At 69.6% G+C, this 46677-nt stretch carries 57 protein-coding genes and 4 pseudogenes (1 of these 61 cut by a window edge); 39 read left to right on the forward strand and 22 right to left on the reverse strand.

The window, feature by feature from the left end; translation table 11 throughout:
- The 3 genes from IF28_RS0132335 to IF28_RS0132345 form a co-directional block, all read left to right on the forward strand.
- On the forward strand, window positions 1-238 hold the 3' portion of the coding sequence (locus IF28_RS0132335; protein ID WP_030227947.1) for a muconolactone Delta-isomerase family protein. It extends 65 nt beyond the left edge of the window; the window shows 238 of its 303 coding nt (coding positions 66-303); the start codon falls outside the window, past its left edge; its stop codon occupies window positions 236-238.
- 116 nt (window positions 239-354) lie between these two features.
- Window positions 355-726: an SgcJ/EcaC family oxidoreductase gene (locus IF28_RS0132340; protein WP_030227949.1), complete on the forward strand. Its 372-nt coding sequence runs from the start codon at window positions 355-357 to the stop codon at window positions 724-726.
- 59 nt (window positions 727-785) lie between these two features.
- The gene (locus IF28_RS0132345; protein WP_030227951.1) at window positions 786-1409 is read left to right on the forward strand and encodes a TetR/AcrR family transcriptional regulator; all 624 of its coding nucleotides are present in this window, start codon (window positions 786-788) and stop codon (window positions 1407-1409) included.
- Window positions 1410-1487: 78 nt separating this feature from the next.
- Here IF28_RS0132345 and IF28_RS0132350 read toward each other — a convergent pair whose 3' ends face one another.
- Window positions 1488-2429, reverse strand: coding sequence for a LysR family transcriptional regulator (locus IF28_RS0132350; RefSeq protein ID WP_030227953.1), 942 nt, complete (start codon window positions 2427-2429; stop codon window positions 1488-1490).
- 209 nt (window positions 2430-2638) lie between these two features.
- Here IF28_RS0132350 and IF28_RS0132355 point away from each other — a divergent pair, with 209 nt between their 5' ends.
- Together IF28_RS0132355 and IF28_RS0132360 are read left to right on the forward strand one after the other, a co-directional pair.
- Window positions 2639-3241: a GPP34 family phosphoprotein gene (locus tag IF28_RS0132355; RefSeq protein WP_030227955.1), complete on the forward strand. Its 603-nt coding sequence runs from the start codon at window positions 2639-2641 to the stop codon at window positions 3239-3241.
- 132 nt (window positions 3242-3373) lie between these two features.
- Window positions 3374-3742 carry a hypothetical protein gene (locus tag IF28_RS0132360; RefSeq protein ID WP_158713733.1) on the forward strand — a complete coding sequence of 123 codons (369 nt, stop codon included), beginning with the start codon at window positions 3374-3376 and terminating at the stop codon, window positions 3740-3742.
- A 116-nt stretch (window positions 3743-3858) separates the two neighbouring features.
- Here the strand turns inward: IF28_RS0132360 and IF28_RS0132365 are convergent, their stop codons facing one another.
- Window positions 3859-4536: a response regulator transcription factor gene (locus IF28_RS0132365; protein WP_199809069.1), complete on the reverse strand. Its 678-nt coding sequence runs from the start codon at window positions 4534-4536 to the stop codon at window positions 3859-3861.
- Window positions 4533-5786 carry a sensor histidine kinase gene (locus IF28_RS0132370; RefSeq protein ID WP_234325391.1) on the reverse strand — a complete coding sequence of 418 codons (1254 nt, stop codon included), beginning with the start codon at window positions 5784-5786 and terminating at the stop codon, window positions 4533-4535. Before IF28_RS0132370 ends, IF28_RS0132365 begins: the two co-directional genes overlap by 4 nt.
- A gap of 125 nt (window positions 5787-5911) precedes the next feature.
- On the opposite strand from IF28_RS0132370, the gene IF28_RS0132375 reads away from it, so the two are divergent.
- The 6 genes from IF28_RS0132375 (at window position 5912) to IF28_RS0132400 (ending at window position 11117) form a co-directional block, all read left to right on the forward strand.
- A complete protein-coding gene (locus tag IF28_RS0132375) occupies window positions 5912-6859 on the forward strand; it encodes an ABC transporter ATP-binding protein (protein WP_030227965.1) in 948 nt (315 codons plus the stop codon).
- Entirely contained in the window at window positions 6856-8418 is a 1563-nt protein-coding gene (locus tag IF28_RS0132380) for an ABC transporter permease subunit (RefSeq protein ID WP_030227968.1), read from the forward strand. The genes IF28_RS0132375 and IF28_RS0132380 overlap by 4 nt, the downstream gene beginning before the upstream one ends.
- Window positions 8419-8525: 107 nt before the next feature.
- Window positions 8526-9251 (forward strand): ABC transporter permease subunit, encoded by a 726-nt coding sequence (locus IF28_RS0132385; protein ID WP_051713962.1) that lies wholly within the window; start codon window positions 8526-8528, stop codon window positions 9249-9251.
- Between the two features lie 277 nt (window positions 9252-9528).
- The gene (locus IF28_RS0132390) at window positions 9529-10155 is read left to right on the forward strand and encodes a DUF6000 family protein (protein ID WP_030227976.1); all 627 of its coding nucleotides are present in this window, start codon (window positions 9529-9531) and stop codon (window positions 10153-10155) included.
- A 2-nt stretch (window positions 10156-10157) separates the two neighbouring features.
- Window positions 10158-10448 carry a DUF5958 family protein gene (locus IF28_RS0132395; RefSeq protein ID WP_234325392.1) on the forward strand — a complete coding sequence of 97 codons (291 nt, stop codon included), beginning with the start codon at window positions 10158-10160 and terminating at the stop codon, window positions 10446-10448.
- A 33-nt stretch (window positions 10449-10481) separates the two neighbouring features.
- Window positions 10482-11117: a chloramphenicol phosphotransferase CPT family protein gene (locus IF28_RS0132400; protein WP_030227983.1), complete on the forward strand. Its 636-nt coding sequence runs from the start codon at window positions 10482-10484 to the stop codon at window positions 11115-11117.
- Between the two features lie 135 nt (window positions 11118-11252).
- Here IF28_RS0132400 and IF28_RS0132405 read toward each other — a convergent pair whose 3' ends face one another.
- Window positions 11253-12242: a helix-turn-helix transcriptional regulator gene (locus IF28_RS0132405; RefSeq protein WP_030227985.1), complete on the reverse strand. Its 990-nt coding sequence runs from the start codon at window positions 12240-12242 to the stop codon at window positions 11253-11255.
- Window positions 12243-12335: 93 nt separating this feature from the next.
- Here IF28_RS0132405 and IF28_RS0132410 point away from each other — a divergent pair, with 93 nt between their 5' ends.
- On the forward strand, window positions 12336-12734 hold the full coding sequence (locus IF28_RS0132410) for a VOC family protein (RefSeq protein WP_030227989.1): 399 nt from the start codon (window positions 12336-12338) through the stop codon (window positions 12732-12734).
- A gap of 158 nt (window positions 12735-12892) precedes the next feature.
- Here IF28_RS0132410 and IF28_RS0132415 read toward each other — a convergent pair whose 3' ends face one another.
- Together IF28_RS0132415 and IF28_RS0132420 are read right to left on the reverse strand one after the other, a co-directional pair.
- Complete coding sequence (locus IF28_RS0132415; RefSeq protein ID WP_030227992.1) at window positions 12893-14017, reverse strand: Gfo/Idh/MocA family protein; 1125 nt, start codon at window positions 14015-14017, stop codon at window positions 12893-12895.
- Window positions 14017-14826, reverse strand: a complete 810-nt coding sequence (locus IF28_RS0132420) for a sugar phosphate isomerase/epimerase family protein (protein WP_030227996.1) — start codon at window positions 14824-14826, stop codon at window positions 14017-14019. Before IF28_RS0132420 ends, IF28_RS0132415 begins: the two co-directional genes overlap by 1 nt.
- Window positions 14827-15155: 329 nt before the next feature.
- On the opposite strand from IF28_RS0132420, the gene IF28_RS0132425 reads away from it, so the two are divergent.
- Together IF28_RS0132425 and IF28_RS0132430 are read left to right on the forward strand one after the other, a co-directional pair.
- The gene (locus tag IF28_RS0132425; RefSeq protein WP_030227998.1) at window positions 15156-15941 is read left to right on the forward strand and encodes a sulfite exporter TauE/SafE family protein; all 786 of its coding nucleotides are present in this window, start codon (window positions 15156-15158) and stop codon (window positions 15939-15941) included.
- A gap of 105 nt (window positions 15942-16046) precedes the next feature.
- Window positions 16047-16685, forward strand: coding sequence for a TetR/AcrR family transcriptional regulator (locus tag IF28_RS0132430; protein WP_030228001.1), 639 nt, complete (start codon window positions 16047-16049; stop codon window positions 16683-16685).
- Window positions 16686-17773: 1088 nt separating this feature from the next.
- Here the strand turns inward: IF28_RS0132430 and IF28_RS39310 are convergent.
- Window positions 17774-18043 carry a hypothetical protein gene (locus tag IF28_RS39310; protein ID WP_158713734.1) on the reverse strand — a complete coding sequence of 90 codons (270 nt, stop codon included), beginning with the start codon at window positions 18041-18043 and terminating at the stop codon, window positions 17774-17776.
- 469 nt (window positions 18044-18512) lie between these two features.
- Here IF28_RS39310 and IF28_RS0132450 point away from each other — a divergent pair, with 469 nt between their 5' ends.
- Complete coding sequence (locus tag IF28_RS0132450; RefSeq protein WP_030228012.1) at window positions 18513-19529, forward strand: XRE family transcriptional regulator; 1017 nt, start codon at window positions 18513-18515, stop codon at window positions 19527-19529.
- A 252-nt stretch (window positions 19530-19781) separates the two neighbouring features.
- Window positions 19782-20137: pseudogene (locus tag IF28_RS40050) on the forward strand (Tn3 family transposase); the annotation flags it as partial.
- 44 nt (window positions 20138-20181) lie between these two features.
- Here the strand turns inward: IF28_RS40050 and IF28_RS0132460 are convergent.
- Window positions 20182-21771, reverse strand: a complete 1590-nt coding sequence (locus IF28_RS0132460) for an MFS transporter (protein ID WP_030228014.1) — start codon at window positions 21769-21771, stop codon at window positions 20182-20184.
- Between the two features lie 126 nt (window positions 21772-21897).
- Entirely contained in the window at window positions 21898-22050 is a 153-nt protein-coding gene (locus IF28_RS38945) for a hypothetical protein (RefSeq protein WP_267883077.1), read from the reverse strand.
- Window positions 22051-22145: 95 nt separating this feature from the next.
- Here IF28_RS38945 and IF28_RS0132470 point away from each other — a divergent pair, with 95 nt between their 5' ends.
- From IF28_RS0132470 to IF28_RS39315, 4 genes are all read left to right on the forward strand, one after another.
- On the forward strand, window positions 22146-22736 hold the full coding sequence (locus IF28_RS0132470; protein ID WP_234325393.1) for a helix-turn-helix domain-containing protein: 591 nt from the start codon (window positions 22146-22148) through the stop codon (window positions 22734-22736).
- 124 nt (window positions 22737-22860) lie between these two features.
- A complete protein-coding gene (locus IF28_RS0132475) occupies window positions 22861-23724 on the forward strand; it encodes a class I SAM-dependent methyltransferase (RefSeq protein WP_030228018.1) in 864 nt (287 codons plus the stop codon).
- Between the two features lie 91 nt (window positions 23725-23815).
- Complete coding sequence (locus tag IF28_RS39570) at window positions 23816-23989, forward strand: transposase (protein WP_051713957.1); 174 nt, start codon at window positions 23816-23818, stop codon at window positions 23987-23989.
- Window positions 23990-24126: 137 nt separating this feature from the next.
- Window positions 24127-24420 carry a hypothetical protein gene (locus IF28_RS39315; protein WP_158713735.1) on the forward strand — a complete coding sequence of 98 codons (294 nt, stop codon included), beginning with the start codon at window positions 24127-24129 and terminating at the stop codon, window positions 24418-24420.
- Window positions 24421-24779: 359 nt separating this feature from the next.
- Here IF28_RS39315 and IF28_RS40415 read toward each other — a convergent pair.
- Window positions 24780-24944, reverse strand: a pseudogene (locus IF28_RS40415) (Tn3 family transposase); the annotation flags it as partial.
- Window positions 24945-25077: 133 nt separating this feature from the next.
- Between IF28_RS40415 and IF28_RS0132490 the strand changes: the two are divergent.
- The 3 genes from IF28_RS0132490 (at window position 25078) to IF28_RS39575 (ending at window position 26810) form a co-directional block, all read left to right on the forward strand.
- Window positions 25078-25551: a hypothetical protein gene (locus IF28_RS0132490; RefSeq protein WP_030228026.1), complete on the forward strand. Its 474-nt coding sequence runs from the start codon at window positions 25078-25080 to the stop codon at window positions 25549-25551.
- A 289-nt stretch (window positions 25552-25840) separates the two neighbouring features.
- On the forward strand, window positions 25841-26620 hold the full coding sequence (locus IF28_RS36660; RefSeq protein WP_037894474.1) for a Tn3 family transposase: 780 nt from the start codon (window positions 25841-25843) through the stop codon (window positions 26618-26620).
- Window positions 26511-26810, forward strand: coding sequence for a transposase (locus IF28_RS39575; protein WP_234325399.1), 300 nt, complete (start codon window positions 26511-26513; stop codon window positions 26808-26810). The genes IF28_RS36660 and IF28_RS39575 overlap by 110 nt, the downstream gene beginning before the upstream one ends.
- A 186-nt stretch (window positions 26811-26996) precedes the next feature.
- Here the strand turns inward: IF28_RS39575 and IF28_RS0132500 are convergent, their stop codons facing one another.
- Window positions 26997-27824 carry a helix-turn-helix transcriptional regulator gene (locus IF28_RS0132500; RefSeq protein ID WP_030228029.1) on the reverse strand — a complete coding sequence of 276 codons (828 nt, stop codon included), beginning with the start codon at window positions 27822-27824 and terminating at the stop codon, window positions 26997-26999.
- 162 nt (window positions 27825-27986) lie between these two features.
- On the opposite strand from IF28_RS0132500, the gene IF28_RS0132505 reads away from it, so the two are divergent.
- Together IF28_RS0132505 and IF28_RS0132510 are read left to right on the forward strand one after the other, a co-directional pair.
- The gene (locus tag IF28_RS0132505) at window positions 27987-28394 is read left to right on the forward strand and encodes a nuclear transport factor 2 family protein (RefSeq protein WP_234325394.1); all 408 of its coding nucleotides are present in this window, start codon (window positions 27987-27989) and stop codon (window positions 28392-28394) included.
- A complete protein-coding gene (locus IF28_RS0132510; protein ID WP_030228034.1) occupies window positions 28394-29236 on the forward strand; it encodes an NAD(P)H-binding protein in 843 nt (280 codons plus the stop codon). Before IF28_RS0132505 ends, IF28_RS0132510 begins: the two co-directional genes overlap by 1 nt.
- Before the next feature lie 248 nt (window positions 29237-29484).
- On the opposite strand, the gene IF28_RS0132515 is transcribed toward IF28_RS0132510, so the two are convergent.
- Window positions 29485-29778: a hypothetical protein gene (locus IF28_RS0132515; RefSeq protein ID WP_030228037.1), complete on the reverse strand. Its 294-nt coding sequence runs from the start codon at window positions 29776-29778 to the stop codon at window positions 29485-29487.
- A gap of 130 nt (window positions 29779-29908) precedes the next feature.
- Between IF28_RS0132515 and IF28_RS40420 the strand changes: the two genes are divergently transcribed.
- The 4 genes and pseudogenes from IF28_RS40420 to IF28_RS38335 all read left to right on the forward strand — a co-directional run.
- On the forward strand, window positions 29909-30238 hold the full coding sequence (locus IF28_RS40420) for a transposase (protein ID WP_106982190.1): 330 nt from the start codon (window positions 29909-29911) through the stop codon (window positions 30236-30238).
- A 195-nt stretch (window positions 30239-30433) separates the two neighbouring features.
- On the forward strand, window positions 30434-30967 hold the full coding sequence (locus IF28_RS38330) for a GNAT family N-acetyltransferase (protein ID WP_078621585.1): 534 nt from the start codon (window positions 30434-30436) through the stop codon (window positions 30965-30967).
- Window positions 30968-31138: 171 nt separating this feature from the next.
- Window positions 31139-31237: pseudogene (locus IF28_RS40060) on the forward strand (GNAT family N-acetyltransferase); the annotation flags it as partial.
- A 61-nt stretch (window positions 31238-31298) separates the two neighbouring features.
- Window positions 31299-31759, forward strand: a pseudogene (locus IF28_RS38335) (IS5 family transposase); the annotation flags it as partial.
- Here the strand turns inward: IF28_RS38335 and IF28_RS0132525 are convergent.
- A complete protein-coding gene (locus tag IF28_RS0132525) occupies window positions 31738-32322 on the reverse strand; it encodes a hypothetical protein (protein ID WP_234325395.1) in 585 nt (194 codons plus the stop codon). The pseudogene IF28_RS38335 and the gene IF28_RS0132525 overlap by 22 nt on opposite strands.
- A 398-nt stretch (window positions 32323-32720) precedes the next feature.
- Entirely contained in the window at window positions 32721-32909 is a 189-nt protein-coding gene (locus tag IF28_RS0132530; protein WP_030228042.1) for a hypothetical protein, read from the reverse strand.
- A gap of 427 nt (window positions 32910-33336) precedes the next feature.
- Between IF28_RS0132530 and IF28_RS0132535 the strand changes: the two genes are divergently transcribed.
- A complete protein-coding gene (locus IF28_RS0132535; RefSeq protein ID WP_030228045.1) occupies window positions 33337-33555 on the forward strand; it encodes a hypothetical protein in 219 nt (72 codons plus the stop codon).
- Between the two features lie 94 nt (window positions 33556-33649).
- Here IF28_RS0132535 and IF28_RS38965 read toward each other — a convergent pair whose 3' ends face one another.
- Together IF28_RS38965 and IF28_RS0132540 are read right to left on the reverse strand one after the other, a co-directional pair.
- Window positions 33650-33850, reverse strand: a complete 201-nt coding sequence (locus IF28_RS38965) for a ferredoxin (protein WP_234325396.1) — start codon at window positions 33848-33850, stop codon at window positions 33650-33652.
- A gap of 183 nt (window positions 33851-34033) precedes the next feature.
- On the reverse strand, window positions 34034-34780 hold the full coding sequence (locus IF28_RS0132540; RefSeq protein WP_030228049.1) for a dienelactone hydrolase family protein: 747 nt from the start codon (window positions 34778-34780) through the stop codon (window positions 34034-34036).
- A 14-nt stretch (window positions 34781-34794) separates the two neighbouring features.
- Between IF28_RS0132540 and IF28_RS0132545 the strand changes: the two genes are divergently transcribed.
- Entirely contained in the window at window positions 34795-35148 is a 354-nt protein-coding gene (locus tag IF28_RS0132545) for a hypothetical protein (RefSeq protein WP_030228051.1), read from the forward strand.
- A gap of 181 nt (window positions 35149-35329) precedes the next feature.
- Here the strand turns inward: IF28_RS0132545 and IF28_RS0132550 are convergent, their stop codons facing one another.
- From IF28_RS0132550 to IF28_RS0132560, 3 genes are all read right to left on the reverse strand, one after another.
- On the reverse strand, window positions 35330-36403 hold the full coding sequence (locus tag IF28_RS0132550) for an alkene reductase (RefSeq protein WP_030228052.1): 1074 nt from the start codon (window positions 36401-36403) through the stop codon (window positions 35330-35332).
- A 314-nt stretch (window positions 36404-36717) separates the two neighbouring features.
- Window positions 36718-37197, reverse strand: coding sequence for a MarR family winged helix-turn-helix transcriptional regulator (locus IF28_RS0132555; protein WP_030228055.1), 480 nt, complete (start codon window positions 37195-37197; stop codon window positions 36718-36720).
- 34 nt (window positions 37198-37231) lie between these two features.
- Window positions 37232-38146 (reverse strand): NADP-dependent oxidoreductase, encoded by a 915-nt coding sequence (locus IF28_RS0132560; protein WP_030228058.1) that lies wholly within the window; start codon window positions 38144-38146, stop codon window positions 37232-37234.
- A 708-nt stretch (window positions 38147-38854) separates the two neighbouring features.
- Here IF28_RS0132560 and IF28_RS0132565 point away from each other — a divergent pair.
- The 5 genes from IF28_RS0132565 to IF28_RS0132585 all read left to right on the forward strand — a co-directional run bounded on the left by IF28_RS0132565 (window position 38855) and on the right by IF28_RS0132585 (window position 42064).
- Entirely contained in the window at window positions 38855-39121 is a 267-nt protein-coding gene (locus IF28_RS0132565; RefSeq protein WP_030228060.1) for a hypothetical protein, read from the forward strand.
- Window positions 39121-39999, forward strand: coding sequence for a sigma-70 family RNA polymerase sigma factor (locus tag IF28_RS0132570; RefSeq protein WP_030228063.1), 879 nt, complete (start codon window positions 39121-39123; stop codon window positions 39997-39999). Before IF28_RS0132565 ends, IF28_RS0132570 begins: the two co-directional genes overlap by 1 nt.
- 11 nt (window positions 40000-40010) lie before the next feature.
- Complete coding sequence (locus IF28_RS0132575; protein WP_051713958.1) at window positions 40011-40841, forward strand: hypothetical protein; 831 nt, start codon at window positions 40011-40013, stop codon at window positions 40839-40841.
- A 190-nt stretch (window positions 40842-41031) separates the two neighbouring features.
- On the forward strand, window positions 41032-41397 hold the full coding sequence (locus IF28_RS0132580; RefSeq protein WP_030228069.1) for a hypothetical protein: 366 nt from the start codon (window positions 41032-41034) through the stop codon (window positions 41395-41397).
- On the forward strand, window positions 41375-42064 hold the full coding sequence (locus IF28_RS0132585; RefSeq protein ID WP_051713959.1) for a nucleotidyl transferase AbiEii/AbiGii toxin family protein: 690 nt from the start codon (window positions 41375-41377) through the stop codon (window positions 42062-42064). The genes IF28_RS0132580 and IF28_RS0132585 overlap by 23 nt, the downstream gene beginning before the upstream one ends.
- Here the strand turns inward: IF28_RS0132585 and IF28_RS0132590 are convergent.
- Window positions 42033-42695 carry a TetR/AcrR family transcriptional regulator gene (locus tag IF28_RS0132590; protein ID WP_030228075.1) on the reverse strand — a complete coding sequence of 221 codons (663 nt, stop codon included), beginning with the start codon at window positions 42693-42695 and terminating at the stop codon, window positions 42033-42035. The two genes, IF28_RS0132585 and IF28_RS0132590, sit on opposite strands and share 32 nt — an antisense overlap.
- Window positions 42696-42815: 120 nt before the next feature.
- On the opposite strand from IF28_RS0132590, the gene abc-f reads away from it, so the two are divergent.
- Complete coding sequence (gene abc-f, locus IF28_RS0132595; RefSeq protein WP_030228078.1) at window positions 42816-44405, forward strand: ribosomal protection-like ABC-F family protein; 1590 nt, start codon at window positions 42816-42818, stop codon at window positions 44403-44405.
- Between the two features lie 66 nt (window positions 44406-44471).
- Entirely contained in the window at window positions 44472-45371 is a 900-nt protein-coding gene (locus tag IF28_RS0132600; protein WP_030228081.1) for a virginiamycin B lyase, read from the forward strand.
- On the opposite strand, the gene IF28_RS40425 is transcribed toward IF28_RS0132600, so the two are convergent.
- Window positions 45352-45723, reverse strand: coding sequence for an integrase core domain-containing protein (locus tag IF28_RS40425; protein ID WP_078621589.1), 372 nt, complete (start codon window positions 45721-45723; stop codon window positions 45352-45354). The two genes, IF28_RS0132600 and IF28_RS40425, sit on opposite strands and share 20 nt — an antisense overlap.
- Here IF28_RS40425 and IF28_RS40240 point away from each other — a divergent pair.
- A complete protein-coding gene (locus tag IF28_RS40240) occupies window positions 45662-45790 on the forward strand; it encodes a hypothetical protein (protein ID WP_267883078.1) in 129 nt (42 codons plus the stop codon). The genes IF28_RS40425 and IF28_RS40240 overlap by 62 nt on opposite strands.
- A gap of 185 nt (window positions 45791-45975) precedes the next feature.
- On the opposite strand, the gene IF28_RS0132615 is transcribed toward IF28_RS40240, so the two are convergent.
- The coding region (locus IF28_RS0132615) for a DUF475 domain-containing protein (RefSeq protein WP_037894481.1) at window positions 45976-46677 on the reverse strand (702 nt) is incomplete at its 5' end.

The following is a 46677-nucleotide window of genomic DNA, read 5'->3' on the forward strand; positions in this document are numbered from 1 at the left end:
CCGGCGTCGCGCGGCCGAGTCGGTCCGGGCGAAGGAACTGGCCGGCAGCGGTCACCTCGTTCGGTTGTGGCGGCCGGTGGGCGAGCGTCACAGCATCGGTCTGTGGCGCGCGGAGGACGAGGCGGACCTGCGCGAGAACGTCATCGGCAGCCTGCCCCTGTGGCCTTGGATGACCGCCGACGTGACCGCCGTACAGCCGCACCCCAACGACCCGGGGCCTGCCGCCCCCACCGCGTGATCTCCACCCCGGCCGTGACCGGCAAGCGGGCCGAACCCATGGACCCGCCCATCCTTCACCACGAACGCCGATCGCCAGGCGCGACCGGTGTCGCACGTCAGCGAGAGGACTCGGCGATGAACGGAACAGCGGAGCAGGAAGCCGTCGTACGCGGCGTCATGGACCAGTGGAAGTCCGCGGTCGACGCGCACGAACCGGAGAAGGCCGCGGCGCTCTTCACCGAGGACGCCATCTTCCAGGGACTCCATCCCTACAGCGTCGGCCGCGAAGGCGTCGCCCGGTACTACGACTCCCAGCCCCGCGGGCTGGCGGCCGAGTACTCGTTGCTCGAAACCCGGAGCCTCGCGGACGGCGTTCTCCTCGGGTATCTCGCGGTCGACTTCACCTTCACCGACAAGCCGGGCATTCATGTCACCCTCAGCGTCGTCCTCAAGCGCGACGGTGCCCGGTGGTACCTCACCCACTACCAGGTGACCAGGCTCGACTGACGCTCCGCCCGGGCTGTTCCGCCTCCGAGGTGATAGACGAATGGTCGTATACTCGACGCATGGGGCGCACGAGTGATGCCGGAAGCAGGATCCTCGGCGCCGCGCGGTCGCTCATCGAACTGCGGGGCTACTCCGCGCTGGGTGTGGCGGAGATCTGCAAGACGGCCGGGGTTCCCAAGGGCAGTTTCTACTACTTCTTCGACTCCAAAGAGACCCTCGCGCTGGCCGTGATCGACGAACACTGGGCCGCTCAGCAGCGGGACTGGGAACGCGTCCTCGGAAGCGATGACGTGCCGTTGCAGCGGCTCCGGCGGTTGTTCGAGGAGACCGAGGCCGCGCAGCGCGCCGGCCAGGCCGCCCGCGGCACGGTCTCCGGCTGTATGTTCGGCAACCTCACCCTGGAGCTGAGCAATCAGACCGACGCGATCCGGAGCCGCCTCCAGCAGATCTTCGACGCCCAGGTCGACATGGTCGAGGGTGTGATCAGCGAGGCGCTGCGGCAAGGAGCCGTCTCGGTCGCCGGCACCCGTGCCGCGGCCCGCTCGGTGGTGGCCCAACTGGAGGGCCAGGTGCTGTTCGCGAAGCTCTACAACAACCCGGCCCGGCTCGATGCGCTGTGGGACGACTGCCTGGCGCTGCTCGGTGCCCACCCCTCCCGGCCGGCTGGCGGACACGCCACCTGACCGGAGCGAGAGGCCGCCGAACTCCGCGTCCGCGCCCGGACGGGGTACGGAGCGTCATACGCGGAGTCCACGCCGACATCATGGCGCCTCGGACGGCCGGCGCCGGTACGGGTCGCCGTCGGGGAGCCAGGCGTCGGGTCCGTCGAGGCCCAGGTCTCCCACGTCGTCGCACAAGGCGTCGACCACGCCGGTGACTTCGGGGCGTGAGTCGCTGCGACGCCACACGAGCGACCAGGTCCAGTGGATCTCGGGCGCCACGACGGGACGCCGGACCAGATCAGGAGGGACCGAAGCGGTCTGTCCCTTCGGGGAGTTGACGACCGGGCGGCCGGTGCGGCGGACGTGGTCGAAGAACGCCGGCCCGGTGATGCCGTTGTCGGAGATGCGTATTGCGCGTGCCCCCGTGTCCCGGGCCAACCGCTCGGCGTACGCGTTCCACGACGACCAGGAGGTGGTGTCGTCGTCCAGCAGGACGACGGTGTCCCGGGCCGCCACATCACCGGTGTCGCCCGCCGGCGCGAGGGCGTGGAGCCGGTCGGCGCCGACGAGCCTGGAGCGCAGGCCGAGCCTCTCCAGATCCCCCGTCCGCACCCAGCACACGGCCAGGTCCAGGCTCCCGTCGGCGACCCGCCCGGCCTGGGTGTGCGAGGGCGCCACCCACGCGTCGACGTGCACCTGCGCCACGGACGACGTGCGGGCGAGGAGGTCCGCCGGGACCCAGTTGACGTAACCGAGTCGGATCGGCTCCGAACCGGACAACCGGCGTGCCTGGTGCCGGAAGCCGTCGGCCTGTTCCAACAGGGCACGCGCACGCGGAAGCAGCGCCGCACCGGCGGTGGTGAGCGCCACCGAGCAGCGGTCGCGGTCGAACAGCCGCACGCCGAGATCCCGTTCCAGAGCCTTGATCTGCTGGGACAGGGACGGACCGGCGATCAGGAGCCGTTCGGCGGCCCGGCCGAAGTTGAGCTCTTCGGCGACCGCCACGAAGTACCGCACCTGACGCAGCTCCATGCCGGACATGCTATGCCGCGTGGAGCCGGGCCCTCCCGCAGAGAGGACACCGGTCGGGGCCCGGCGGTCCCGCAACGAGCCCCGCCCTCCACGCGTGCTTATCGTGTCGGGGGAGTGGTTGAATGCCCTGGTCCCCTCCGCCGCTCGGTCACCGGCCGACGCACCGAGCCGGAACGGCTCGGCCGGCCATGATCGCCCTGCCACATCTGGAGCCGCACATGACCACCGCCCGGGACCTCGCGATCGTTGCCGCCGGACCGGAGAGCAACCCCGGCGTGGAACAGGGGGACCTCTCGCTCGCTCTGGCGGGAGCCGAACTGATCGACCTCATCGACTCCCACACCGTCACCCTCGAGAGCGACCGGCTCGTGCCCGGCGCGCCGCCGGAGATCGACGACCGCTCGTTGCGGGAGGCCGCCTCGGCGCTCCTGCGGCAGGAACCGTACGAGACCGTGGGGGACTGGCTGCGGCGCCGCGGCCGGGACCTCGCCGCGCACTACCGTGCCACGCTCGAAGCGGACGGGCTGGTGGCACCCGCCCGCCCCCGGCGCAACCCGTTCCGCCGGGCCAGTCCGACGTCGCCGGACGCCCCGGAGCTGCGCCTGGCAGCCGAGCGCTGGAGCACCGGCGAGCCCGCCCTCCTCGGACTGGCGGCCGCGGCGGGCGTCACCGACCAGCCGGACACCCCGTCCACCGGACTGACCGACGACCAGGGCGTCGTCGTGGGCACCGTCTACGACGCCGTCACACAACTGGCCGCCGTGCGGCAACGTGAAACCATCGAGCAGGCGGCCTTCGACAACATCTGGCGGGGCAACTGAGCCGGGGGAGCGGTGGCAGGACGGACGACTCGGCCGTCTTGGTCTTCGGTGAAGCGGTCGGTGCTCTCCCTCGCACGGTGCCCTCCTGGCATCCGCCATCCGTATTCCGGATGAAGCCCCTTGGGTCCGGGCGTGTCCGCTGTGCTCGGTGGTGTCATAGCCGGGGGACTCGTCCTCGCGGGAGGGTCACCGGCTGCCGCAGCCTCCTGCAGCATCACGGCCGGCAATGTGCTGAAGACCGGCGCCTCCACCGGGGACTCCTGGGTCACCGGCTACGGTGCCTGGACCGGCAGCGGCTGCGGTGACATGAAGATCAAGATTCAGCGCAAGGTCCTGGGGATCTGGTACACCGCGAACAGCGACGGCTGGGACGCCAGCGGCGACAGCTCCGGCAACGTTTCCCTTCCGACCAAGTGCAGCGGTACGCAGACCTGGCGGGTGTGGCTGGACGGGGAGAACACCGACAGCAGGACCGGCCCCACCAAGTCGATCACCTGCTAGCGCTCTGACCAGCCCCCGGCCCAGCACCTCGAAATCGGCGGCCGCCATCCCGTAGCCGGCGGCCATGACGCCAGCATCGCCCTCGCCGCCGAGCGGCCGCGAGTCCGGCGCCATGCTCAGTCGGACGGGGCGCCTGTGTCGATGATCCGATATCCCACGCCGGGGGTGGTGGTGATGACCGGGGGGTCTCCGAGTTTGCGTCGCAGGCGGCTGATGGTCACCGTGACGGTGTTGGTGAACGGGTCGGCGTGTTCGTCCCACACCTGTTCGAGGAGGTCCTCCGCGCTGAGGAAGGCGGGGCTCTCGTTCAGGAGGGCTTCGAGTACCGCGAATTCCTTGACGGAGAGGTCGAGTTGGTGACCGTCGCGGCTGACGGTGCGGCGTATCGGGTCGAGTTCGATGCCCGCCGTGCGCAGGATGCGGGACCGGGCGGCGGGGCGGCGGCGTGCCAGGGCGCGGATGCGCAGGATGAGTTCGGGAAAGTGGAAGGGTTTGGCGAGGTAGTCGTCGGCGCCCAGGGTCAGGCCGCGCACGCGGTCCCCGGGTGAAGCGGCGGCGGTCAGCATGAGGACCATCTCGCGGCCGTCCCGCTCGGTGATCATCTGACAGAGGGTGTCGCCGTGGATGCCTGGCAGATCGCGGTCGAGCAGGACGACGTCGTACGTGTTGACGTCCAGCTTGGCCGCGGCGTCGAGCCCGTCGTGGGCCACGTCCACGGCCATGCCCTGGTCGCGCAGTCCCTCGGCGATGACTTCGGCGAGGGGGCGGGCGTCCTCGACCACCAGGACTCTCAACGCGCCGCGCTCGTCTCTGTGCCGGGGGCTTCCGCCGTCGGCCTGCCGTCCGTGCGAGGGAGGGCGACGGTGACGCACAGGCCGCCGTCGGGGCGGGCGCGCAGGTCGAGGGTGCCGTGGTGGGCCTGGGTGATGGCCGCGACGATGGAGAGGCCGAGGCCGCTGCCCTGGCCGGTGCCGGTCCGGTCGGCGCCAAGGCGGCGGAAGGGCCGCGCGAGGTCCGCCACCCGCCGCTGGTCGAGGGCCGGTCCGCTGGACTCGACGACGAGGGACACTGCGCCCGCGTCGTCTCCTTCGGCCCGGACCGCGACACTGATCCAGCCCCCGGGGTCGTTGTGCGCGATCGCGTTGTCGACCACGTTGTCGGCCATGCGGCGCAGCAGCGTCCCGCTGCCCCGCACCCACGCGGAGTCGTCGATCCGGCTCTCACGCACCGTCAGGCCCTTGGCCGCGATGTCCTTCGCCCGTCCGGTCAGGGCGGTCAGCGCGAGTTGGCCGAGGGCGAGGCGCGCCGAGTCGGTGAACTCGCCGTGCTGAGTGCGAGCCAGGACGAGGAAGCTCTCCAGCAGCCGGTCCACCTGGTCGAGTTCGGCGCGCATCCGGGCGGCCAGCGTGCCCGTGGTCGCGGGTACTGGGCCCGGCTTGGCGAGGGCCACGTCCAGGGAGGCCCGCATCGTGGTGAGAGGGGTGCGCAGCTCGTGGGAGGCGTTGGCGACGAAGAGGCGCTGGGCGTCGAAGGAGTGCTCCAGGCGGCCGAGGAGGTCGTCGATGGTGTCGGCGAGGTCCTTCACCTCGTCACCGCGGCCGCCCATGGCCAGGCGTTCGTGCAGGCTGTCGGCGGTGATCCGGCGGGTTGCCGCCGTCATCACGCGTAGCGGGCGCAGCACCCGGCCGGCGACGAGCCAGCCGAGGCCGACCGAGACCACCGCCATGACGCCGAGGGCGATGGCGGAGCCGATCAGGATCTGCCGGGACTGGGTGTCGTGCGCCTGGGCCAACCGCTGCTCCAACTCGTCGATGCGGCCCTGGGCCTGTGCCGTCGTGGCGGGCTGACCGGTGCCGCCATCGGGGGCGGTCCGGCTGGAGCGCGATCCGCCGGACGCCACCACGGCCGCGATGGCCAGCAGCGCCGTTCCCGACAGCAGGAACGCAGTCACGTACAAGGCGGTGAAGCGGGTGCGGGCAGTGCCACGGCGCAGGCCGAGCCGGGCGGTCAGGCCCGCGAGCCGTCGGGGCGGGCCCCATTTCATCCGCATGCTCCCCTCTCGCCACCCCGCCAGGACACGTACCAGGCCAGGCTAAGCCGAGGCGCCTAACAGCGGGATGACAGCGGCCGTTCGGCTCCTGTGACTCGCGCCGTCACAGGGTGGGGCCCATGAGCGATGAGAGTACGAAGGCGACGATCGAGGTCATCGGTCTGCGTAAACGCTTCGGGCCACAGCTGGCTCTGGACGGGATGACGTTCACCGTGCGGCCCGGACGGGTGACCGGCTTCGTCGGCCCGAACGGCGCGGGCAAGTCCACCACCATGCGCGTGATCCTGGGCCTCGACGCGGCTGAGGAGGGAAAAGCCCTGGTTGACGGTGTGCCGTACCGCACCCTGCGTCGCCCGCTTCGGCATCTGGGGGCACTGCTCGACGCCTCCGCGCTGCAGCCGAGCCGCACCGCCCGCAACCACCTGCTGTGGCTGGCCCACTCGCAGGGCGTGCCGGCCCGGCGGGTGGACGAGATCCTCGAACAGGCCGGCCTGGGCACGGCGGCCCGGCGCAAGGCCGGCGGCTTCTCGCTGGGCATGCGCCAGCGCCTGGGGATCGCGGCGGCGCTGATCGGTGACCCGCCGGTCGTCATGCTGGACGAGCCGTTCAACGGCCTCGACCCCGACGGCATCGTGTGGATGCGCGGCTTCCTGTCGTCGCTGGCCCGGCAAGGCCGCGCCGTCCTGGTCTCCAGTCACCTGATGAGTGAACTCGAAGACACCGCGGACCATCTCGTGGTGATCGGCCGCGGCCGGGTCGTCGCGGACACCAGCGTGTCCGAACTGCTCGCCGAGGCGTCCGGCGGCCGGGTCACCCTGCGCACCTCCGCGCCTGCGTACGCCGCCCAGGTCCTGCACGGCGCGGGCGCCACCGTTCTCGCCTCCGGCGCCGACACCCTCGTCGTTACGGGCCTGCCCGACGAGGAGATCGTGGCCCTGCTCGCCCGGAACGGGGTGCCGTTCTCCCAGGTGTCCGCGCATCGGGCGACGCTCGAAGAGGCGTACATGAAGCTCACCCGGGACGCGGTGGAGTACCGGGGCATCCCGGCGAGGGAGGCCACGCGATGACCGCCACCCTCACCTCGCGCCCCCCGGCCACGGGGCGCGCCGGGCAGGGCGGGTTCCTCAGGACGCTGCACGCCGAGTGGACGAAGTTCCGTACGGTACGCGGCTGGGTCCTCGCCACGGCGGGGGCGCTCCTGGCGACGATCGTGGTCGGCCTGCTCGGCACGGCCGCCCCCGCCCCCGGCGGTCGCGGGGCCCACTCCGCCTCGTACCCGGAGGGCCCCGGCGGCGAGGCCGTCAACGACAGCTTCTACTTCGTCCGCAAGACGCTCACCGGAGACGGCGCCCTCACCGTTCACCTGCGGTCGCTGACCGGCGTGGCCGACACCGGGACCGGCAGGACGGCCCGGGGTGCGCAGCCCTGGGCGAAGGCCGGGATCATCGTGAAGGAGAACCTCACCCAGGGATCCCCGTACGCGGCGGTCATGGCCACCGGCGGCCACGGCGTGCGCATGCAGTACAACTACACGCACGACACGGCGGGCCCACCCGGCGAGGTCTCCCAGGCTTCCCCGCGCTGGCTGCGCCTGGTCCGCTCCGGTGACCGTCTCACCGGTTCCACCTCTACCGACGGCTCCCACTGGACCAAGGTCGGCCATGCCAAGGTGCCGGGGCTTGCGCGCACCGTACAGGCCGGGCTCTTCGCGACGTCACCGCAGGCGAAACAGGACACCGCGGCGGGCACGGGCTTCAGCCCAGCCGTGGCCACCGGCACCTTCGGCCGCCCCGCTCTCACCGGCGACTGGTCCCAGGGGGCGTGGAGCGGCACACAGGTGGGCGGCGACGCGGGCACCTCCGGCAGCTACACGAACACCAGCGAGGGCGGCTTCACCCAGACCGACGGCGGCGGGTTCACCGTAACCGGGGCCGGTGACATCGCACCGGTCGTCGGCGGGCCCGTCATGGGCGTCGGCTTCTCCGCCGAGAACTTCCTCGTCGGCACCTTCGCCGGACTGATCGTGGTGATCGCCGTGGCCACGGTGTTCATCACTGGCGAGTACCGGCGCGGTTTGCTGCGCACGACCATGGCGGCAACTCCCCTGCGGGGCCGGGTGCTTGGTGCCAAGGCGTTGGTGGCCGGGGGTGTCGCGTTCGCCATGGGTCTGGTGGCCGCCGCGATCACTGTTCCCCTCGGGGAACGCAGCGCGCGTGGCAGGGGCTTTCATGTCTTCCCCGTCACGTCGGCGACCGAAGTGCGCGTCATGGTCGGCACCGGGCTGCTCTGCGCGGCCGCCGCGGTGCTCGCTCTCGGCGCCGGCGCCCTGCTGCGGCGCAGCGGCGCGGCTGTCGCCCTGGTCATCGCGTCGATCGTGCTGCCCTTCCTGCTCGCCACCTCCGGCGTACTGCCCCCGGGCGTCTCGGAGTGGCTGCTGCGGGTGACCCCGGCTGCGGGCTTCTCCATCCAGCAGACCCTGCCCCAGTACACGCAGGTGCTCAGCGTGTACGAGCCGTCGACCGGCTACTACCCGCTGGCGCCATGGGTCGGCCTCGCCGTGCTGTGCGGATACGCCACGCTCGCCCTCGGTCTGGCCGTGGTGCGGCTGCGCGGGAGGGACGTATGAGTCTCCTGAGCGGTGCACGACTCACGAGCACGGCGGACGGCGGGTGGAGGGGGGACTTCGGCCTCGCCCTGCATGCGGAGTGGACCAAGCTGCGCACCGTAGGAGACATGGGCAGATTGCTCCTTCTCGCGGTCGCACTGACCGTGGCCGTCGGCTGCGGCACCGCCAAGGCCGTGAAGTGCCCGGACGCGGGGTGCGGCCAGGACGCCGTCAAGGTTGCGCTGACCGGCGTCACCGTCGGGCAGGCGGTCGTCGCCGTCTTCGCGGTGCTGGCCGTCAGCGGCGAGTACGGCACCGGCATGATCCGCACCACGTTCACGGCGGTGCCGAACCGGCTCACCGTCCTGACCGCCAAGGCGACGGTTCTCACCACGGTCGTCCTGGCCTCCGGGACGGTTGCCGTCCTGGCCTCCCTCCTCGTCGGCCGCTCCATCCTGCCAGGCAACGGATTCACCGAGGCGCACGGCTATGCCCCGCTGCACCCGACCGACGGCCCGACCCTGCGCGCGGCCGTGGGCTCGGTCCTCTACCTCGTCCTGATCGCCCTGATCGGCCTCGGTGTGGCGACGGCGGTACGGGAGGCGGCGACCGCCATCGGGATCGTGCTCGGACTGCTCTACCTCTTCCCGGTCGTCACCCAGGTGGTCAACGACCCGGAGTGGCAGCGCCACCTCCAGCAGATCTCGCCCATGACCGCCGGACTCGCCGTCCAAGCCACCGTCCATCTGCGCGAGCTGCCCATCGGCCCATGGGCCGGCCTGGGCGTGCTCGCCACGTGGGCCGCGGCCGCGTTGCTGGTCGGCAGCCTGCTGCTGCACAGGCGCGACGCCTAGCCGAATCGAGCCGTCCGCGAGCACGGTGGCTTCGGGCCTCTCCCCGGCCCGGCGCCTCACCCGGTCAACGATGCGGCCGACAGGGAGCGACGCTGGGCGGGCAGGTCTGCAGGATGCCGGCCCGGACCCACGGTCCGCCGCCGCCCGGGCGGCTTCCACCTCGGGCACGGTGCGATCTCGTTCGGCCCGGTCTCCTCTCTGAACCCGTACGTATGGTCCCTCGAGGCCGTCGACAAACCCGTGGCACATGCGTACCGTCCCGGGCCAGGATGCGGCTATGCGTCATGTCCAGAGCGATCCGGAGTTGCAGGATCTGGTTCGGCGGTTCGTCACGCCTGACCGGCGTTACCTACGGCTGGGCGGGGGCCTTCTGCGGCTGGACCCGGTCGAGCGTTCCGCGTTCGTGCGGGATCTGGCGCAGGCTGCCCACGAGATCACTCCCGCAGAGCTGGGCATCCTCTTCGAGGGTGGATGGCGGGAGCGCAAGACCGCCGCCTGGCTGGTTGCCGTGGCCCACAGGACCGAGTTCCGCGACCTCGTGGGCCGACTCCTGTTGGCCAGCGAGGGGCCGTATGCGGGCGCGGCGTACTGCGTCGTCCTTGCGAAGTTCGGCAGTGCGGCGGATGCCGAACTCCTCAGCGCATACCTTGATCACTACTTGTCCCGTCCCGACCTCGACTACGACCAGGCAGTCGTCCTAGGAACGCTCCTGCACCTGGATGAGATCCTGGGCTCCGCGTACACGACACGGTTCCTCGCCCCGGGCGGCCCCTGGGACCGATGGCTCGAGGTCCGGGCCGTGGCGGCTCTCGACCCGCAGTACTGTCGGCTGGCCGTGAAGCAACTCCGTGCTTTCGTGGAGGAGACCGCTGAGGTCTTCGCCTCGCTGGACTGCGGGAGCTGATCATGACCGAGCGAGACATCATCCTCAACGAACTCGCCCAAGGCCTGCGCCCGATGTCACAGGGCATCGAGTGGTTCGACGCCCACGGCCCGGAGGAGCAGGCCGAAGTGCTCCTGTTCCTGCGCCATCACTGTGTGCAGGCGCGCGCCGTCACGGAAGACGCACCGGAGAGTATCCGGCGTGCCGGGCTACGCCCGACCCACACGCGGACCGGCTGCCACGTAGTCGTCGGGCTCGGCATGGACGTCGGCGTAAGGCGGCTTGTTTCCACTGCTGTCGCGGGGCGAGGATGATCAGAATCGACCGGTGATCGTGGAGGAGGCCGAATGTCCGGAGCCGGTGGTGACGGAACTGCCGAGGCTGTTGACCGCGGTACCGCTCCTGCGGCGCCGGCTGCCGGTGGCCGGATCATCTTCTTGAACGGGACGTCCAGTTCGGGTAAATCCAGCATCGCGAAGGCCCTGCTCCAGATCCTGGACGAGCCGTCCTTCCATATGCCCGTGGATGCCTTCCACGCGATGCGCTCGCGCAGGGAGGTTTCCTCGGAGGAACTGCCCGATGTGCTTCGCCGCACGTGGATGGGCTATCACCGTGCGGTCGCGGGGATGGCGGCGGCCGGCAACGACATCGTGGTGGATCATGTGTTGAGCGAGGAGTGGCGGCTGCTGGACTGCCTCGGGCTCTCTCGTCCGGCGGACGTTGTCCTGGTCGGTGTGCGGTGCTCGCTGGAGGAGCTTGAACGGCGTGAGCAGGCGCGCGGCGACCGTCCGGCGGGCCTCGCGGCGCGGCAGTTCCGGCGCGTCCATGCGCATGGCCTGTACGACGTCGAATGCGATACGAGCACAGCCGGCGCCCTGGACTGCGCTCGGCAGATCAGCGCCTTCCTGTCACAACGGCCGTTCCCGACCGCGTTCCAGCAGCTTCGAACCAAGCTGCGCCCGGACCTGCCGGCCGCCGGCTGACGGCCCACGGTTCTCCAACGCGGCGGGTGGAGGCCGAGCGCCTACGTTGGTCGGGGAGGACTTGGTGGGGCGGATTCGATGACGGGGCCCGTTGGAGGATGCTGTCGGTCTCGGTGCGGCCGGGACGTCTCCCGGTCAGGATCGGTGGGCGTACGAGGTGAGGCGCTCGGCGAGCGCGGTGACGAGCGTGCGGAGTTCGTCGGGGCGTTCGATGACGAACGGCCGGTCGAGTGAGGCGAGTACCGCGGGCAACCAGTCGATCCGCTCCGCCCGCAGTTCGACGCGCAGCCAGCGTTCGGTTTCGTGGTTCTCGTCGGACGCGGGCTCGTTGTCTTCCACGCTCGCGACGCTGGCCGGAAGGCGGGCGCGGATCTGCTCGACCGTCCCGTGGATCCGCAACGTCACCTGATGCCGGTAGTCGGCTGTGGCGAACCCCGACACGACGCGCTGCGCCGGATCGAAACCCGCGGGAACTTCGAACGAGCCGGGCAGGGTCCGGGCATCCGCGATGCGATCGAGCCGGAAGGTCCGCTCCTCGTCGATCAGGGCGTCCTTGCCCGTGACGTACCACCGGCTCTCATGGGCGACGATCCCGTACGCGTGCAGCGTGCGTTCGCTGCGCCGTCCGTCGCGGTCGGTGTAGCGCATCGAGACGGGCCGGTGGTGGCGCACCGCATCGGCGAGCGTGAGCAGTACCGCAGCGTCCGGGGTGTCGAACGCGCCGGGCTGATCCGTGAAGGCGAGGGAGTCCAGGAGTGTGTCGAGCCGGCGGGCGATGTGCTTGGGCAGCACCCGCCGGATTTTGGCTGATGCCGTCTCGTTCGCCGTGTGCTGCGTCGTCGTCAACCCTGCCCGGCGGCCGACGGCCAAGCCGAGCAGCACGGCCAGCGCTTCCTCGTCGTTGAGCATCAGCGGAGGCAAGCGGTACCCGGGGGCGAGCCGGTAGCCGCCGTAGCGGCCGCGGACCGATTCCACGGGCACGTCGAGGTCGATCAGCTGCCCTACGTACCGGCGCACGGTGCGCCCTTCGACGCCGAGCCGGCCGGCGAGTTCGGTGACCGTCCGGGTGCCGCCCGACTGCAGGAGCTCCAGGAGGGTCAGTACGCGGCCTGTGGGTCGAGGCATGTTCGCAGCCTACGCGAATACGGGACCGATTCTGTCCCCTATTACTCGTAGCCTGCGACGTGCACGCCTCACGCACCGCCAAGGAGATTCCCCATGGACTTCGTCTCGATCCGCGTCATCACCAGCGACGTCGCGCGCCTCGTCGGCTTCTACGAGCGAATCACGGGGGCGCGGGCGACCTGGGCCACCGAGGATTTCGCCGAACTCAGGACCGAGAGCGCCACGCTCGCGATTGCCGGCACCCGCACGGTCCCGCTCTTCGCCCCGGACTCTGCCGGCCCGGCGGACAACCGCAGCGTGATCATCGAGTTCCTCGTCGACGACGTGGACCGCGTTCACCGGAACCTGACCGGCTTCGTCGCAGGCTTCGTCGCAGGGCCCACCACGATGCCCTGGGGCAACCGATCGCTGCTGCTGCGTGACCCCGACGGCAACCTCGTCAACTTCTTCACGCCCGTCACCCCGGCGGCCATCGAGAAGTTCGCACGTTGACCCCACGCGCCGCCGTTTCACGAGGGAGCCCTGCGAAACCCAGGGCTCCCCCGGGAAGTCGGCCACCGAATCCAAGGAGCGCCACCAGCAGATGGCATCCGAACACACCGATGCGTGTCAGAAGCCGCCGCCGATGGAGCCGGCCCGGACGGTGGCTGTCACAGCGTCGCCTCGAAGGCACTGATGCTTTCGTCGACGTAGGGGATGTCGTCCAGGCCGCTGCTGAGGCGGACGTACTCACCGGTGGTGACCGACTCGTCGATGGACGTGAGGATGTCCAGGGCGTGGTACGCCAGGTCACCGGTGGCGATGTGGGCCCGTCCAGCGCGCAGGGCGCGGGCCATGTCGAGTACGCCCAGGCCGCGGCCCGCCGCGACGTCCGCCGAGGGGACCGTATGCCATACGGGATCCCCGCCGTCGCCGGCGAGCGAGCCCCGGGTGATCTTGACGTCGCCGCTGAAGTGGTTGGGGTCGGGCAGGACCATGGTGCCCTCGGTGCCGGTGATCTCGACGACACCGACGCGTGTGAGGGGCGAGTCGAAACTGAAGACGCTCTGGCTGATGCCTCCGGCGGCGAACTGGATGAGCGCGGAGACATGGGTGGGCACCGTGACGTCGAACCTCGTTCCCGCCCGGTCGCCGGTGCGTATGGTGCGCACCGTGCGGCCGGTGGACCCCAGAGCGGCGACGCGCTCGGCGGGACCGAAGAGGTTGAGGAGCGTGGTGATGTAGTAGGGGCCCATGTCGAACAGCGGGCCGGCGCCCTTGGCGAAGAGGAACTCGGGGCTGGGGTGCCAGGCATCGGGTCCGGCGTACTGCATCACGGTCTGCGCGGACAGTGGCCGCCCGATGTCGCCGCGAGCCAGCGCGCGCCGCGCGGTCTGCACGGCAGGCCCGAGGACCGTGTCGGGGGCTACGCCCACGCGCAGCCCGGCGGCTGCGGCCTGGTCCAGGACCGAGCGGGCGCTGTCCCGGTCGATGGCGAGGGGCTTTTCGGACCACACGTGCTTGCCCGCCGCCAATGCGCGGGAGGAGACGTCGGCGTGGGCGGCCGGAACGGTGAGGTTGACGACGATGCCGACTTCGTCGTGGGCGAGGACGTCGGCCGCGGTGCCCGAACGCGGGACGCCGTGCTTGTCCGCCTGGGCCCGGGCGCGCCCGGTGTCCAGGTCGCCGACGATGTGAACCCGAAGGTCGGGGAAGGACGTGAGGCTCCGAAGGTACTGGTCGCTGATGTTGCCGGCGCCGATGAGGCCGACTCCGACCGGGCCGTGGTTGCTCATCAGCGGATGCCCTTTGTGTGGAGGTAGCGGACGGCGGCTTCGATGCCGTCGAGGACGTCGCCGTCGTAGTGGTCGAACTCGATGACCGCCCAGCGGGCGTGGCGCGCGGCGCTCAGTGCGGCGTCCAGGGGTATCTGGCCCTGCCCGGGAGCGACCTGGCCGGTGTCGGCGGGATCGAACGGGACGCCGGAGAAGAACGGATCGTCGATGACCGCGCCGTCCTTGACGTGCAGAGCCTCTACACGGCTGCCCAGCCGCTCCACCAGGGACACCGGGTCGTTGCCGCCGGCCGCGGCCCAGTACAGGTCGATCTCCAGTTTGACCCGAGGGTCGAGGAGTCCGGCGAAGTGTTCGAAGGCGCTGACGCCCTTGATCTCGTGGACGAACTCCTGGGAGTGGTTGTGATAGCCGACGGCGAGACCGTGGGCGGCGGCGGCTTCGGCTGCCTGGTTCAGACGGTCGGCGGTCGCGGCGACATCGCTCTCGTGGACCCAGCGGTCCGGGGCCACGAACGGGTCGAAGACGGTCTCCAGCCCCAGGGCGAGGGCGGCTTGGAGCGTCTCTTCCAGACGCGCGACCTGCCCGCTCGCCGAGGAGGCGTCCGGCGAGAGGAATCCCGCGTGCCCGGTACGGGCCGTGAGGCCCGCCTCCCGCAGGTCAGCCGGGAGAGTGTCGGCGCGGCTGACGAAGTCGTAGACCTCCACCGTGTGCAGGCCGAGGGCGGCGATCTGGGCCAGTGTGCGTTTTTCGTTCGCTTCCAGAAGGTGCCGGACGGAGTAGAGCTGCAGGGCCATCTGAGGTGCAGGCATGCCGAAGGAGTCCTCTCCGGAGGAGTGGTGAATGCGCGTCAGGGCTGTCCTCGACCAGCACAATACCGACACCCCTGTCGGTTTTCTAGAGTGGCGTCGCGCATGCCTTCCGCGACAGCACCCCGGCGCCATCGGAGTGTGGTGCACGCTGCTGAAACGCCCACTCGCCGGTCGAGCCCTCGCTGGCCCCGTCCACGGAATTGGACAGTGGTTGCACATCGCTTTCGGGGAGCAGTTGGATCGGCCGGGGCCTCCGTTCACCAGAGCGGGAGGCGCCCGGTCCGGAACCTCGCCGGGGCATGTTCGTGCCATCTCGCAAGGGAGTTGTGTTGACCTGGTCGACAGGAGTACTCGGGTTTCTCGCCGGGCTCGTCATATCGGTGGCCACCTCTCCAGTGGGTGTCTCCGGAGCGGTCTTCCTGCTTCCCGTGCAGGTCAGCATCCTGGGCGTGCCAAGCCCGGCGGTCACACCGACGAACCTGCTGTACAACGTCGTGGCGGGCCCAGGTGCGCTGCTGCGGTATTGGCGAGCCGGGAGTCTGGACGGCCCCTTGGCCCGGCTGCTCGTCGCGGGCGCCGTGCCCGGCGTTGTCATCGGCGCGGTGATCCGCGTCTTCGCCGTTCCGGGCCCTCGGGTCTATCGCCTTCTCATCGCCGCGCTGCTGCTTCCACTCGGACTGTGGCTGTGGCTGCGGACCGTGCGCCCCGCACCGGCACGCGTCACCCGTGAGCCGAAGCCCCGCCCGACCACGTTGCTGGCCCTGGCCGTCGGCGTTGCCGGAGGCATCTACGGGATCGGGGGCGGCTCCCTGCTCGGCCCGATCCTCGTCGGTCGCGGAGCACCCGTGGCAACCGTGGCGCCCGCCGCCCTGGCCTCCACCTTCATGACATCTGTGGTCGGTGCGATCACCTACGCGCTGCTCTCCCTCGCGGCCGCCGGTGACGTCGCCCCGGACTGGCCCCTGGGCTTGTCCTGCGGGCTCGGCGGCCTGGCCGGCGGCTACATAGGAGCCCGTGTCCAGCCGCATGTGCCCGAGACCGCGCTACGGCTCCTGCTCGCCACCCTGGCCACAGGCATCGGTGCCCTGTACGCGATCCATTCCCTGCGCTGCTGAGGTCATGGCGAGCGGAACACGCCAGGCCCGGTGCAGGGGCAGGGGAGAGCGTCGCCACACAATACCGACAGAACTGTCGGTATCCAGAGTGGATAGCATCGAATCATGAGCGATCCGACAGTCCCCGCGCCGAACGGCGCGCGCAACTACCCCAAAGGGGAGCGGCGCCGAGCGCAGATCATCGAGGCGGCCTTCACCGCCTTCGGGCAGGGCGGGTACCGCAACGCGAGCATGGTCCAGCTGGCCGCCGCATGCGGCGTCTCCCGTGCAGGACTACTGCATCACTTCCCCACCAAGGAAGCGTTGCTCGAAGCCGTCCTGGCCCAGCGTGAACTCCAGGACGACGCGCACTTCTTCAACTCCGGAGCCGCCGCCCAGGCTGCCGAAGACGGTCTGGAGTACTTCGCCAGCCTGATCCGCCTGTTGGCGCACAATCAGGAGAATCCGACCATCGTGAGCCTGTTCGCAGTCCTCTCCAGCGAGGCCACTGCACCCGACCATCCCGCCCGCCCGTATTTCGTCGCCCGCTACGACCGCGTACGGCGCGAGACTCGAACGGCACTGGAGAACCTGTCTCGACGGGGCCTGCTGCGTTCCCATGTAGACGCCGAGTACCTGCCGGCGTCGCTGCTTGCCATGATCGATGGCCTACAGGTGCAGTGGCTCCTCGACCCTCAAGCGATAGACATGCCCACTCAACTCCGAGCCCGCCTCCGGGAGATCATCCACGCCGAGATCCCCTAGATCGCAGCCGGAGATTGGCTCGATCACCGCCCACGATCCGGCGGGACGCTCGGCGTCGGAGCCGACGTGCGCACCCTGCACACGACCGAGCTGCCCCCGGCGATGCGAGCCTTCCGTCGCTGCCCGAGCGCTGGCGGCCGTGGTGGAGGACGAATCGCCGAGCGAGGTGGCCACGCTCATCCGCACAGCCGGTAACCCTGCCCGGTGTCGGCGAGGATCAGGTGCGGGGCGCCGAGCTTGCCCCGCAGCCGGCTGATGGCGGCCTACAGCGGTCGTACGGGGGGCGGCGGTGCCGAAGCCGCACAGGCAAGAGCGAGGGCACTACAAGATCGCGTCCTTGATCTCGCGCAGGTCGTGTTCCGGCGGCCGCCCGAAGTCCAGGGCCCTGCCCCGATGTGAGGCCATCGCGGCGGCGATCCTCAACCACCCCGGCTTCGTCGCCGCATCAACGGCCACCCGGCGCGCGTGCCGTGAGGTGGCGACCCGCCGGGAGGTCCGGATGAGCGCGCAAGCCCGATCATGTCGCGCCCTCCGCCCATCGACCCACCACACCCGAGCCGGTTCGACAAGCGGATCGCCGTCCTTGACTCAGCACCCCGCCGTAACGTTCCCGCAGTAGATCCACCCTCTGGTGAAGCCGTTGTCGACGTAGTACCACCTGTTCCCGAACTCGTTGTAGGCGTAGTGACTCCACAGCAGACTGTCTCCAGGGGCCGTGTTGTAGTACCACTCACACGCTTCCTTGTAGCAGGCACGAATCTTGCCGCCCCGAGAGACGGTCGAGTACCACGCCATGGGCGTGACCGCACCGGAGGCAGTGTCTGCTGCTTCCGCCGGCGGGGCGGCGGGTGCGGCCTGAGCCGAACCCGCCATGGTGGTTGCGAGTCCGGACGCAAGGAGCACACCGGACGCGAGAACGGACAGGGCAACGGGCATTCTCATGGGATCTCCACAGGTTCGTCGGCCGGCCCGAGAGGGCGGGCGGGGCTGATGCGGCGGGCCGGTGGTTGGAGACCTCGCCGCGAGCCCGGAGAGGCCTCCAACCGTCGAACCCGGTCTGACCAATTCAGGTCCTTCGGGGTGGTTCGTCAGTTCCAGCTGCCGCATCTCCGCGAGGCCCCGGCGTCACTGGTGCACACTCTGAACCTGGCCTGATCACCGGTGTAGGGGTAGGTGGCCCATGCCCACAGCCCGCCCGCGTCGGGCGCGCATCCCACGCCGCATGTGGCCTCGAGAACGAGTTCGCGGTCGGAGCCGCTTGACGTGTAGCCGACCCACAACTCGGCCCGTCGGCCGTCCTTGGCGGTGTCCTCCAGATAGGTGGGCAACTCGTCGTACTCCGGGGACATCCACCACATGTCCGGGTCGTAGCACACTGTGCCTTGGAAGTAGGCGCCAGTGACGGACGTGTAGATGTTGCGGCAGCCTGCGGCCGTCGCGGCTGATGTGGCGGAAGCCGTGCTTGTCAGGCCGGTGAAGGCGAGACCGGCGGTAAGGGCGACAGCGGTCAGGATGCGACTGGGAGTCCTGCCAACCTTGGCCTTGCCCAATGTTCCCCTCCTCGGAAGAAAGCCGATGTCCAGCGCGACAGAAGGCGCCACACGACGTGGAGATTGCTCTGTTGCGTCGAAGACGAGGCTGACGAGTCGGCGACGACTGCCGCACGACGATTCGATCGGCGATGAGCATGTCCGCGCGGCCACTGAACTGACAAGGCAAGCCACCGTTCACGTCTGTTCGGAACAAGGCTCACTGCATTCCGAACGCACTCGAACAAGGCCGGTTTCGATAGCAACCGATCACCGCACGCGGGCGCATGCTGAGGCAATGAGCCAGAGAAGGGCCGGTTCCACCGGGCCGGCGGAGGAACCACCACAACCAGCGCACGCCAGCACCCCTGCCGAGTTCGCTGCGGCACTGCGCACGCTGCGCCTCTGGACCGGACTGACCTACCGCCAGCTTGAGGACAAGGCCGCCGCCCACACCGACCCACTCCCGGCCAGCACAGTCGCAACCACTCTCGGCCGTACCACTCTGCCCCGAGAGCGGTTTGTCGGCGCCTTCACCCGCGCGTGCGGCCTGAGTGAAGAAGACGTACGTCAGTGGCTCGAGGTACGCCGCCGCATCGCCACCGAAGAGCCCGCACCAACCGGCGACGAGGGGGGCGACGATCGCGACGTATCGACCAATGGTGTGTCCGTCCCCGCGCACGCCTCGCGGTGGCGCCGGGCGGCCGCCCTTCTCGGTGCCGCGAGCATCGCGGTCGCGGGCACACTTGGCGTCGACAGCTTCTTCAACGGCACACCGGCGCCGGCCACCCAGCCCTCGCTACCGGTGACCGGACTGCGCATGCTGGCCGTGGGCAGCTGGGCACGTATCCACCCCGCTCGCGCACCAGAGCTGTGTCTCACCGAAGGCAGGGATCGCACAGGCCGATACCGAACCGCCGTCACCGCTCAACGACTCTGTACGAAGGCCGTCCTGCCTCTGGTGTTCCTCGAACCGCTGGGCAAGGACACCGTGCAGATCCAGTGGCATCACCCGAAGTACGGCATCGGCTGCCTCACGGTTCTCATGAAGGGGCCGGGGCGCGACCTTCTTGAGCCCCGGGACGACTGTGCCGACGACAACCGGGCCCAACAGTTCCGCATCGAACCCTTCGGCCCGCCAGCTACAGCTCACTTCCGCATCCGCCCGGTCGCCACCGGCCGCTGTCTGAGCCTGCGTGACCAAGACACCGAGGACGGGTCGGAAGTCGTTCAGGGCCGCTGCTCCGGCGCCGCGGACCAGGACTTCCTGATCGAACTGACCTCACCTCCGCACGTCGCTGCCGGACGCACCTGACGCCGGAGGACATTCCGCTCGCACTGAGGCATCGAGCCGTTCTGCTGCCGGCCCGGCACCGATGGCGCCCACGAGAAGGGCGGAGCCGAGGGGGCAGATCGGCCACTACCGCCGCAACCCCCCAGGCCGTGGCGTTCCGCACGGGACGCCACGGCGCTCCCGCCGTACGGCGGTGCCTGGTCGCCGCGGATGGTTCTCTCCCCGAGAGCGACGAGCTGCAACATCGGACTGACCCCGGTCATCGACCAGCGGCAGCTCACCGTGCAGGAGGCCCGTCACCGCCTGGCTCGCGCGATCTGCCACGGCGGCCGGGGCCAGATCCGGCAGGCGTACCGCGAGGGTCAGGAGGACCAGCCGGCCAGGCTCGAACTGGTACTCAACGCCGTGGTCCTGTGGAACACCCGCACGTTGACGCCGCTGTGGCGCAGCCGCGGGCCGAAGGTCACGAAATCAAGGACGAGGACGTCGCCCGCCTCTCCCCGCTCAAGGACCGGCACATCAACTTCTTGGGCCGCTGCCTGTTCAGCATCACGGCCAGCGGTCCCGGCCGTGGGCTGCGGCCCTTCTCCGATCCGGATGCGGCCGAGGACGCCGACGAGGAGGAGTAGCCGGGGGCAGTCCGTCTCGAAGGCGTCCCCTCCCACGTGTGCGGTCAGGGAGCGGGTATGGCCTCGGCCGGGGTTTTCTCGTCGGTGTCCACGGAGGGGGTGGTGGGGCCGCGGAAGGCGATGTAGACGAAGAGGGCGGCCATGATGGCGGCGCCTGCCCACATGGCCTGCTGCCAGCCGTCGACGAAGGACTGCTGGGCCGTGTGGAGCAGGTCCTGTGCGTGCGATCCGGTACTGTCCGCGACCTCGACGGCGTTGGCGACGCCTTCGCGGGCGGTGTCCGCGGCGCTGTGGGGGATGTCGTTCAGCTTGTCGCCGATGGAGCTTCGGTAGCCGGCGGAGACGAGCGCGCCGAGCAGCGCGACGCCGAGTGCGGTGCCGAACTCGCGGGTGACGTCGTTGAGGGCGGAGGCGACGCCCTGCTTCTCGGGCGGCAGGGAGGCGGTGATGGCTTCTGTGGAGGGGGTCATCGACAGGCCCATGCCGACGCCCATGGCGACCAGGCCGGGCAGGACGGAGAGGTAGCCGCCCTCGACGGAGACGAACAGGGCCATGAGCGCCATGCCGACGCCGGCCAGCGCGATGCCCGCCGCCATGGTCGAGCGGGCGCCGGTGCGTGCGGCGAGCTGGGGGGCCAGACCGGAGGCCACCATCATGGCCAGGGCCATGGGCATCATCGCGACCGTGGACAGCAGGCCGGACCAGCCGAGTACGGCCTGGAAGAACGGGAAGAGGACGACTCCGATACCCGCCTGGACGCCGAAGACCACCAGCAGGGTGATCGACCCGCCGGCCAGGGTGCGCTCGCGGAACAGCCGCACATCCAGCAGGCCGGCGTCGCGGCGGTGCAGCTCCCAGATGATGAAGCCCGCGCCGGTGGCGAGGCCGACGGTGAGGCTCATCAGCGTCGCGGGGGCGCTCCAGCCGTGTTCGGGGCCTTCCTGCAGAACGAAGATGAGGCCGGTCGCGGCGATCACGGACAGCAGGGCGCCGACGGTGTCGAACCGGTGGGACGAGGTCTCGCGGGAGTTGGGAACCGCCTTCAGCGCCATTGCCAGAGCTGCGACGGTGAGGACGGCGGGGAGGGCGAACAGCCAGCGCCAGTCGGCGACATCGACCAGCAGCGCGGAGAGGAACATGCCCAGGATGCCGCCGCCTCCGGCGATGCCGGTCCACACGCCGATCGCCTTGCCGCGCTGTTCGGCGGGGAAGGTGGAGGTGATGACGGCCAGCGTGATCGGCATGATCATTGCGGCGCCGATACCGCTGGCCGCGCGGGCGGCGAGCATGACTTCCGCGGTCGGGGCCAGGCCCGCGGTGACGGTGGCGATGCCGAAGAGGCCCAGTCCGGCGATGAGCGTGGGCTTGCGGCCCAGGCGGTCGCCCAGGGCGCCGAGCGTCAGCAGCAGGGCGGCCAGGAACAGGGTGTAGATGTTGATGATCCACAAAACCGTGCTCTGGGACGCACCGTATTCCACGGCCATATGGGTCTGCGCGACATTCAGCCCGGTCACCGAGGCGATGACCGCCATCAGCGCGATGGAGACAGCGGTCAGGACCTTGCGCAGCTGAAGCGGGTCGGGGATACCCCCGTCACCGTCCTCCGCGGCCTGTGCGGGTGGGTTCGTACTCATGGATTTCCTCTCAAAAGGGCATGCCGGGATGGTTCGTAGCGGGCTGGTCGCCGAGCGGAAAGAAGGGGGGCGGGCGCCGCGCGGATCGGCAGATGACCGGACGACGGCGGGTGCCGTGCCGCAGCGTCAGGAAGCGGGCGTGTCGTCCTGGGCCGCGTAGAGGGCCGCGTCGGTGTCCGCAGTGGCCAGCACGCTGTTGATGTGAGCGCCGGCCAGGGCTCCGGCCGCTGCGGCGGCACCGACCTGGTCGCTCGCGTAGGGAGAAGTCGTCACAGCCATGCCCTCCGGCCTTTCCTGCGCGTGGCCCCACACGGTGCGGGCCATCTGCACACGACGCTAAGCCGGGCATGCACTTAAGGCATACGATGTTGCCTATGACGCAAGAAGATGGAGATCTGGACAGCCTCGTGCGCAAACGCCTGCGCGCTCTGCGGGTGGCGCAGGGCTGGTCCCTGGAAGAGCTGGCGAAGCGGGCCAACCTCAGCCAGTCCTCGCTGAGCCGCATCGAGAACGGCCAGCGCCGCCTCGCTCTGGACCAGCTCGTCACCCTCGCCCGCGCTTTGGACACCACCCTCGATCAGCTGGTGGAGACCGCCACCGACGACGTCGTCTCCAGCCCGACGGTCGATGCCACTCACAGCCGGATGCGCTGGAGCATCAAGGCCGACCCTGGAATGAGCGTGGTGCGCCAGCGACTGACCGAGCCTCCCCCCGTGAATCCGGCGCGCATGCGCGCCCACCCGGGACGTGAATGGCTCGTCGTCCTGTCCGGGACCGCCGTCCTGATGCTCGGCCACCACCGTCTGCGCCTGGAGACCAACCAGGCGGCCGAGTTCCCCACGATGATGCCGCACGCGATCGGCGCCGAAGGCGGGCCCTGCGAGATCCTGGGCATCTTCGACCGCGATGCCCGCCGCGGGCACCAGCGCGATGACGCCGACAGTCCTGAGAGCCCTACCGCCTAGCGGCCGACTCCGCGGCCCGGCGCCGAATCGGGCTCTTGCGCGTCGGGCATCACCCCCGGCCATCGCCTTGCGCTGACAGGGATTTTCCGTGCCGTTAACGCATAGCCGTTCTAGGGTGAAGAGCATGAGCCACGCACACACCCATGCCCCTCACAGCCGGCACCACGACCACCGGATCGGCACCGGCGTCCAGGCCGAGATCCTCGACCTGGACGCCGAGGTCCTCGCCGAGCACACCGCCTCCATCACCGCATGGCTGCCGCTGACGGCCCGCCCGCACCACCTCGTGGACCTGGGCTGCGGCACCGGCGCGGGCACCTTCGCCCTCCTCGACCGCTTCCCCGACGCACACATCACCGCCGTCGACGCCTCCGCCGACCACCTGCAACGCCTGCGCGCCCAGGCGTGCGCCCGCGGCGTCGAGGACCGCGTGCGCACGGTGCAGGCCGACCTCGACGACGTCGCCTGGCCGGACCTCGGCTCACCGGACCTGGTGTGGGCGTCGGCCTCGATGCACCACATGGCCCACCCGGACCATGTGCTGCGCACCGTCCATGACACGCTCGCGCCCGGCGGCCTGTTCGCCGTCGTGGAACTGGCCGGCCATCCCCGTTTCCTACCCGAGAACGCCCCTGCCAACCGGCCCGGCCTCGAAGAGCGCGTCCACGCCGCGGCCGACCGCCTCCAGGCCGAACACATGCCCCACCGCGGCGCCGACTGGGGCCCGATGCTGACCGCAGCCGGCTTCACCGTGGAAGGCGAACGCACCATCACCGTCAACCTCGAAGGCGAACGCAGCGAGGCAATCGGCCGTTACGCCATCGGCGTCCTGCAGCGCATCCGCAGCGTCGTCGCCGACAGGCTCACCACCGAAGACCTCGCCGCGTTCGACCAACTCCTCGACACCAGCAGTCCGCACAGCATCCTGCACCGCGACGACCTGACGGTACGCACCGAACGCACCGTCTGGGCCGCCCGGCGCGCCTGACGCCGGGCACGAGGGGCGCCGCACCCGACGGGTCACGCACAACCAGGCCGCCACCTCCGCGTGACGCGAGACCACTCGTAAACTCCGGTACGTGGTGGAGCAGACCTTCGCCCTGCTCCACCACTTCAGGCGCCTCGCTGTCCGCTGGGGACGCCGCACCGAACTCCACGACGCCTTCGTCTCCCTGGCCTGCAGCCTCATCTGCTGGCGACGCCTCAAGAAGGCCCAGCGTGAGCGCGACGGCTCAGACCCTCGAACGCTATAGGTACGCAGGGCAGCGGGGGCCCTCCATGCTGGGGTGCACGTGCCGCGAAGCACGCACAAACGTCCAAGCTGCCACGGGGAGTACATATGACTGCCGTAAGGCCCCTTGCTGCTGTGACGGGAAGCATCGTCCTGGCTGTGAGCGGTCTGACCGCGCTGACCGCCACGCCGGCCGCCGCCGCAGGCCAGTGCGGGAGAGCCACCACGAAGGAGGTCGTTGGCGCAAAGATCACATACAGCGTCTGCTGGAACGACGACGGTGAGAACCTGGTTCAAGGAACCCTTTATGACACCCTGAACGACAGGAAGTTTGCCAATGCCGAGTCCAAGATCGGCCCCTGGCATTCGCAGATGGCGACGGGTAGCAGTCAAACCTTCTCCACCGGCTGGCAGCTTTCTGGCAAAATAAGTGTCACCATTTGGCGTATGTGAACGCTTTTAAGGGATTGCCGGGAAGCAAGTCGTGGCTTCCATCTGCGGGACTCGTTGAATCTCAATGGGCTGTCAAGCCCCGGGAGGCACGAACAGCTTGATCCGCCGGGACGCCGGAGGGTCCACCACAGCGGCTCATCCGGCCCGTCGAGGGCCTGCGGGCGCACCTGCTGCTGGGTAGAGCCGCAACCAGACGAACGCGTCGCTGGAGGCGGCGATCCATTGCAGGGCCTGGGAGCCCTTGCGGATGACGCCGATCGTCTGGTTACCGGGGCTGACCCGGTCCCGGCTGACGCCGAGGCTCCGAGGCCCGGGGGCCGGCCGAGATGGAGAAGGCGACCAGCGCGCGGTCGCAACAGGTCCTCCGTGCCGTCCTGGTAGCGCTGGTAGAGCTGCCCGGCCCGGCCGAAGATCTTCCGGGCGAGCGCGTGGCGGCCGTCCTGGAGGTTGGCCTGCATCTTGATCTGGCGCCGGTAGCCGGGCTCGTCGGCCAGGCGCAGAATGTGGAGGGTCTTCGCGATCCGCCGACTTCTTTGGGGGTGGCTGTGTGGCGCGAGGCGTGTGGGGGCAACTTCATGCAGCTCAGCGCAGGTGTGGGCAGCCGTATCGTGTGCAACTCATGTGGCGCCACTCGACGGTTGTGTAGGGTCGCCGATCATGACTGATGACTGGCGCCAGGACCGGATCGGTAGCGCGCTTCGGGGTGAGAACCCTGCGGTGCTCCGCAAGCTGGCGGCGGGATTCGCGGTGATCGGGGACGTCCAGTTCCTGCCGGGTTACTCGGTGCTTCTGGTGGATGATCCTCCGGTGCAGCGGCTGTCGGAACTTCCGAAGAGCAGGCGGCTGGCGTTTCTCTCCGATATGGACAAGCTGGGCGAGGTCGTCGAGCGCGCTTGCAGGCGGTTGGACCCGGCTTTTCGGCGGGTCAATCTGGAAATCCTCGGGAACACCGACCCGTTCCTGTATGCGCACGTGTGGCCGCGGTTCGACTGGGAGCCGACCGATTTTGTGGGTCGGCCGGTGTGGCTCTATCCGCGTGACCGGTGGAGCGACGGCCAATACGCGCTTGGCCGACAGCACGACGCGATGCGCGAGGCAATCGGTGAGGAACTGGACCGTCTCGCCTCCTGAAACGTTCTGGTGGCAACCGACGGGTTGCCACCAGAACGTCAGTGACAGGAGATGCGTACTGCCGCCGAACGGCGCGGCCACAACATCGACAAGCGGGACCGTGACGACGTCGGCCGCGCCGCCCGGAAGGCGGGCAAGTTCCTGGGGTACGCCGTCAGTCGGGGACGTACTACCCGCTGGGTGAGACGGTGCCGGTGCACAAGGCGATGGAAGGGGACTGGGCGGAGGTCGTCCACCGGACCGACAAGCGGGGCCGGCGCCGGGTGGTGCGAACACCGGGATCAAGGCCGTGGCGTCCGGCGGCCACGGGCACACCGAGGACGAGCTGCGGTACGTGCGGCGCCGGTATCTGTCGGCGGAGTCGGCCCGCGCCATCGCCGTCCAGATCGCGAACGCCACCTTCGCCGCCCGCAGCGCTGGGCTGTGGGGCCAGGGCTCGACCGCGGTCGCCTCCGACTCCACGCACGTGCGCGCCTACGACCAGAACCTGTTCACCGAGTGGCACTCGCGCTACGGCGGGCGCGGGGTGCTCATCTACTGGCACGTGGAGAAGAAGTCCCTGGCGATCCACTTCCAGCTGATCAACTGCACCGTCTCCGAGGTTGCCGCGATGATCGAGGGCGCGATGCGGCACTGCACCACCATGGACGTCGAGGTCAACTACGCAGACAGCCAAGGCCAGTCGGAGATCGGGTTCGGCATCACGGGGTTGCTGAACTTCGATCTGCTGCCGCGTATCAAGCGGATCAACAAGGTGAAGCTGTACCGGCCCGTGGCCGGCGAACCGGACGCCTACCCGCAGCTCACCCCGGCGCTGACCCGGCCGGTCCGCTGGGAACTCATCGCCCAGCAGTACGACCAGATGATCAAGTACGCCACCGCGATCCGGACGCGGACCGGGTCCACCGAGGCGATCCTGCGCCGCGAACTCCGTGATCGCCTACGGCAAGGGCGGGGAGATCGCGTCGAACCGGCGCGACGAGCAGGAGATGTTCGTCCTGTGCCTGCGCATCCTGCAATCGGCCCTGGTCTTCGTGAACACTCTGATGCTCCAGGACATCCTCGGTGAACCCGAATGGGCCGACCTCCTCACGCCCGCCGACCAGCGCGGCCTGATCCCGCTGTTCTGGTCCCACGTCCGGCCCTACGGCGTGGTGAACCTCGACACGGACACCCGCCTCGACCTCACCGCGGTGACCGTTCCCGGCTCTCGGGCCGCAGACGGCAAGGCCGTACGTTCCACCGTGGTGGAAACATGAACCTGCGCAGGTACAGCACGTCGATCGGGCCGCGCCAGCGTGGGGCGGCACCGGCTCACAGCTGCCCTGGGCTTACTCGAAACATGCGCGTGAAGCTCCAGAGTGGGCAGCTCTCCGTCCCGAGGCTACGGTTCCACCTGCGCGGCCCAACCTCGGCGGACGCGATGGCTTCCGTAGTGGCGGCGGTCAAAGGCTCTTCAGCGCAGCGGCGCTGGGGCTGCCGGCTTCTGCCGTGTACATCACCAAGGAGAAGCCTGAGCCGGGCAGGCTGAGGGTGTGCCGGTCGATTTCCAGCTCGCCCAGTGTGCGGTGATGCAGGTTTTTTCGCACGCTGGGCATGGGGCGCACAGCGTGATTACGCCAGCTGCTCGCAAAATCTGGATCGTGGGCTGCGAACTCGTTGATTAGCTCTGCGAGCACGTTATCCGTGGGGTGCCGAACGCTGGCTGCGCGCAATTGAGCGGCTGCCTGCTGAGAGAAATCGGACTCCGAACCGGGCGCGCCGGTGCAGAGGGTGGCACGGAATCTCGTCGACATGCGCGTGACGTTGCGCTCGTCAGGTGTGAGACGGGAGAAGTCTGTAATCAGAGCTGCGGCTGCTGCGTTCCAGGCGACGATGTCTTGCCGGTCGTTGACGATGTAGGCAGGGATGCCGTCAAGTCTGCCGAGTAGCTGCTGGGCATCCTCGGGTACGTGCTCTGGCGCGCCGCCGTTCTCCGCTGGCAGCACTTGTCCGGCCAGGCGGGCCAGATGGTCACGCTCTGCTTCGGTGAGCTGGAGAGCCGTCGCCAGCGCAACCAACACCTGCGGTGAGGGCCGGGGTGCCCGTGCCTGTTCCAGTCGTTCGTAGTAGCTCACCGACACCTGTGCCAGGGCGGCTACCTCTTCGCGGCGCAGTCCAGGTGTGCGACGGGCGCGCCGGCCTGGTGGAAGCGTCGCTTCGGCCGGCACATCTTCTGGTCGCAGTTCCTCGCGGCGCCGGCGGAGGAAGGCTGCGAGTTCCTGGCTGCTCACTCTTTCATCCTGGCACAGGAGGGACAGCTAAGCCTCGCACTGCCGGTCCGGGGCTTAGCTGTCCGTTCCGCGCCCACACATCTGCTGTGCATGGTGGCATGGTCGGTTTGTTGACTACGAGGAGAAATGGTGTCCAGGACCCCCGAGGAAACTTTTCGCCGCATGATCGATCTGATGCTGGTCAAAGACATGAATGCCGTGGCAGATCTGTGGGCGCCTGACGGAATTGCGGAATTCCCTTTCGCAGCCGGGAGCTCCCCTCGCGTTCTCCGCGGACGTGAGGAGGTACGTGCCTACCTCGCCCACTATCCGGAGCTGATGGACATGAAGGAGGTGACCGCACTTACCGTGCGACCCACGGATCAAACGGACACCGTCGTCGTGGAGTGGACGGCCACCGGCCGCACCGTGGCCACCTCCCAGCCCTACCGCCTGGACTACATCGTGGTTCTCGCGGTCCGCGACGGGCTGATCGCTCTGTTCCGGGATTACTGGAGCCCGCTGTCGGCGGCCGCCGCTGCCGGGGGTCTCGCCGGGCTGATCGACTCGCTGGAAAGGAAGGACGTCTGATGTCCGGAGTGCTGGTGACCGGAGGCACCGGCAAGACCGGCAAGACGCTGGTGCAAGAGCTCCGCAACGCTGGTGTGCCAGCTCGGGGAGCCAGCCGGAACCCGACCGCAGCCGATCCTGATGCGATCCGCTTCGACTGGAATGACCCGACCACATATGGACCTGCGCTCGACGGGATGGACCGGGTCTTCCTGCTTCCGCCGGTGGAGAGTGTGGACCCGCTGCCGCTGGTCGAGCCCTTCCTGCGCCAAGCGCAGCGAGCCGGTGTCCGGCGACTCGTGATGCTCGGCTCCGCCATTGTGCTGCCGAATGCGCCCAGCGCTGTGGAGGTGGCCGCTCAGGTTCAGGCTCAGCCCGGAGGTGTCGTACTCCGCGCGTCTGGCTTCATGCAGAACTTCCTGCGCCCGCACCCCCTGGCCGAGCGCATCCATCGACTCGGTGAGATCCGCACCGCAGCCGGTGACGGCAAGCTGGGGTGGGTCGATGCGCGGGACATCGCGGCCAGTGCTGCCGCGCTGTTGGCTGACCTGGGGGTGGACGCTCGAAGCGACTACCTGATCACCGGACCACACGGGATGAGCTACCCACAGGCCGCGCAGATCATCACCGCGCGGACCGGCAGACAGGTTCGGGTGGAGCGTATTACGCAGGAGGAACAGGCTGCTGCCTACCGTGCCTCCGGAATGCCAACCGAGTTCTCTGCCGCGCTTGCCGCCGTCGAGCGCGGCATCAAGGAGGGACGTGAAGACCAGGTCAGCACCGCGGTGCTCGAACTGACCGGCCGTCCGCCGCGCGCCTTTGCCGAATTCGTCTCTGATCACGCGTACGAGTGGACGCAGTAGTGCCTGAACAGCAGCTATGTGCGGTCGAGGAGGAACCACGCAGAGAGTGCAGTGTGGCGTCACGTGATGTGACGCCCCATCGGATGGGACGCGGCCCGCCTGCGCCTGCCGCAGTAAATGCCGGATTTACTGCGGCAGAGCTTCCAGCGTGATCATCGCGGCCTGCGGCGGGCTCTCCGGTCGCCACAGGCGAGGTGCCGTAGGTGTGTGCTTGATCTGGGACAGGCGCGTTCGCCCCACGGGCTGTACTAGTACGACTTCGTCAGCTCGCCGGCGACCTCCTCCTTCAGTACCTCACCCGACAGGCCGAGGTAGGTGAGGTCGCTCGTGCTGTCCGCCGTCTTCGACGCGGTGCGGTCCAGCGGGTCGAAGGTGTACGTGGTGGACTTCATCGCGCCGGTGTCGCCCCTCTTCTGGGACTCCACGACGTGGTCGACGCCGTCGTACGCGCTCCGGGAGACGACCTCCCCCTGTGACGTCACCGATTCCTGGCGGCCGAAGGGGTCGTAGGTGTAGCCGACTGTGACCCCGGATGCCGTCACGGTCAGGCTTGTCGAAGTGGCCTGGTAGGCGGTGACCGATCTGACGATTCGGCCGTTCGTGATGCTGTGAGTACCCGGCCGTGGATCGTGGACGACGACTTGTGGGCACTGATCGAACCGCTGCTGCCGCTTGGCCGGACCGGCTCTGCCTGCAGGCATCCTCTACGTCCTCCACAACGGCATAGCCTGGCAACTGTTACCCCCTGAGCTGCGGTTCGGCTCCGGGCGGACCTGCTGGAGATGCCTGGACCGCTGGCAGAAGGCAGGCGCCTTCGACCAGTTTGCACCGCATCCTGCTGGCCGAACTGGACGCGCCCGGCGAACTCGAATGGTCTCGCGCGTGTGTGACGGCTCCCACATCCGCGCGGAAAGGGGGTGCCGACACCGGTCCGTCGCCGATCGGCCGGCGCAAGACGGGCAGCAAACATCACCTGATCTGCGACGGTTGCGGCAGCCCTGACGGCACGGCCGTGTCCGCAAAGCCGACTTCGGTGCACAGGTCAACGTGTCCCGCCGGGTATAGCCGAACGCGCACAGGTCCAAGACGACGCAGAGAGAGATCTCGGTTGCCCCGCATATCGAGCGTCCACTATCGGCAGGACCCGACCGCGCCCCGTGGTACGACAGAACGTTCACCCATGAGAAGGTTGCGGTCATGACAGTTGGCGCGCCGGACAGCGGGGTTTCACTCGAGACGAGTCGCCTGCTGCTGCGACCTTGGCGGGTAGCCGAGGCTGTCGTCCAGCGTGAACTGTGGACCGAACGTGATCCGAGAGTGCCGCCGCACCGCCGGATCGACACGGACGGACACCCCACGGTCGCGGAGCTCGAGGATTCGATCCGCACCAACAAGGTTTGGTCGACCGGGTTGCTGGCGGTCGAACGGAAGGCATCTCGTGACGTCATCGGCTACTGCGGCCTCGTCGACAGCGGACGAGGACCCGTAGGGGAACCTGAACTCGCATTCGAGCTGCTACGCCGAGTTTGGAGTCAGGGATACGCGACCGAGGCATCGTTGGCGGTCTTGGCATGGGCGCGATCATCCGGGTGCGAACGTCTGTGGGCCACGGTCTGGGACTGGAACACCGCTTCGCGCCGAGTGCTGGCCAAGGTCGGATTCACAGAGACCGATCGGAAGGAAGTGGACGCGGTGCACGGGACCACCCTATTCACCACGAGACGCCTCTGACATATCCGAAGCCCGGCGAACGGATCGGGATCAGATAAAGGTGGCGACACCCGCGCATTCTCACCGGAGAGCTCGGGCGTTCCCTTGGCTCAGCTGGTGCCATCGGCACCGACCCTGACGCAGCATGCCCCCCGAGCCTCGTGAGGCTACGGGACAACCCTCAGGTAGCACTTCGAGGCCTGGGGCTTCCGCAAGGTCGGGGAGCGTCAGCCTTTCCCGGACTCCCCGGTGTACGCGGTCATGCTGGCTGAACTGCCACTCTCACGCTGACGCATCATCGTCGGCCGGCAGGTCGCGAACCACATGCGGACCGCGCTCCCGCTGGAAGTTCAAGTACGGCTCGAAGATCCATCTGATCACCGAGCGGACCGGTCTGCCCCTGTCCGTGGGCATCTCCGATGCCCATGTCCACGACAGTCAGGCCCTGATCCTGCTCGTGAAGGGCATCCCTCCAGTCCGGTCCCGCCGAGGACCGCGCCGACGAAGGCCCGGCAAGCTCCACGCGGACAAGGGCTACGACTACCGTCACCTGCGGCACTGGTTGGCACAGCGCGCTATTCAGCACCGCATCGCACGTAAGGGCATCGAGACCTCACAGCGACTCGGTCGACACCGCTGGACGATCGAACGGACAATGGCTGGCTTGCCGGCTGCCGCCGACTCCACCGCCGTGACGAACGCAAGGCCGATCACTTTCTCGCCTTCGCGAGCATCGCCTGCACCATCATCTGCTTCCGCGGGCTCAACTCTGGGAGAAGCCGCGCGAGCGCTCAGGCGTTGGCGGCTCCGTAGTGGAGGGCGCCGCCTATCGGCAGCAAGTATCCAACGCCCCGTTCCTGCGGCATCTGCCCTGCCAATGTTCCGGCGTCAGCACAGCCGGAGACCTCGAACCCGACGACCCCCAAGCTGAAGGCGGCTCTGGTGAACGTCTCCCTGCCGATGGCAGCCAGCCAGTCGTCCATCACGTCGGATCTGAAGAAAGGCCGACCGTCCCAGTAGGCGAGGCCGGCGTTGCCCAGCGCGCCGACCGGAACATAGAAGTCCAGCCAGTCGCTGCTGTCATCGCCGCCACGGATGGCCACACAACCACACACGACCAGCTGGTTCGTCGGCAGACGCACCTGACCGCGAAGGTGGCCGTACTCGGTCAGAGAGCCAACTGTGCACGGCACCGGATCCTGCTCCTCAGGCTCGAGGTCGCTCCTGCCGCAGCACCCTTGGACACCTGCCGCAACCCACAGGGCTGTCAGTACGTCCTGCAACCGGGCATCATCGGTCGCCCCGATCTCGATCGCCAGCTCATAGAAGCCGTCGGACCAGTTGGTCGGGTTCCGGAAGGAAGCAGAAGACGTCATGACGTGATCATGCGTCCATGCCTGGTCCAGAGCCACCGTATTCGGGCTGCGGTCAACCAAATGAGATGACGTCTCAAGCCAGTACCACCATCGAGGAGCACGAGTGACGGCACGGGACACCGCTCGTGAGCTGGATGTCCACGTGCACAGCGAAGCCCCGGGACTCATGCCGCCGCCCTGAGTCCCGGGGCTTCGTGCAGCGCGAGCCGTCAGCTCGGCTTGGGTTCCGGCTTTGAGGCCGGGCCATCTTTCGGACCCACTGGCCGTCCGGCGCCGCCTCCGGCGGACTTGAGGCCATGCTGGTCGAGGAGGTGGGCGGGCGCTGCGAGACGCCGGGACGGGGCCGAGGGCAGGCGGTCTTTTCGAGGGGATGTGGTCCCTCGTCCTGTGCCGGACCGTCATGCGTGGAAGCACTCCGGATCGGTCTCACCAGCCGCGGTGAAGCACAGCCGCAGGCCGGCTCGGTCCGGGGCGCCAATCATCGCGGTGAAGCGGTAGACGTCGGTGTCCGCGGTGCTGTCGATGACGACTCTGCGCGGCCGGACGCCGAGGACCGACAGCTGCCCCGCTATGCAGTCGTTCCCCATCGGTACACCTCACTCGACTCCCGGGTTCGGGCCGGCCCGCCGGATCGGTCTCATCCGGCCAGGGCCCACGCAGCGCGCCGTCCCCCGCCTGCCGCATCGCACCGGGCATCCCGGCAGGTCAGAGGGTGGGACGTCCCACGGTCTCCCAAGCGAACGGATGCTGTGGCCCGCGCCCAATCTGACCGGCAATCTCTGGAGTGCCGAACCCGTAGCGCATCCCACCGGGTTCGGCCCCCGGTCGACAACGAGAAAGGAAAACAATGAAACTGCGTTCGCGTGTGATGCGTTCCGTGATGGCCGCTGCTCTGGCTGCCGGAGGCGTGACGGCCGCGGTCACGGTACCGGCCGCGGCCGCGCCGGCCCGAGCCCAGGCCTGTTACGACCACTCGGTCGGCTACGAGACGGTCGAGGTCGGCGAAAAGCACAGGTGGCCGCGTACGGGGTGGGCCACGACCAGTTCGTACTGCGCCGACATCAACGTCAAGGCCAACTTCCCGACGTACGGGTCTGCTTCCGTAAGACCGGCTGCAACAGCTCCAAGACCGCCTACTCGCGTACCTGGATCGAGGCGGCCACCAACGTCCTGGATGGAACGCAGTACTACCTACAGTTCTCCAGCTACAGCGCGGGTCTGGCGTCGGCCTGACCGTCCGGCCTCCGAACGCCTGATGGCTCCGCTTTCCCCGTACGTATGGGGAAAGCGGAGCCATCAGGCGTGAGCCCGGCTGAGTGAGTCCCGGTCACCGCAGTGGCCCTCGACGGGCCGGGCACACCGCCGCCGCCTCGCGCAAGGCATCGTCCAGGCCGGCCGCAGGGGTGGGGAGGGAGCGACGCCCGTCCTCGTCGCGCTGGTCGAAGACCTCCGGCCGCCTGCCCCGGCCGGCCGGCCCTCCCGGAACCGACAGCAGATCCTGCACCAGACCCCATTCGTCATCGCGCATGTCCAACCGTGACCACGCGACACTTCGACAACGGGCTGGGCTCGACATCCGCGAGCTGTCAAGGGGCCCTTCCTCCATGCCTCCACACCGGCGGAATCACCCGGGCCAGGCCCCTGTTCGAACCCCACCGACCACCCGAGCGGAAAGAGAACAGCCAGCTACTGCGGCAGTTGGGAATACGTCTCACCCGGGCCATGTCCCCACGTCCTCCGTCACGGGCAGGCACTCGGCGAGCAGGTCGACGACGTCGCGCCAGGCTCGCTGCGCGTGCCGTGGGTGGTAGCCGACGCCGGGGACCACGGGGTGGTCGACCGGCGGGTGGTGGAAGGCGTGCAAGGCTCCGCCGTAAACCACGAGGCGCCAGTCGACGCCCGCGGCCTGCATCTCAGCCGTGAACGCGTTCCGTTGCGCGGGCGGCATGATCGGGTCTTCCGACCCGACCCCGGCCCACACCGGGCAGCGAATGCGCGCCGCCTCGCCCGGTCGGCCCGTGGTCAGCGCGTTGACTGTCCCGATCGCGCGCAGGTCGACGCCGTCGCGCCCGAGTGCCAACCCGACGGCGCCCCCGGTGCCGTAGCCGACGGCGGCGATCCGGTCGGGGTCGGTCCGCGGCTCGGCGCGCAACACGTCGAGCGCCGCATGACCGATGTCTCGCATCCGGTCGGGGTCGGCGAGAAGCGGCATGCAACGGGCCAGCATCTCCTCGGGGTCACCCAGATAGCGCTCGCCGTGAAGGTCGAAGGCCAGCACTACGTATCCCAGCTCGGCGAGAGCATCGGCCCGGCGGCGCTCGACGTCGCCGAGCCCCATGCCCTCTGGCCCGAGCAACACCGCGGGCCGGCGGTCGACACCGGCCGGGAGCGCGAGGTGCCCGGTCATCGTCAAACCGTCGGCCGGGTACTCGACCGTACGCGTCGTAATCCTCGTCATGAGACTGGACCGTAGTGATCGTCGGGACCGGTCCGGCCGCTGTTCTGCCACTGGCAGAACAGCGCTTCGCCACCAAGCCCCGTCTGGACGTGGGCGGCTTCGTCCTCACCGACGACGACACCTACTACCGGATCCTGACGTTCGCGCACTACAGCAAGCGGGCCAGGAACGAGATTCCGGAAGGCCATCCGCTCGCGCGGTACGCGGTCACCGGGGCCGGCCTCAAGCCGGCGACCGGCGGACAACTCCCCGACGACGCGTTCACCATCCGCTACCCGGAGCTGGACCCCGCCTGGGACTTCGATTTCGGGGACCACGGTGAAATGACCCGCCGACTGCCCCGCTTGGCGGCTCTCCATCTGGAGTGAGGGGGGCTCGCGGGCAGGACGGACAGGTACTCGTCCAGGCCTCACGGACAGTGAAACGCACCGCACTGACGATGGACGTCGTCCAGCCTGAAACTGCAGGTCACAGGATCGGTGCGGGCCGAGGGCCGCGGGAGCCGGGACGAGGACATCGCCCGGCTTTCCCCGCTTGAGGGCCGGCACCCTACAGGCGCGGGTAGTCGGTGTAGCCGTGGTGGTCGCCGCCGTAGAAGGTGGCGGGGTCCGGTGTGTTGTACGGACCCCGGGCGGCCAGACGGGCGGGCAGGTCGGGGTTGGCGAGGAACAGCGCTCCGAAGGCGATCATGTCCGCGGTGCCGTCCTGGACGAGCGTGAGTGCGTCCGGGCCGGTGGGCTCGGGGTGGGTGAGCGGGTTGAGGACGAACGTGGCGGGCCAGGTCTTGCGCAGGCGTGTGGTCAGTGTCCGGTCGGTGCCTTCGATCATGTGCAGGTAGGCGAGGTCCAGGGAGCCGAGCTCGGTGACCAGGTCGGTGTAGGTGTTCTCCACATCCACCGCGTCCGTCTCGGCGATGTCGTTGTAGGGGTTTCCGGGCGAGATGCGGAAGCCGGTGCGGTGGCCGCCGATCGCTTCCGCGACGGCGGTGGCGACTTCCAGGCCGAAGCGGATCCGGCCGGTGACGCCGCCGCCCCAGTCGTCGGTGCGCCGGTTGGTGTCGGGTGCGAGGAACTGGTGGATCAGGTAGCCGTTGGCACCGTGGATCTCCACGCCGTCGAAGCCGGCGGCGATCGCGTTGCGTGCCGCGTCGGCGAAGTCGGCGACGGTGCGGGCGATGGCGTCGGCGTCCAGTTCCTGCGGGGTGACGAAGTCCATCGGCCCTTGATGGGTGAACACCTGGCCCTTCGCGGCGACGGGTGAGGGCGCGACGGGGTTCAGACCGGGAGGAAGCAGGCTGGGATGGCCGATGCGGCCGGTGTGCATCAGCTGCGCGAAGATCACTCCGTCCTCGCGGTGGACGGCATCGGTGACCTTGCGCCAGGCGGCCACCTGCTCCGGCGAATGCAGGCCCGGCGTGTCGGGGTAGCCCCGGCCGACCGGCGAGGGCTGGATCCCTTCGGTGACGATGAGGCCGGCACTCGCGCGCTGGCTGTAGTAGGCCGCCATCAGATCGGTCGCGGTGGCTCCCGGTCCGTAGGCCCGGCTGCGGGTCATCGGCGCCATCACGATGCGGTTGGCCATCGGCCGGCCGGCCACATCGATCGGGGTGAATGCGTCCGTCATGGAAATCTCCCTGTTGTCACGGAGCATGGAAGAGAAGAGGAGCCGGCCGTAGCGCGGATGCTCCGCGGGCGGTTCCGGCGCACCGGCCGGGGCGGCGGGGTCTGTGCCCGTGCGGCGCCTGCGGGCCCACGGCGCGCCAATGTGCGTATACGTGTTTTCCTCGACCGCCGCGGTGATGCCCTGCTCATACGCGTCGTCGAGGCGTCCGCGGAGGGTTGTCGCCCCGGGTGGCGAGGGCTGCCCCCGGGGCGCCCTCGCTCCGCGCGGGGCAGGGGGCGGTTCGCCCGGCGAGTGGGCCGCCTGCCCGTGCCCGGTCAGTCGACAGGTGCCTGCCGGCTGTGGTCCCTGACCGACTTCTCGATGGTGCGGGCACACGCGGTGAACATCTCGACCTGGTCAGGGGTCAGGTCGCGTACGGAGATCTGCTCCAGGGCGCGCCACATGTCGGCGATGGGCTCCCGCAGGGCGCGGCCGGCGTCGGTGAGGTGGACCACCATGACCCGCCGGTCGTGGGGAGCGGGTTCCCGGGTGAGCAGTCCGGCCTCCTGCATGCGGCGCAGTGACTTGGAGACGGTGGAGTGGTCGAGGCCGACACGCTCCAGGAGTTCCGCCTGGGTCCGGCCGTCGCGGTCGAAGAGCTGCATCAGCAGCAGCTCCTGTCCCGGGTGCAGGTTCATGGCGCGCAGCATGGCGGCGGCGTGGCCGCGGTGCGCGCGGGCGAGCTGGAAGATGGCGTAGCTCAGTCGCCCGTCGCGCGCCGCGTCCGGCAGGTCGGGTGAGGTGGTGTCGGACATCGCTGCTCCCTGGTGACGCGGTTGGACCGGTCGGTCAGTCGACGGTGAGGACGATCTTGCCGCGGTTATGGCCGCCGTCGCTGGCCTGCTGCGCCTTGGCGGCTTCCGCCAGCGGGTGGGTGGCGCTGATCGTGGTCACCAGTGTGCCGTCGGCGGCCTGCCGGGCCAGTTCGGCCAGCCGTGCGGCGGAGCGGCGCTGCGGGCCCTCGGCGAAGACGACGCCGAGTTCACGGGCGCGGAAGTCGGCGGTGGTGACGATCCGGTCGGTGCCGCCGCGCAGGGTGATGGAGTTCTCCAGTGCGCCCTTGCCCGCGGCGTCGAAGACGGCGTCCACCCCGTCGGGGGCGAGCTCTCGGACCCGCTGGACCAGGTTGTCCCCGTAGACCAGCGCGGTCGCGCCGAGCGAGGTGACGTACTCCTGGTTGGCCGGTCCGGCGGTGCCGATGACGCGGGCGCCGCGTGCGACGGCGAGCTGGACGGCGATGGTGCCGAGCGCGCCGGACGCTCCGTGGATCAGCAGCGTCTCGCCTGAGGCGACGCCGAGCAGGTCCAGCACGCGTTCGGCACCGTCGCTCGCCACGGGCAGGGCGGCGGCGTGTGTCCAGTCCAGGCCGGCCGGCTTGGGCGCGAGGACGGCCGCGGACGCCAGGGCGTACTGGGCGTAGGAGCCGGTGTCGGACCAGCCCAGGACCTCGTCGCCCACCTTCAGGTGGTCGACGTCCTCGCCGACGGCGTCGACCACACCGGCGATCTCCCCGCCGGGCACGGCGGGCAGCGTGGTGGGGAAGATCGCCTCCATGACACCGGAGCGGATCTTGCCGTCCACCGGGTTGACGCCGACAGCCCGTACCCGCACACGGACCTGGCCGGGGCCGGGTCGAGGGATGTCGATCTCCGCCTCGTGCAGGACCTCGGTGCCGCCGAACGCGTCGAAAACGATGGCCTTCATGGTTGCTGTCTCCTCAGGTGGATTCGCCGCACCGGCCACTTCTGTGGCCAGCCACATAAAAGTAACACCGATTATGTGGCTAGCCAAGTAATTGCTCCGGGTGAGCTCCCGGAGGTCACCCGCACCCTGCGTGTGGCGCCGCGCCCGCGGTACCCGCCGTGCACCACGGGCCCTTCGCCCGCTGTCGGCCGTTCGCCGGCGACCGGGGCGCACCGGCGGTCCCGGCCCGGCGCAAAGCCCGACGCGAGCACGGCTGTCCCCGGCGCCGGGACTGTCGAACGGGGGCTCCGGCGCGCGTTCCGTGGTGCCGGTGAGTCGGGGTGCACGCTCCGTCACTTGGACGCGAGGTGTCCCAGGCGCACGGACAGTGGATCGTGCGGCCCCCTCTTCCTTCTTCAGCACAGGGGGCCGCACGTGGTGCGGCGTCGAGTGGCGCCTTGTGAGCATTCATGATGAGGGATCGCGTGCAATTGCAGAGCAGAAGTGCTGTTTTTCTCCTCAAAGGGATGAACCCCCGCGCTACGAGGCCCGCGAGGCGGGTGGCGGGGCGTAGCGGGAGATGGCGAATCTTCTTATTGTTCCGTAATCCCATGATCACATAGCGTCGGACGGCTGTGTGCGGCCATTCTGGCGGTCCCTCCTGATGGCGCTTCAGCACCGCCCGACGGAGGGCTCATTGGTGCCGTTCGATCACAGGAACAGAGTGCGATGTCGAGTAAGAAGGTGGTGGCCGCTGTCGTCCTGGCGGCGGCCCTTACATGGAGCACGGTGATGACCGTGCTCGGGCACGCGGCCGCCGCGGCGGTCCTGCTGCCCTCCCTGGGCCTGCTCGTGCAGCAGGTCGTCCAGGCGCTCACGGCGTCCGACGGACGTCCCCGTCCCGCGGACGCCGTACCGTCCTCCGCGGACGCCGTACCGCCCTCCGCCGGCGACCCGGCCGGACTGCGGCGGGACGGTCAGGAGGCGCCGCGGTGATGCCGTCGTCCGATGCCGCCCAGCCCCCACCACACAGCGTAAGACGGGGCCGCCCGCCGGCCCCCATCTCCCCGGAAGCGGGCCCGCTGCACCGCGCCTGGCTCGAACCCGTCCGCAACGTGCACCGCACCAGCGGCCTGACCCTGGACGATCTCGTCGACCGGTCCGGTTACTCCAAGACCCGGATCAGCGAACTCCTGCGCGGAAACGGCTACTACCCCGCCTGGGAGATCACCTTCAGCGTGATCCGCGCCCTGGACATCCCCACGGAACCCATGCGCCGGCTGTGGACGGCCGCCGCCCGCGAAGCCCGCAAGGGGCCGGAGTGGATCCGCCAGTGCATCGAACAGGTCGCCCACGAGGCCGAAGGACCCCCACTGCCCTACCAGGCGTTCACCGACACCATGTACCACCCCTACCTGGAATACGCCCGAGCCTTCCTCCTGACCGACCGGCGGGCCCGGGGTGTCGTCGCGGAGACCAACGACATCCTGTGGCTCTCCTGGAGCGAAGCCACCGCCAGCGCCAACCTCAACCGCTACGCCTGGCTCCTGCTGCGCTCCCGGGTCATGCTCCGCACCCCCCGCCACGAAGGCCACCCCGACCTGCGCGCCGCCGTCTTCTCCACCCGCGAGATCCGCACCCGTCAGGACCCCGGACACATGATCGCCCTGTCCGAACTGGTCGATCTCTTCGACGCCGTCAGCCGCCTGCCCGACGACCAGATGGACGTCGCCGTCCTGCACTACCTGTGCGGCATCCCCGACCAGCACATCCCCCACGTCCTCGGCCTGAGCCCCGCCATCGCCCACGCCGTCGACCACCACGCCCGCGCCACCGTCGAGGCCCTCCTCGACGCCCCCGACACCCGGGAGTGACCCCGCCCGCCATGTCTGCCATCGACCAGCTCCTCGCCCGAGCCCGCCTGCACCACCATCCCGACGTCCCCGACGACACCGTCCCCCACGACGACGGCACCTGCCCCGCCCCCCTGCCGGCCGCGGCCCCGCCCGCCGGCCCTGACCGCCCCGACGCGGCCGCGGCCCGGCAACTGCACACGCTGTGCGAAACCGCCGTCACCGCCCTCACCCCCGACGTCCTGGCCTTCCTCACCGACCAGGTCCCCGACCACCACAGCGCCTGGCTCCTGGGCTGTGCCCTCCACCTCGCGGGCATCGAGGACGGCGCCCGCTTCTGGTGGCAGTACGCCGCCGGCGACGGCCACCCCCCGGCCTGCTACACCCTCTCCCTGCACCACCGCGTCCGCGGCGAACAGCACGCCGCCGCCTTCTACGCCCAGCAGACCGGCCTCGACCTCACCCCCGAGGACGGGGCGCCGGAACCCCTCGCCGTCGCCGGCACATGCCCGCCCACGGACATCCGCTTCGACGCCGGACTCCCCACCGTGCTCCGCATACTCAGCGAACTCGCCGCCCCGGGCCGCCGACGCCGGTCCCACCGCATCGACGCCCTGACCAACTACGTCGCCGACGCCGTCACCCCCCATTACGACCGCCACCCGAACATCGAACTGCCCGTCCCCGAACCCCGGTTCGCCGACAGGATCGACTTCCTCCTCACCGCCGCCCCACCGTGGAAGGCCCGCACCCGCACCCCCCGCGCCACGGCGCCCGCCCTGCCCGTCCGCGCGGACCACGACCGGAACGGGAACTCCCGGGCACGGCCGTCCTGCGCACATCGGGGCGCCGCCACGTCCTGACCCGGACACCGGCCGCGTGGCAGCGGGGCGCTCGCGCTCCGCCGTGCGGTCGGGCCAGGCCAAAGGGCGCACCGGGACCGCGAAGGCATGGTGCGCGATCCGCTCGGACGATGCTCCTCGGCCCCCGCGTCCGGTACCGGGCCCCGCGCGGCCTTCGACGGACTCGGCGAACGGAGGGACAACGCCGGGCATGGACCCGCTGCACCACCGCTCGCTCGAACCCTCCGCCGCAGATGTGCTGCGTGCCCGGTACGCGGGCCGTCTGCCCGGCCGCCTGGACGAGCTGACCGGACCGGTGCACGGGCGGGTCGAGCTCCCGCTGCACATCGCCTGGTCCGGCCTGCGCGCGTACGACCTCGACCGGCCGCGTCAGCGGATGAGCCTCTACCGGACCGTCCTGGCCGAGGGACGGCGCCAGGACCTCCTCGCCTTCCTGAACCGGGACCTGCTCGCCTCCCAGTGGCCGGCGCTGCGCACCCTGGTCGGCAGGCACATCCGCGATGTGTGGGAGGACGCCTTCCCCGAGCTCGCCCGTGAGGCGTCCACCGCCGCGTGAACCTCAGCGGCCTACCCGCCGTCTCCTGTCCGACGTCCTCGCCGTCGGCACGCCCTACCCGCTGGTCATCACCGGCGGATACGCCGTCCAGGCGCACGGCCTGGTCGACCGGCTCAGCCAGGACCTCGACGTCGCCACGGAGAACCCCGCCCCCATGGCGGACATCGCCGAGCACCTGCGCCGGGCACTGACCGAACGGGGCTGGCGTGTGACGATGATCGGCGTCGACCCGCTGGCGGCACGCCTCGTGGCGGCCGCCCCGGACACCGGTGAGGACTGTGAGGTGGACGTCCTCAAGGAGAACCTGTGGGCCGCGCCGCTCACCACCGAGTACGGCCCCGTCCTCGCTCTCGACGACGTGATCGGCACCAAGGTCCGCGCCCTCGCCGACCGCGGCGCGGTCCGCGACCTGATCGACGTCCACGCCGCCTCCGTCCACCACACGGCCACCGAGCTCGAGCGGCTGGGCGAACGGCACGGCCGCGACGAGTTCCGCCGCCAGGACCTGCGTGACCGCCTGGCCGGCGCCGAGTGGTACGACGACGAGGAGTTCGCCTCCTACGGCCTCACCGGGGAGCAGATCACGGAGCTCAGGGCATGGGCCCAGCAGTGGACGAGAGGGGGGAGTGGTCCGGTCAGGTATTGCCGTCTGGCGGGGACTCGGTGAAGGCTCCGCCGGATGCCGCAAGGGCGGCGCTCCTGGCTGCGTGGTCGGGCAGACGAGGATCGGGTGGCGTACGGAGAAGTACCAGCTGGTGGTACAGCGGCGCGGTGGCGGCGATGAGCAGTTGCCGCGCGTTGGTGTGCACGGGGATGTCCCCGCGCCGGACTGCTCGCTGCACGACGATCTCGCAGCGTGCGTACCGGTCCTCCCAGAAGCGCTGTAGGGCACGGGCGGCTTCGTCGGAGCGGAAGGAGGCGGCGATCAAGGCTGTGGTGATCGGCGGCTGGGCGGTCAGCGCCGTCTGGATCTGGTGGTTCAGCGCCGCCAGGTCTCCTGGCAGGGAGCCGGTGTCCTCGGGCTGCCAGTCGTCGTAGCTCGCGGCGTCGAGGACGTCGGCGAGCAGTCCGCCGACGTCCCGCCAGCGTCGGTACACCGTCGTGCGGTGGACGCCCGCGCGGGCCGCGACGGCGTCCACGGTGAGTGCGTCGTAGCCGGCTTCCACCAGCTCGGTGCGCACCGCGTCGAGCACCTGCATGCGGATGCGGCTGGTGCGACCGCCCGGGCGGCGTCGGGCCGCCGTCGGAGGCGAGGAATCTCCGACCGGGAATCCGGTTGCTCGGCGGGACGGCGTCATGACAGCATCTTAATGCAACTGTTGTCGCACTAATGGAGTCGTCGATGCTCTTTCGAAGCGTTCACCTGGCCCAGCGGCCCGTGGGGGCCGCACCGACCTCGAATGCTTCGGAGTCTTCGCATGCCTACGCAGATCACCGCTCTCGCCGTCAGCAAGTCGTTGGGCGGCAGGCTCGTCCTTGACTCGGTGACGTGCTCGCTCGCCGCGGGCGAGCGCACGGGGATCATCGGCGAGAACGGGTCCGGCAAGACCACCTTGCTGCGCTTGCTCGCCGGCCTGGAACGGCCCGACCAGGGAGAGGTCATCATCCACGCCGACGGCGGCGTCGGCTACCTCCCGCAGGACGGGCGGCTGCCGCCTGGTGCGACCGTGCGGGAGGTCATCGACCGGGCCCTGGGCGAGCTGCGCGCGATCGAGCAGCGGATGCACCGCCTGGAGGCGGCGATGGCCGACGGCGACGAGTCGGGTATGGACGAGTACGGCGAGCTGCTGACGGTCTTCGAACTGCGTGGCGGCTACGAGGCCGACGCCCGCGTGGAACGCGCCCTGCACGGCCTCGGCCTGAGCCCGCTGGACCGTGACCGTACCGTGGGCAGCCTGTCCGGCGGTGAGCAAGTCCGGCTGCGCCTGGCGGCCGTTCTGGCAGCAAGCCCGGAGGTGCTGCTGCTGGACGAGCCGACCAACCATCTCGACGAGGAAGCCCTCGGCTGGCTGGAAGAACACCTGCGCACCCGGCGCGGCACCACCGTGGCGGTCTGTCACGACCGCGTCTTCCTGGAACGCGTGGCCACCAGTCTGCTGGAAGTGGACGCCGACCAGCGCAGCGTGATCCGGTACGGCAACGGTTACGCCGGCTACCTCGCCGAGAAGGCGGCAGCCCGCCAGCGGTGGGCACAGGCGCACGCCCAGTGGCAAGCCGACGTGGACCGGCTCCGTGAGACCGCCGCGACCACCGCCCGCCGGGTGGCCCCGGGCCGAGCGATCAAGGACGGCAACAAGATGGCCTACGACCGGGCGGCAGGCCGCGTCCAGCAGTCGGTGGCCAGCCGGGTACGCCAGGCAGAGGAACGCCTGCGCCGCCTCCTGACGAACCCGGTCCCGTCCCCACCGCAGCCGTTGCGCTTCGCCCCCGTACTGCGGGCAGGCCATGCACGGGGCGTCCTACTCGATGCCGCTGACGTCAGCGTCTCAGCCCGGCTCGGCCTCACATCTCTTACGGTCACGGCCGGGGAACGCCTGCTGATCACCGGGCCGAACGGAGCGGGTAAGAGCACCTTGCTGCGTGTCCTGGCTGGCGACCTGGCCCCCGACAGCGGGACCGTCACCCGCCGGGGCAGGGTCGGCTACCTCCCGCAAGAACCGCAACTCGGCCGACCGGACGACACGTTGCTGCCCGCCTTCGCCCGCGGACGAGCCGGTCAAGCCGCCGAGCACGTCGAGCAGCTGCTGGGGCTCGGCCTGTTCAACCGCGACCAGCTCACCGTTCCAGTGGGCACCTTGTCCACCGGGCAGCGGCAGCGTCTCGCCCTGGCACGGCTGGTCAGCGAACCGTCAGATGTCCTGCTGCTCGACGAGCCCACCAACCATCTGTCCCCCGCCCTCGTCGAGGACCTGGAAGCCGCCCTGGCCGACTACGACGGCACCCTCGTGATCGTCAGCCACGACCGCCGGCTGATCCGGCGCTGGCACGGTGCGCACCTCGCCCTGTAGGCGACTCCCACATCAGCCGCCGCCCGCTGACGCCCGTAATCACCCTCTTCGTCACATGGAGCCCCCATGCCCCGCCGTGCCGTCTCGATCAAGCAGATACCCGTTTCCGGCCCAGCCTCGGGCCCCTACGCCATCACCACCGGACCCGACGACGCGCTGTGGTTCACCCTGGTCCACGCCGGTGAGATCGCCCGCCTGACGCCCGACGGCCAGCTCCACCGTTACCGGCTTGACTTGGCGACCTGCGGTCCGTCGGTCATCGCACCCGGCCCCGACGGGGCCCTGTGGTTCACCCGAAGCCGGGACCACCGCATCGGACGGATCACTGTGAGCGGGCAGATGTCCTCGTTTGCGGTCCCGACACCGGGCAGCGGCCCGTTCGGAATCACACCCGCCGGCGACGGCGCGCTGTGGTTCACGCAGATGCACACCGACCAGATCGGCCGCATCAGCACCGATGGCCGCGTGACGGAGTTCCCGCTGCCCGTCAGCGGCGCCTTCCCTTCCGCCATCACCACCGGGCCGGACGACGCGCTGTGGTTCACCCTGAACCGGACGAACGCGGTGGGCCGCATCAGCGTCGACGGAGACGTCACGATCCACCCGCTGCCCACCATGCAGGCAGGCCCGGTCGGCATCACGCGTGGCGTGGACAACGCACTGTGGCTGGTGGAGATCGGCGCCGGGCAGATCGGCCGGATCAGTACAGACGGCCGCATCCAGGAATACCCCCTCCCGGACCGTGCCTGCCGACCCCACGCGATCATCGCCGACCCGGCGAGGGGTGTCTGCTGGTTCACCGAATGGGGCACCGGCCGAATCGGGTCCATCACCCCCGACGGGCACATCGAGGAGTATGACCTGCCGGGGGGCCGCTCCTGCGAACCGCACGGCCTTACGGTGGGACCGGACGATGCCCTCTACATTGCCTTGGAGATCGGAGAGATCACCCGAATCGAACCGTAGCCGACCCCTTGTGGGCCCTTCCTCCCCGCGGAGCCATCCGCATCTGAGGACGCGCGGGCCGTTGCCGCGGAGCCGACGGCGGTCCTTGACCCCGGTTCCTGGACACGGGTTGTGCGGCTTGCGTCAGCGTAGTTGATGTCATTCGGAAGGCGTTCTCGTAGGTGATGGGGCTGCGGTGACCGAGGCGGGAGTGACGGCGGTGGCCGTTGTAGCGGTGCAGCCATCGGAACGCGTCGAGCCGGGTCTCGCGCTCGTCGTCCCAGTGCCCGCGGCCCTGGAGGGTCTCGCGTTTGAACGTCTCATTGAAGGACTCGGCGAGTGCGTTGTCCGCGCTGGAGCCGACCGCGCTCATGGACTGGCGGACGCCGGCCTGGTGGCAGGCGGCGGCGAAGGCCCGGCTGGTGTACTGGGCGTCGTGATCGGTGTGCAGGACCGTTCCGGCGAGGCTGCCGCGGGTGCGTTCGGCGGCGGCCAGCGCGTCGCTTCGGGCCGCGACTCGTACACCGCGACCGCGTCCGCCTTGAACCGCGGCGGATAGATCTTCATGACCACGAGATGTCTCGGATCCTCAGGATCCAGTGTCTCGTGTGTCCAAGATCCGGGGTCAAGGCCCTCCCTTTCTCCCCTCGCTGTCGTCCGGCGCGTGGGCAATCAGAAGTGCCTTGTTACGGCGGACGGAGGACCAGAAGGAGGCGCCGATCAGGACGACGCCGACAAGACCGGTGACGATCTCGTTGATCTCGTACCGGATGGTGACGAGCAGGATCATCGCCAGGGCGCCGATCGCGTCGTGGGCGCCGTGCTCCAGGTAGACGTACTCGTCCAGGGTGCCCTGGCGGACCAGGTAGACCGTGAGCGATCGGACGTACATGGCGCCGATGCCGAGGCCGAGGGCCATCAGGACGATGTCGTTGGTGATGGCGAAGGCGCCGATGACGCCGTCGAAGGAGAAAGAGGCGTCCAGGACCTCCAGGTAGAGGAACATGAAGAAGGCGGCCTTGCCGGCCAGGGCGACCGCGGAGCGGGGCCTGCCCTCGCGTTCGGCCCGCTCCTCGGCCTCGTGCTCGTCGTCCTCCTCCTCTTCGAGCTTGTCCTCGAAGAAGCCGGAGAGGCCGCCCACGATCATGTAGGTGATCAGGCCCGCAACCCCCGCGAGCAGGACCGTGGAGGACTTGTCGACGTGCGCGCCGCCATGCTGGTGGGCGTGGGTGGCGAAGGTCATGGCCGAGATCAGCAGGATGATCAGCGCGATGCAGACCGACAGCATGTCGACCTTGCCGAGCTTGGCCAGCGGCCGCTCCAGCCA

Source organism: Streptomyces sp. NRRL WC-3626 (assembly GCF_000718785.1).
GTDB classification, from domain to species: domain Bacteria; phylum Actinomycetota; class Actinomycetes; order Streptomycetales; family Streptomycetaceae; genus Streptomyces; species Streptomyces edwardsiae.

What these genes read in the sequence shown, in the direction of transcription:
- IF28_RS0132575 (WP_051713958.1), top strand. Translation starts at nt 40,011, where the DNA reads ATGTCTGCCATCGACCAGCTCCTCGCCCGAGCCCGCCTGCACCACCAT.
- IF28_RS0132450 (WP_030228012.1), top strand. Translation starts at nt 18,513, where the DNA reads ATGAGCCAGAGAAGGGCCGGTTCCACCGGGCCGGCGGAGGAACCACCA.
- IF28_RS0132510 (WP_030228034.1), top strand. Translation starts at nt 28,394, where the DNA reads ATGTCCGGAGTGCTGGTGACCGGAGGCACCGGCAAGACCGGCAAGACG.
- IF28_RS0132420 (WP_030227996.1), bottom strand. Translation starts at nt 14,826, where the DNA reads ATGCCTGCACCTCAGATGGCCCTGCAGCTCTACTCCGTCCGGCACCTT.
- IF28_RS39310 (WP_158713734.1), bottom strand. Translation starts at nt 18,043, where the DNA reads ATGTGGTGGATGTCCCCGGAGTACGACGAGTTGCCCACCTATCTGGAG.
- IF28_RS0132355 (WP_030227955.1), top strand. Translation starts at nt 2,639, where the DNA reads ATGACCACCGCCCGGGACCTCGCGATCGTTGCCGCCGGACCGGAGAGC.
- IF28_RS0132400 (WP_030227983.1), top strand. Translation starts at nt 10,482, where the DNA reads ATGTCCGGAGCCGGTGGTGACGGAACTGCCGAGGCTGTTGACCGCGGT.
- IF28_RS0132550 (WP_030228052.1), bottom strand. Translation starts at nt 36,403, where the DNA reads ATGACGGACGCATTCACCCCGATCGATGTGGCCGGCCGGCCGATGGCC.
- abc-f (WP_030228078.1), top strand. Translation starts at nt 42,816, where the DNA reads ATGCCTACGCAGATCACCGCTCTCGCCGTCAGCAAGTCGTTGGGCGGC.
- IF28_RS0132395 (WP_234325392.1), top strand. Translation starts at nt 10,158, where the DNA reads ATGACCGAGCGAGACATCATCCTCAACGAACTCGCCCAAGGCCTGCGC.
- IF28_RS0132405 (WP_030227985.1), bottom strand. Translation starts at nt 12,242, where the DNA reads ATGCCTCGACCCACAGGCCGCGTACTGACCCTCCTGGAGCTCCTGCAG.
- IF28_RS0132590 (WP_030228075.1), bottom strand. Translation starts at nt 42,695, where the DNA reads ATGACGCCGTCCCGCCGAGCAACCGGATTCCCGGTCGGAGATTCCTCG.
- IF28_RS0132385 (WP_051713962.1), top strand. Translation starts at nt 8,526, where the DNA reads ATGGGCAGATTGCTCCTTCTCGCGGTCGCACTGACCGTGGCCGTCGGC.
- IF28_RS0132345 (WP_030227951.1), top strand. Translation starts at nt 786, where the DNA reads ATGGGGCGCACGAGTGATGCCGGAAGCAGGATCCTCGGCGCCGCGCGG.
- IF28_RS0132525 (WP_234325395.1), bottom strand. Translation starts at nt 32,322, where the DNA reads ATGACGTCTTCTGCTTCCTTCCGGAACCCGACCAACTGGTCCGACGGC.
- IF28_RS0132570 (WP_030228063.1), top strand. Translation starts at nt 39,121, where the DNA reads ATGCCGTCGTCCGATGCCGCCCAGCCCCCACCACACAGCGTAAGACGG.
- IF28_RS0132540 (WP_030228049.1), bottom strand. Translation starts at nt 34,780, where the DNA reads ATGACGAGGATTACGACGCGTACGGTCGAGTACCCGGCCGACGGTTTG.
- IF28_RS0132380 (WP_030227968.1), top strand. Translation starts at nt 6,856, where the DNA reads ATGACCGCCACCCTCACCTCGCGCCCCCCGGCCACGGGGCGCGCCGGG.
- IF28_RS0132470 (WP_234325393.1), top strand. Translation starts at nt 22,146, where the DNA reads ATGACGCAAGAAGATGGAGATCTGGACAGCCTCGTGCGCAAACGCCTG.
- IF28_RS0132490 (WP_030228026.1), top strand. Translation starts at nt 25,078, where the DNA reads ATGACTGATGACTGGCGCCAGGACCGGATCGGTAGCGCGCTTCGGGGT.
- IF28_RS38330 (WP_078621585.1), top strand. Translation starts at nt 30,434, where the DNA reads ATGACAGTTGGCGCGCCGGACAGCGGGGTTTCACTCGAGACGAGTCGC.
- IF28_RS0132555 (WP_030228055.1), bottom strand. Translation starts at nt 37,197, where the DNA reads ATGTCCGACACCACCTCACCCGACCTGCCGGACGCGGCGCGCGACGGG.
- IF28_RS38945 (WP_267883077.1), bottom strand. Translation starts at nt 22,050, where the DNA reads ATGGCTGTGACGACTTCTCCCTACGCGAGCGACCAGGTCGGTGCCGCC.
- IF28_RS0132460 (WP_030228014.1), bottom strand. Translation starts at nt 21,771, where the DNA reads ATGAGTACGAACCCACCCGCACAGGCCGCGGAGGACGGTGACGGGGGT.
- IF28_RS0132415 (WP_030227992.1), bottom strand. Translation starts at nt 14,017, where the DNA reads ATGAGCAACCACGGCCCGGTCGGAGTCGGCCTCATCGGCGCCGGCAAC.
- IF28_RS0132375 (WP_030227965.1), top strand. Translation starts at nt 5,912, where the DNA reads ATGAGCGATGAGAGTACGAAGGCGACGATCGAGGTCATCGGTCTGCGT.
- IF28_RS0132410 (WP_030227989.1), top strand. Translation starts at nt 12,336, where the DNA reads ATGGACTTCGTCTCGATCCGCGTCATCACCAGCGACGTCGCGCGCCTC.
- IF28_RS0132600 (WP_030228081.1), top strand. Translation starts at nt 44,472, where the DNA reads ATGCCCCGCCGTGCCGTCTCGATCAAGCAGATACCCGTTTCCGGCCCA.
- IF28_RS0132350 (WP_030227953.1), bottom strand. Translation starts at nt 2,429, where the DNA reads ATGTCCGGCATGGAGCTGCGTCAGGTGCGGTACTTCGTGGCGGTCGCC.
- IF28_RS0132580 (WP_030228069.1), top strand. Translation starts at nt 41,032, where the DNA reads ATGGACCCGCTGCACCACCGCTCGCTCGAACCCTCCGCCGCAGATGTG.
- IF28_RS0132340 (WP_030227949.1), top strand. Translation starts at nt 355, where the DNA reads ATGAACGGAACAGCGGAGCAGGAAGCCGTCGTACGCGGCGTCATGGAC.
- IF28_RS0132430 (WP_030228001.1), top strand. Translation starts at nt 16,047, where the DNA reads ATGAGCGATCCGACAGTCCCCGCGCCGAACGGCGCGCGCAACTACCCC.
- IF28_RS0132505 (WP_234325394.1), top strand. Translation starts at nt 27,987, where the DNA reads ATGATCGATCTGATGCTGGTCAAAGACATGAATGCCGTGGCAGATCTG.
- IF28_RS0132475 (WP_030228018.1), top strand. Translation starts at nt 22,861, where the DNA reads ATGAGCCACGCACACACCCATGCCCCTCACAGCCGGCACCACGACCAC.
- IF28_RS40425 (WP_078621589.1), bottom strand. Translation starts at nt 45,723, where the DNA reads ATGAGCGCGGTCGGCTCCAGCGCGGACAACGCACTCGCCGAGTCCTTC.
- IF28_RS0132530 (WP_030228042.1), bottom strand. Translation starts at nt 32,909, where the DNA reads ATGGGGAACGACTGCATAGCGGGGCAGCTGTCGGTCCTCGGCGTCCGG.
- IF28_RS0132390 (WP_030227976.1), top strand. Translation starts at nt 9,529, where the DNA reads ATGCGTCATGTCCAGAGCGATCCGGAGTTGCAGGATCTGGTTCGGCGG.
- IF28_RS0132560 (WP_030228058.1), bottom strand. Translation starts at nt 38,146, where the DNA reads ATGAAGGCCATCGTTTTCGACGCGTTCGGCGGCACCGAGGTCCTGCAC.
- IF28_RS0132565 (WP_030228060.1), top strand. Translation starts at nt 38,855, where the DNA reads ATGTCGAGTAAGAAGGTGGTGGCCGCTGTCGTCCTGGCGGCGGCCCTT.
- IF28_RS0132370 (WP_234325391.1), bottom strand. Translation starts at nt 5,786, where the DNA reads ATGAAATGGGGCCCGCCCCGACGGCTCGCGGGCCTGACCGCCCGGCTC.
- IF28_RS38965 (WP_234325396.1), bottom strand. Translation starts at nt 33,850, where the DNA reads ATGCGCGATGACGAATGGGGTCTGGTGCAGGATCTGCTGTCGGTTCCG.